Raw genomic sequence first — 56,709 nt, forward strand, 5'->3', positions numbered from 1 at the left:
GCCGCCGGGCGAGGGACGCGTCCCGAACAACACCGGTTCTCGGCCGTAGCGCGACGGTTCATGCGCTGGCAGCGCCGCCCAGTGGCTGCCCAGCGAAGGATCCGCCAAAACAGCGAAGATTCAGCCCGAGGAGCGAGGTCACCAATGCTCGCTCCCCACCACGAACCCTCGCCCCTCCCTGCCGGGACCTCCAGGATCCGAGGTGGTGGCCGCAAAGCGCGGAAAGCATGCCGGGCAGCACCGTACGGCGCCCCGAGATCGCGGCACCTACGATCGCTCCATGAGTACGCCGCCACCGGACACCCGAGCCACCAGTTTCGGCCGCGCGGGCCGCAGCTACGACCGGGCGCGGCCGGAGTACCCCGCCGACGCGGCCGCCTGGCTGCTGGCCGGGACCACCGAGGTGGCCGACGTCGGCGCCGGGACCGGCAAACTGACCCGGCTGATCGCCGACACCGGTCGCACGGTGACCGCGGTCGACCCCGACCCGGAGATGCTGCGGGTCCTCGCCGAGCGCTCCCCCGCGATCCCGACCCGCACCGGAACCGGTGAGGCGCTGCCGCTCCCGGACGCAAGCGTCGACGCTGTGACCTTCGGGCAGGCCTGGCACTGGGTGGATCCGGTCGCGGCGTCGGCCGAGGCGGCCCGGGTGCTGCGGCCGGGCGGGATACTGGGGCTGATCTGGAACATCCGGGACGAGTCGGTGCCCTGGATCGCGGCGCTGACCGAGATCATCACGCCGAGTGCCGCCGAACTGCTCATCGCCGAGCACGGCGTACGGGTGGCGGCGCCGCTGGGTCCGCTGGTCGAGCAGAGCTGGACCTGGATCCGTACGCTCACCCCCGACACCCTGCTCGAACTGGTCCGCTCACGCAGCGCCTATCTGGTCGCCGACCCGACCGCCCAGCAGCAAATGGTCCGGGGCGTCCGGGACCTGCTCGCCGGCCACCCCGACCTGACCGGGCGGGACACCTTCGCCATGCCGTACCGGACCGTGGCCTATCGCAGCACGCGCCCCTGAACCACCGGCCTCACCCGGCCCGCAGGTTCTCCAACACCTCGTCCAGGTCGTCGGGGACGACCAGAACCTCACGCGACTTCGATCCCTCCGAGGGCCCGACCACGCCCCGGGTCTCCAGGATGTCCATCAGCCGCCCGGCCTTGGCGAAGCCGACGCGCAGCTTGCGCTGCAACATCGAGGTGGAGCCGAGCTGGTTGTTGATCACCAGTTCCGCGGCCTCCAGCACCAATTCCAGGTCGTCGCCGATGTCCTCAGCAACCTTCTTGGCCGACTCCGCCGGGGCCGCCACATCCTCGCGGTAGTTGGGCTTGAGCTGTTCGGAGACGTGCTCGACGACCGCCCGGATCTCCTTCTCGGTGACCCACGAGCCCTGGACCCGGATCGGCTTGGACGAGCCCATCGGCAGGAACAACCCATCACCCTGACCGACCAGCTTCTCCGCACCCGGCTGATCCAGGATGACCCGGGAGTCGGTCATCGAGGAGGTGGCGAACGCCAGCCGGCTGGGCACGTTGGCCTTGATCAGACCGGTGACCACATCGGTGGAGGGACGCTGCGTCGCCAGCACCAGGTGGATCCCGGCGGCGCGGGCCAGCTGGGTGATCCGGACGATCGAATCCTCGACGTCCTTGGGCGCCACCATCATCAGGTCGGCGAGCTCGTCGACGACCACCAGCAGATAGGGATACGGCTCCAGCACCCGCTCCGATCCGGCCGGCGGCTGCACCTGCCCGTCCCGGACGGCCTGATTGAAGTCCTTGACGTGCTTGAAGCCGAAGTTGGCGAGGTCGTCGTAGCGCATGTCCATCTCGCGGACGACCCACTGCAACGCCTCGGCGGCCTTCTTCGGGTTGGTGATGATCGGCGTGATCAGGTGCGGAATGCCCTCGTAGGCGGTCAGCTCCACCCGCTTCGGGTCCACCAGGATCATCCGGACCTCATCCGGAGTGGCCCGCATCATGATCGAGGTGATCAGCGAGTTGATGAACGACGACTTACCCGAACCGGTGGCACCGGCGACCAGCATGTGCGGCATCTTGGCCATGTTGGCCAGCACATAGCCGCCCTCCACGTCCTTGCCCAGCCCGACGGTCATCGGGCTGTGGTCGGCCCGGGCCTTCGCCGAGCGCAACACGTCACCCAGCGACACGATCTCCTTGTCGATGTTGGGGATCTCGATCCCGATCGCGGACTTCCCGGGGATCGGGGACAGGATCCGGACATCGGCGGAGGCCACGGCGTACGCGATGTTCTTGCTCAGGGCGGTGACCCGCTCCACCTTGACCGCCGGCCCCAGCTCCACCTCGTAGCGGGTGACGGTCGGGCCTCGGGTGTAGCCGCTGACCCGGGCGTCGATGTTGAACTCGTCGAACACGTTCGCCAGGGCCTCGACGATCTTGTCCGAGGCCTGACTGCGCGCCTTGGGGGCATCGCCGGGCTTCAGCAGATCCGCCTCGGGCAGGGTGTAGGAGACATCGCCGGACAACTGCGCCACGCGCTGCGGCATCGGCTCGGTGCTCGGCCGCTCCGGTTCCGGCGGCTCGGCCACTCCCGGCGGAAGGCCGGCGGTCACCTTGGCCGGCGGCTGCGCCTTCGGCTGCAGGTCCGCGGTGGCCCCCATCGCTTCCCGGGCCGAGCGCAGATCCACCGGTTCGGAGAGCGCATTCACGTCGAAGACGCGGTCCATCAGCTCCGAGGCCAACCCGTCGACCTCGGGCCGCGGGGTCCGGTCCAGATGGACGTAGTCCTCCGCGGCAGCCGGCTCGACCGGCTCCGGTGCCGGCCGGGGCTGCTTCTTGCGTGCCCGCGGCTTGGGCGTCGGGCGTGGAGCCGGCTCCTCCTCGAATTCCGGCTCCGGCTCGTCGTGGATCAGCGGGCTGTCGTAGGCCCGTTCGTCCAACCCGTACGCCAGTTCGGCCTTGCGCTGATTCCGCTCATCGGCGAAGGTCCGGACCCGGTTGGACAGCTCGTACAGCGGGATCCCGACGACCACCAACACCCCGAACAGGGTCAGCAGGATCAACAGCGGGATCGCCACGTACACCGTCAGCAGGTCGGCGATCATGCTCGAGGAGACATAGCCGAGCATGCCCCCGGAGGCCCGAATGGCATCCATCTGATCCGGCCGCGGAATGCCGTCGGACAGGCTGACCAGGCCGAGCCCGCCGAAGGTCAGGGCGGCCCAGCCGAGCCCCTGGCGCCCGCCGGAACCGTTCGCGGCCGGGTTGCGGAGCGTACGCCAGGCAATCCAGGCGACCAGGATCGGCGCGGCGAAACTGACCCGGCCGATCACCGTGGACACCCCGAAGCGGATCGCGTCACCCACCGGCCCGGGCAGCCCGAACCAGAATCCGGCGGCCACCACGATCGCCACGGCCAGCAGGAAGAAACCGATCCCGTCCCGCCGCAGCTCCGGCTCCACCTCGCGGCTGCCGCCGACCGAGCGGGCCACCGTCCCCGTGCCCAGCGCCAGGCCGCCGTAGATCGCGGCCAATCCGCGCCCCAGCATCCCGAGCAGGGAGGGCCGCTCGGGCTGGGTGGTCTTGCGGGTGCCGGTCCGCGCCGGCGGTTTGCGCGCGCTCGGCTTGCCCGTCGAACCCTTTGCCGGTGTCTTACGGGTGGGATTGGGTCCCTGGGTCCGCGAACCGGTCGCAGCCTTTTTGGGCGCGCTACCGGTTCGCGCGGGGGAAGTCGCGCGGGTGGCCATGGTGCTGACCCTAGGCGAGGGCACCGACAAAACCTGTGAGTCCACGCCGGGTGCCCTCGATCCGGGGGTCAGGCGTAATGGTCCCAGCCCTGGCTGCCCTCCCACGCGGCCCCGTCCACGGTCACCGCGACCGTGCCCGACTCGGCCGGTAGCACTACGCCGATCTCCACCCAGTCGGCCGGGACCGCGCCGGGCGGGAAGGTCGCGGCCAGCGCGTGGTCCTCCCCGCCGGTGAGCACGAACGTACGCGGGTCGGCCCCACCCAGGGCCGCGGCGACCGCGAACAGCGGATCCGGGACCTCGATCGTGTCAGCCCGCACGTCGATGCGTACGCCCGAGGCCTCCGCGATGTGTCCGAGGTCGGCCAACAGCCCGTCGGACACGTCGATCATCGCCGTGGCCCCCGCCTCGGCCGCCTGGATCCCCGCACCGTAGGGCGGCTCCGGGGTCTGCTGCGCGGCCACACACGCCCGGGGGGACCGAAAGCCCCGCTGCAGCACCGCCAGCCCCGCCGCCGCCCAGCCGATCCGCCCGCGCAGCGCGACGACGTCCCCGGGCCGCGCGCCCGAGCGCAGCACCGGCGCCCGGTCCCCGGTCTCGCCGAGCGCGGTCACCGTCAGCGTCACATCCCGCGAGCGGGTGATGTCGCCCCCGACCAGGGCCACCCCGGCCCGGGCCGCCTCCTCGCGCATCCCCGCATGACAGTCCCGGGCCCACTGCGCCGGCAGGTCCGCCGGGGCGCAGAACGCGACGACCACCGCGACCGGGCGGGCGCCCATCGCCTCGATATCGGCCACATTGACCGCGACCGCCTTGCGCCCGATCTGCTCGGCGGAGGACCAATTGCGCCGGAAATGGACCCCCTCGACCAGGGCATCGGTGCTGACCACCAGATCGCCGCGCAGCCGCACCACCGCACCGTCGTCCCCGGGCCCGAGCCGGACCCGGTCATCGGCGGCCAGCCCCGCGGTCAGTTGCGCGATCAGCGCGAATTCTCCGGTCTCGCCGAGGGTCATACGGAATCCTTTCACTGCAGTCAGCCGACACGGTAGCGTGAGCCCGATGCCCCGGACGGGGGCGACCGTGCCGCTTCACCACTGCTGGAGCGAGAGCCGAGAGGTGTGAACGATGAGTGTTGAGGCGTACATCCTGGTCCAGACCCAGGTGGGTCGCGCGGCCGAAGTGGCCGGCGAGATCCGCAAGATCGAGGGTGTGGTGCTGGCCGAGGATGTCACCGGCCCCTATGACGTCATCGTGCGGGCCGAGTCCGACACCGTCGACGCGCTGGGCCAACTGGTGGTGGCCCGGGTGCAGTCCGTGCAGGGAATCACCCGGACGGTGACCTGCCCGATCGTCCGGATTTGAGCCCGGTGCCACCGCTGACCCGGCGGGCGGTCCCCGGGGCGCTGGCCGCGCTGGTCCTGCTGTCGGCGTGTACGCCGGCCGCGGTCGACGTCACCGCCCCGAGTCCGGACTCGGCGACCGCGGCCATCTGCGGCCCGCTGCTCGCCGAGGTCCCCCGCACCGTCACCGATCTGCCGCAGCGCACGACCACCAGCGAATGGACCCGGGCCTGGGGAGATCCGCCGGTCGCGCTGGCCTGCGGAGTCGCCAAACCGGCCGCGATGCAGCAGGATTCCCAGTGCTTCGAGGTGAACGGCGTCGGCTGGTTCGCGGAGCCGGCCACCGGTGGGTATGTGTTCACCACCCTGGGGCGAGCGGCGTACGTGCAGGTGAACGTACCGGCCCAGTACTCCCCCGAGGCGAACGTGCTGACCGAGTTCAGTGCCGCGATCAACGCGCACGACCCGGTGCAGCAGCCCTGCGTCTGAGCTGGCACTCCCCCGCTTCACCGCGGGCGCAGCGGCCGCCCGAGCAGCCGGGTCAGCGCAGCCCGAGCGGCCGGGTCAGGGCCAGCGTGATCAGGTGATCGATCAGATCCGGATAGGCCACCCCGGCATGGGCCCACACCCGCGGGAACATGGAGAACTCGGTGAACCCGGGCATCGTGTTGATCTCGTTCACCACGACCACGCCGTCGGCGGTGAGGAAGCAGTCGACCCGGGCCAGCCCCTCGCAGGAGACCGCCTCGAAGGTCCGTACGCCGATCTCCTGCACCTGCGCGGCGACCTCGGCGGGCAGGTCGGCGGGAACGTCCAGGGACACCTGCTTCTCCGGCAGGTACTTCGCCTCGAAGTCGTAGAAGGCATCCTCGGTGTGCATCCGGATCTCGGCGACGCTGGAGACCAGCGGCGCTCCCCCGTTGAGGTCCTGCAGGACGCCGCACTCGATCTCGCGGGCGCCGACGAAGCCCTGCTCGACGATCACCCGGGGGTCGTAGGACTGGGCGTGCTCGATCGCGGCGTCCAGCTCGTCGGGGCCGGTGACCCGGCTGATTCCCAGGGAGGATCCGCCCCGGGCCGGCTTCACGTAGACCGGGTAGCCGAGGTCGGCGATCCGGGCCCGGCAGGCGTCCGGCTGCTCGGCCCACTGCCGCGGCAGCACCGCGGTCCACGGGCCGACCGGGAGGCCGGAGTCCTGGATCACCTGCTTCATCACGATCTTGTCCATGCCGACCGCCGACGCGGTGACGCCGGCTCCGACGTAGCGCAGGCCGAGCATCTCGAACATGCCCTGGACGGTCCCGTCCTCCCCGAAGGTGCCGTGCAACAGGGCGAAAACCGCGTCCACGGGGTGCTCATCGATCAGCCGGTCCCCGTCCCGGGTCGCGATCGAGACCCGGCCGGGCCCCTCGCGCAACCAGACCGCCTCGGGCACGTCCTCGGGGACGGCCGGCAGCTCCTGACCGACCGTTCGCAGGCCGCGGACCCGGTCGATCGGAATCTGGGTCCAGCGGCCGGTGCGGGTGACGCCGATCCCGATCACGTCGTAGCGCTCGGAGTCGATGGCGTTGGCCACGCCGGCGGCGGTGAGGCAGGAGACGCCGTGTTCGCTGGAGTCGCCGCCGAAGACCAGCGCCACAACAGGCTTGCGGGTCGGTTCGGTCACAGTCGTCGGTTCAGTCACAAACATGGAATCTTTCACCCGGTGCTCGGCTTTGGCAATTCGTTCGTCCCGGGGCGCGACTCATTCGCCGGGCAGGACCCGTCGCTGCAGCTTGTGGTTCCAGCGTCCGGGCGGCGGTTGTTCCCCGCGGATGTCGGCCACCTGGTCGGTGATCGCGTCCAGGATCCGGTCGGTCGCGGCCTGCAGCGTCTCCCGGGACGGGTCCGGGCCGCGCAGATCGGACAGATCGACCGGTTCCCCGGCCGACACCGTGATCGTCGGTTTGCCCCACTTCGGCAGCGCGAGCTTCTTGCCACCCAGCACGTGCTGGGCCCCCCATTGGCCGACCGGAATCACCGGACACCCCGATTCCAGCGCGATCCGGGCGGCGCCGGTACGCCCGCTCATCGGCCATCCCTCGGGATCGGAGGTGATCGTCCCCTCGGTGTAGACCACCACGCACTTGCCGTCGTTGACCGCCGCCACCGCGTCGCGGACGGAGTTGATCGCGTCGGCGGTCCCCCGATCCACCGGAATCTGGCCGCTCGCGCGGGCCAGCGACCCCAGCAGCGGGGTCCGGAAGATGTCGCGCTTGGCCAGGGCGTACGGCATCCGGCCGGCCCAGCCGATGAAGTGCGCGATCACCACCGGGTCGAAGTTCCCGATGTGATTGGGCGCCACCAGCACACCACCGGTGCGGGGGATCCGGTCCTGGTTGCGCCACTCCAGGTGTGTCCCGCGGGAGACCACCCAGCCGAGAAAGGCGACCGTACGCCGCAGGGCGACCGGTCCGGGTTCGAGATCGACACTGCGCAGGGGCCGGCGGGCCAGCGCGTCAGAAGTGTTGGGCACTGCACCACTGTAGACGGCGATCTGACACGATCGGGCCGTGAATTCCGTGCCCGCTGCCAAGTTTCCGACTCCCGCCTCCCGCACCCGCGGCGAGACCGTGATCGCCGTGGTCCCGGTGAAGGACCTGGCCACGGCCAAGTCGCGGCTGGGCGGAGTGGATGCGCTGCGGCAACGGCTGGCCCTGCTGATGGCCGCGGACACGATCCGGGCGTTGAACGCCGTGGTCGATCGGGTCATCGTGGTCTCCGAGGTGCCCGGGATCGGGTCCTTCCTGCGCCGCTACGGAGCGCACGCCGATGTCCTCGGGGACCCCGGGACCGGTCTGAACGGCGCCTTTGCCGCCGGCGCGGAGCAGGCGCTGGCGCTGGGCGCCGATGTGGTGGTGGCGTGTGTCGCTGATCTGCCGGCCCTCACCCCCGCCACGATTCGCGCGGTCCTGGACCAGCTGCCCCGACCCGGGCGCGGGTTCGTTCCCGACGCCGAGGGCACCGGCACGTGTCTGGTCCTGGCCGCCGGCGTCGAGCTCGCCCCGGCGTACGGCCCGGACTCGGCGCGCCGGCATCGCGACTCCGGGGCGCTCGAGCTGACCGCGGCCGCGGCCGAGCGGCTCGACATCGATGCGACCACCGATCTGGTCAGCGCCGCGCCGGGGGTCGGTCCGGCGACCTCGTCGGTCCTGGTCGATGGGCAACTCGGCGAGCATCTGGTGGCCACCATCGCCGGTCCCGGCGAGCGCGGATGGACCGCCGTCACCGCCGCCGGCGTACGCATCGCGGTGCCGGCCGCCGCTGTCGAGCCGGGGCTCACTCCGCGCCCGGGCCAGCGGGTCCACCTGGTCACCGGATCCGCCGGTCCGATCAGTTGCTGGATCTGACCCCGGACCCCTACTGCGGCCGGTCAGGCCACCTCGGCGCGGGCCCAGGCAATCGCGGCAGCGACGTCGACCCCGTAGGTCGCGCCGGTGTAGGCGGTCAGTTTGCCCGCCCCGCGTTCGACCAGGCGAATCGCCCCGATCCGGTTGCCGCGGGCGGCATGGGTCACCCCGACGCAGAGTTGCGCCAGCCCCTGCCAGAAGTCTCGTTCGTCGGACGGCGCGGCCTTCCAGCGGGCCTCCAGCACCTCATGCGCGGAGAACGCGCGCCCCTGGGCGATCAGCTCTCGCGCGAACGCCAGGGCTTCCTGCGGCGGCAAGGGCTCCTCCGAAACCGGCTCGACGCCCTGCACGCCGTAGGGCAACGGTCGCCCGAGCGCATCCCGGGGACGTGGCTGGCGAGGGCCCAGCGGCTTGCGCACCATCATTCCGCGCCCCTTCCGCGCGCCCGTCCCGGTGCGCCCCAGACTATCCCGCAGCAACGCCCGGGGCCCCGCCCACTGCGGAGCAACCCGACCGACGGAACACAGCCGGGCCGGCAGAACACCCCACTGGAGTGCCCCACCGGCCCGGCCGCTGCAGCAGCACTGCGTCAGTGCGTCAGCTCTTCCCCTCGCCGAAGAAGACCTGGGCCTGGGTCCGGAACCGGGCCACCTGCTCGACCTGAACCCAGTGACCCGCGTTCGGGAACACGTGCAACTGGGCGTTCGGAATCCGGGAGGCGAAATGGGTTCCCGCGGCGAACGGGATCATGTTGTCCTCCCGGCCGTGCACGACCAGCGTTTCGTGCTGGATCGAGGCCAGTTCCTCATCGGAGTAGACCAGCGCCCCGCCGGCGGGGTCGAAGGTCGCCAGGTGAGCTGCCTTGATGTGCTCCCGGGTCGCCTTGGCCACCCGGTCGGTGGCGATCTGCTGGACGGTATCGCCGAACATGTCGACGTTGTACACGAACCGGCCGATCAGGCGCAGCATCGCCGCCTCGGTCGGGTCGTCGTAGAACTGCACCATCGTCACCAGGTCCGGGGTCGGCGGGATCGGGGCCCCGCCCGATCCCATCAGCACCATCCGGTCGAAGCGCTCCGGCGCGGTCAACACCATCCGCAGCGAGTACATCCCGCCCATCGAGTTGCCGACCACGTGGGTCTTCTCGATCCCCATGGTGTCCAGCAGGTGCAGCAATACCTCCGACCGCGCCGCGGCCGATGCCGGAATCCCGCGCGGCATCGGGTCCAGGTGCTCCGATTCACCGAAGCCGGGCACATCCGGCGCGATGTGATGGTAGCCGGGCATCGAGGTGATCAGCGCCTGCCAGTTCGACAGGGAACTGACCCCGGGGCCGGAGCCGTGCAGCCACAGGATCGGCTGGTCGCCGGCATTGCCGGTCTCGTAGACCCGCAACCGCAGCCCATCGACCCGGACGTCGCTTTCCCGCAATTCGAGTTCGGTCACTTGAGGGCCTCCGACACCATCTTCGGCGGCCGGTGACCCCAGCTGCTGAGCCGGTCGTAGGTGGTGACCTCCCACGATTCCTCATCGTCGATGATCAGGCCACCCCAGCCGTACTCGATGGCGAAGCCCGAGGGGGTCTGCACGTAGAAGGAGAACATCTCGTCGTTGGGGTGCATGCCCAGGGTCATCACCAGCGGGATCCGGCGATCCAGAATCCGGTCGTAGGCCAGCCCGACATCGGAGATCGTCTTGACCTCGATCATCAGGTGGTTGGCCTTCTTCGGGATCGGCATCTCGGCGAAGGCCAGCGTGTGGTGGCGGCCGTTGCAGTGGGTGAACGCGGCATCGACCAGCATCCCGGGTGCGATCTCCTGCTGGATGTAGTCGCTGAGGATGAACCCGAGCAGAGCGTAGAAGTCCAGCATCTCCTGGCGCCCGCCCGGGGCACACATCAGGAACAGGTGGCCCAGGCCGCCCGGCGAGGTCATGAAGCCATTGACGCCCAGCGGGGACTCGAACGGCGTTTCGGCCAGCGCCATCCCGGTGACCAGTTCGACCCGGTTGCCGTTCGGGTCGGTGACCACGGCCATCCGCTGCACCTGGCGCAGGGCGAGGTAGTCGGCGGTCCCGTCGGTGACCCCGTGGCCGGCCGACTTCAGATCGGCGACCAGCGCGTCGAAGGTGGCGTCGTCGGCGACCCGGAAGCCGAGCGCGGTCAGGTCGTCCGCGGCGCCCTCCCGGATCTGGATCCGGTGGGCAAACTCATCGATCCGGTACGCCAGGCGTCCGGCGCCGGCCTCGACCGACTGCAGACCGAGCACATCCTCGGCCAGGGTTCGCCAGGCGGCCAGATCGGAGGCTTCGACCTCGATGTAGGCCAGTTCTTCAACTGTTGACATATGTGTTTCTCCTTGGTGTGGGGTGTGCGGGATCAGGCGTTGACCGGTGCCGGATCGTCGGTCGGGGCGGCGGGCACCGGCGAGGCGACCGCGGAGCCCGCGACCGGGACGGCCAGTCCGGAAATGTCACTGGCGGCCACGAACCGGTCCGGACGCACTGCGATCACCCGGGCCCCGAAACCGCGCATCCAGGCCAGCAGTTCGCCGTGCAGGTCGACCAGGTCGTCCTCGCCCACGGTGGCCTGGTCGGCAGCCCGGACCGCGCTGTAGCGGGCGTTCAGCTTGTCCCAGCCGGCCTTCTCCTCGGCCGTGAGGACCTCGGTCGGGTCGACGTTGTCGCCCAGCAGGACGAAGCCGCGGCCGAGCAGGTCATCCAGTGGCGCCAGGACGCCGCGCGTGTTCGCGAGCTTGGGCTGGATGACCATCTTGCCCTCGATGTGGCCCGGGGCCAGGTTGCCCCGGGCCCAGCCGGCGGCGAGCATCGGCGGCCACAGCAGCGGCGGCAGCTGGGGCTCCTCGCCGGGCTTCGGCGCGAGGGCGGCCTGTTCCTCTTCGGTGAGTTCCTGCTTGATGATCTTGCCGAGGTTGATCGCCACGTCGGTGAAGAAGGCGACGTTCGGCCGGCGCTCGGCCTCGTAGGTGTCGAGGACCTCGTCGGGCAGCCGCCCGGCCAGCACCTCGCGCAGCTTCCAGGTGATGTTGAACGCATCGCGGATGCCGGACTGCATCCCTGCCCCGGCCCACGGCGGCATCATGTGTCCGGCGTCGCCGAGCAGGAAGATCCGCCCGTCCCGCCAGCGATCGGCGGCGCGGATGTGGTGCCTGTAGAACGCATGCTGGTGGATCTCGATGTCGTCATGCGAGACGCCGAGTGCCTCCAACAGCGGCCAGACGTCCTCGTTGGTGGCGAAGTCGGATTCCTGCTCGTGGTCGTTGAGCGGGATCTCCCAGCGATGGTTGCCGCGGGCCAGCGCGATGTCGACCACCGGGCGCTGCTTGTCCGACCAGAAAGTGAGGATGTGCCGGTTCGGCCACCACCGGCGCACGAAGGCGTCGATCACGACCCAGCGCACTCCCAGGGTGTCGCCGGTCAGCGGGATCTCCAGCTGGGTCCGGGTGCGGCTCGAACCGCCGTCGCAGGCCAGGGCGTACTTGGCCCGAATCTTGGTGATCTCACCGCCCTCGACCCCCTGTTCGCAGTAGGAGACGGTGACGCCGTCGGCGTCCTGGGTCACGTCGACGACCTCGGCGCCGTACCGGACGTCAACACTCTCGTGCTTCTTGGCGGCCTCGCGCAGGGTCGCTTCCATCAGCGGCTGGTAGATGGCGTACGAGGTCGGGTGTCCGTACCGGCCCGGCGGGAAGGTCAGGCCGAAGATCTCGGTGCCGTCGTAGCGGACCCAGCGCAGTGCCTCGGTCTCGTCCATGTCCTTGATCAGGTCCTCGTCCAGCCCGAGAGACTGGAAGCAGCGCATGGTCCAGTCGTTCACGGTGACGGCGCGGGCGCGCTGGTAGAGATCGCGGTCCTTCTCCAGCGCGATGCACGAGACACCGTCCTCGCCGAGATTGAGGGCCGAAGCGACCCCGGAGGGGCCGTAGCCGATGATCACGACGTCGGTGTCGTAGGTGGTCGCATTACTGCTCATCGTTGAGTCTTCCTGCCGTAAGCGTGGGATGCCCGGGGGCCGACGGGGATTCCGCCGGCCACCGCGGCTGCGGTGGTCAAAAAGAGGCGACTCGGCGCATGGTGGACAGCCCCGCGAAAAAGACCTGTCAGGTACCTCGGAGTGGGGTCGGCGAATCCGTCACGGAATCCACCTGACCCACGATCTCCGGGAGCGCAGCGGGGCGATTGGCCCCACTCTAACGAGGCTCACCGGACACCGTGCGCGGGACCCGTTCCGGTCAGCGGACCGGTCGATCGAACGTTTCGATCTCCAGTACCCCGACGCCCCACGCGGTCCGGGCGCCGACGGAGGTGTAGCGGCCCATCCGGAGCAGCCAGTCCACCAGGGTGCGGGTGAACTCGTCCCCGGTGCAGTGCCAGTCGACGGTGCCCACCGCGATCCGCGGGGCGCGGGCCCGGGACCGGGGGTCGGCGGGCTCGATCCGCTCGGTGGTGAGGGAAACATCGCTGACCACGATCGTGGAGCAAATCTCGTCGTCGATCCGGAACCCGGCGCCGCCCCCCATCCCGACGTACAGCCGCTGCTGAATGCTGTTCAACACCAGCCGGGGCGAGGGCCAGGGCTGCCACATCGAGTTCGCCCGGAAGGTGACGCCGGTGGGAAACTTCAATCGCCACCGGTGCCGCGGGACGCCGACGAAATCGGCCGGCCCGATCAGGTGCTCGACCTCGGTCACGGTGGTCACCGCCCGCCCGAAGGTCACTGTGCGCCCGACCCGGACGCGTTGCCGCAGCAGGTCCGGCAGGTGGGCGTCCACCAGCGCGAGTTCCAACTCCACCACCCGGGGGCCACGCATCCGGGGTTGGACCAGATAGGTCAGGACCGGCGAGGGCCGCCCCGGCATCCGTTCAGCATCGTCGTGGAACCAGTCGGCGACCGCGGCATGGATACCCACCGGCGTCGGCCGCAGCGTGGCCGCGCAGCCGGGAACCAGTTCACAGCGCACCCGCCATCGGCTGACCGCCACCGCACCCCTCCCCGATCGGCCGCCGGGGTTCCCCGGCAGACTGCCCACAGCCTAATGCCGCCGCCCCGACCCCGGGAGAACAATCGGGGCCGACGGGCCATCACAGGGATGGTCCGTCGGCCCCGGAGTGCCGTCGGCGAGCGGTCAGGCGGTGGTGACCGGCTTGAACGACGGCCGGCCGGCCTCGAAAGCGGCGATGTCGGCCTCGTGACGCAGGGTCAGGCCGATGTCGTCGAGCCCCTCCATCAGCCGCCACTGGGTGTAGTCGTCGATCGCGAACTCGGCGCGGAAATCACCGGCGGTGATGGTCTTGGTGCCCAGGTCGACGGTCACCTCGGTGCTCGGGTCGGCCTCGATGGCCTGCCACAGTTGCTCCACCTGCTCCTGGCTGATCACCGCGATCAGCAGGCCGGCCTTGCCGGAGTTGGAGCGGAAGATGTCGCCGAAGCGGGAACCGATGACGACCTTGAACCCGTAGTTCTGCAGCGCCCAGACCGCGTGTTCCCGCGACGAGCCGGTGCCGAAGTCGGGGCCGGGGACGAGGATGGTGCCCTTGGCGTACGCGTCCTGGTTGAGCACGAACTCCGGATCCTGACGCCAGGCGGCGAACAGGCCGTCCTCGAAGCCGGTCTTGGTGACCCGCTTGAGGTAGACCGCCGGGATGATCTGGTCGGTGTCGACGTTGCTGCGGCGCAGCGGCACCGCGGTGCCGGTGTAGGTGGTGAACTTCTCCATGATCAGTGTCTCCTTCGGCTCACAGATCGGCGGGCGAGGACAGGGTGCCGCGCACGGCGGTGGCCGCAGCCACGGCCGGGGAGACCAGGTGGGTGCGGCCCCCCTTGCCCTGCCGACCCTCGAAGTTGCGGTTGGAGGTGGACGCGCTGCGCTCACCGGGCGCCAGTTGGTCGGGGTTCATCCCCAGACACATCGAGCAGCCCGCGAAGCGCCATTCGGCTCCGGCCTCCAGGAAGATCTTGTCCAGGCCCTCGGCCTCGGCGTCCAGCCGGACCTTCGCCGAGCCGGGCACGACCAGCATGCGTACGCCCTCGGCGACGTGATGGCCCTGCAGCACCGACGCCGCCAGGCGCAGGTCCTCCAGGCGGCCGTTGGTGCACGACCCTAGGAAGACGGTGTCGACCTTGATCTCACGCAACGGGGTGCCGGCGGTCAGGCCCATGTACTGCAGCGCATGCTCGGCGGCGCTGCGCTCCACCTCACCGGCGAAGGACGACGGCTCGGGCACGGTGGCCCCCAGCGGCGCACCCTGGCCGGGGTTGGTGCCCCAGGTGACGAACGGGGTCAGTTCGCTGCACTCGATCACGACCTCGGCATCGAAGACGGCATCGTCGTCGGTGCGCAGCGTCTTCCAGTACGCCACCGCGGCGTCCCACTCGGCACCCTTGGGGGCGTGGCGACGGCCCTCCAGGTAGTCGAAGGTGGTCTGGTCCGGGGCGACCAGACCGCCGCGGGCACCCCACTCGATGGACATGTTGCAGATGGTCATCCGGCCTTCCATCGACATGTTCTCGATGGCCTCGCCGCGGTACTCCACCAGGTAGCCCTGGCCGCCGCCGGTGCCGACCTTCGCGATCAGCGCCAGGACCGCGTCCTTGGCGGTGACGCCGGCGGGCAGATCGCCCCGGAAGGTCACCGCCATCGTCTTCGGCTTGGCCTGCGGCAGCGTCTGGGTGGCCAGCACGTGCTCGACCTCGGAGGTGCCGATGCCGAAGGCGATCGACCCGAAGGCGCCGTGGGTGGCGGTGTGCGAGTCGCCGCAGACCACGGTCATGCCCGGCTGGGTCAGGCCCAGCTGCGGGCCGATGATGTGCACCACGCCCTGGTTCGCATTGCCCAGCGAGTAGATCGGGACGCCGAACTCCTCGGCGTTCTTGCGCAGCGTGTCGACCTGGGTCCTGGAGACGGGGTCGGCGATCGGCTTGTCGATGTCGAGGGTCGGGGTGTTGTGATCCTCGGTGGCCAGGGTCAGGTCGGTCCGACGGACCGGACGGCCGGCCTGCCGCAGCCCGTCGAAGGCCTGCGGGCTGGTGACCTCGTGCACCAGGTGCAGGTCGATGTAGAGCAGATCGGGCTCGCCCTCGGCGGAGCGGACGACGTGGTCGTCCCACACCTTCTCGACCAGGGTGCGGCCTCGACTCGAGTTGTCTCCCATGCTGTTGTCCAAACTGCGAGATGCGGATATCATTACTTGGACAGTCTACGGCTCCGGGTGAACTTTCGGCAACCAATCGCGAAAATTCCGGAGCTTCCGCGGCGGGTGGGATTCCCGACGGGATTCATAGTTTCGCAGTTAATCGTTTCAAGGGCAGGTTCATGATGGACAACTCCAGCGGGGTGGGCGTACTCGACAAGGCGGCCCTGGTGCTGAACGCACTCGAGACGGGCCCCACCACGTTGGCCGGCCTGGTCTCGGCGACCGGTCTGGCCCGACCGACCGCGCACCGGCTCGCGGTCGCGCTGGAACACCACCGGTTCGTCGGCCGGGACCTGCAGGGCCGCTTCGTGCTGGGTCCGCGACTGGCCGAACTGGCCGCCGCGGCCGGCGAGGATCGCCTGCTCGCCACCGCCGGCCCGGTCCTGACCCGGCTGCGCGACATCACCGGCGAGTCGGCGCAGCTGTACCGGCGGCAGGGCGATGTCCGGATCTGTGTGGCCGCGGCCGAGCGGATGTCCGGCCTGCGCGACACGGTCCCGGTCGGCAGCCAGCTCACCATGGCCGCCGGATCGGCGGCCCAGGTGCTGCTGGCCTGGGAGGAACCCGAGCGGATGCAGCGGGGACTGAAGTCGTCCCGGTTCTCCGCGGTCGCGCTGGCCGCGGTCCGGCGCCGCGGGTGGGCGCAGAGCGTCAGCGAGCGCGAGCCGGGGGTGGCCTCGGTCTCGGCCCCGGTGCGCTCCCCCTCCGGCAAGGTGATCGCCGCGCTGAGCGTGTCCGGTCCGGCCGAGCGGTTGACCGATCAGCCCGGACGCCTGCACGCCCGCGCGGTGATCGCCGCCGCCGACCGACTCTCGGAGGTGCTGCGGCACAACGGCACCGAGGCCTGAGCCCCCTAGGATTCCGAGCATGCGTTCCAAGACCTGGCTGTCCCCTGCCCTGATCGGGCTGCTCGGCTCGGTCCTGGTGGCGTTCCTGCCGTTCAGCGTCGGCTATCTGCCCGACGACCTGCTCGGCTGGTTCCATCGCCACCTGTGGTGGGTGCGTACCGGCAACGGCCGCTGGATGTTCCGGATCCTGGCCCTGGCCGGCTCGGTGCTGCTGTTCTGGGCCTGGCTGCGGCTGCACCCCCGCCACGGTGCCGCGCCGCGCCGCCGGATCGCCGCCCTGTGGGCGCTGCCGATGCTGCTGATCCCGCCGTTGCAGACCGCCGACCCGTGGGCGTACGCGGCCCAGGGCTGGCTGCTGCTGCAGGGGCAGAACCCGTACGAGGTGGTGATGGGCGTACCCAGTCCGTTCACCGCCGGGATCTACTCGGCGTGGCTGGACACCACCGCGGTCTATCCCCCGCTGGCGCTGTGGGCCCAGGCGGGGCTGGTCGCGCTGAGCGGCTCGCATCCCTGGTGGTCGATGATCGCGATGCGGGTCCTGGCGGTGGCCGGGTTCGCCGGGATGGTCGCGCTGGCGGCCCCACTCGCGCGCCGGTTCGGGATGAACCCGGCGGTCGCGCTGTGGGGCATCGCGCTGAATCCACTGATGCTGACCCAGTTCGTCGGCGGCGCGCACAACGACGCGGCGATGCTGGCGCTGGTCCTGGCCGCGTTCTACGTGGCCCGGCGCTGGCAGGCGCAGTGGGTCGGGATCGTCGGCTCGATGGCCCTGATCGGGCTGGCCGCCGGATTCAAGCAGACCGCGGTGATCGCCGCGGTCGGGGTCGCGCTGGTCACGCTCACCGACCGGCAGCGGCGTACCTGGTCCTGGCCGCGGATCGGCCTGCGGGTGCTGCTCTGCGGCGCGATCGGCGGCGCGGTCTTCCTGGGGACCTCCTTTGCCACCGGGCTCGGGTTGGGCTGGCTGAACCCCACGGCGGGCAACCCGAACGGGGTCATCTCGCATGCGCCGCTCAGTTGGATCCGCCAGTTGCTGGTACGCACCCTGGGGCTGCCGGCCGGCGGTGTCGACCCGGTGATCACGGTGGTCAGTGCGGTGTTGTTCCTGGCCGCGGCGGTGTGGCTGCTGCGCCGGTTCGGCCGATCGCGTCCGGTGCTCGCCACGGCGTGGATCCTGATCGCCTTCGCGCTCACCGGGGCAGCCCTGCAACCGTGGTACGTGCTGTGGGGTGCGGCGCTGCTGCCGCTGTGCCGGATTCCGGCGCGCACCGCCCGGATCTGCGTGGCGATGATCGGCGCACTGCTGCTGTCGTGCGTCCTGCAGGAACAGTGGCCGCCGACGATCACCGCCCCGTTGTCGATGGTGCTGGCTGCGGTCTGGTTCCGGTGGGGGCGGCTGGGTCCCCCGGTGGCCCCGCGTCCGGCTTGAATCACGCCTCGGCCGGGGGCGGCTGCGTGCTAGGTTGACCGCCATGACGCAGCCCGACACACCGTCTCCGAGCGAGGATTTCGTCCGCACCGCCGTCCGTGCCGACAACGCGCAGGACACCTTCGCCGGGCGAGTGCAGACGCGGTTCCCACCCGAGCCCAACGGCTATCTGCACATCGGGCACGCCAAGGCGATCTGCGTCGATTTCGGGATCGCCGCCGACTTCGGCGGCGTCTGCAATCTGCGTCTGGACGACACCAACCCCGACGTCGAGGAGACCGAGTTCGCGCAGTCGATCGTCGACGACGTGACCTGGCTCGGGTTCGCCATCCCCGACCCGGTGCGGCACGCCTCGGACTACTTCGACCAGCTGTACGCCTGGGCGGAGCACCTCATCGGGGCCGGGCTGGCGTACGTCGACGATCAGGACACCGAGGTCATCTCCGAGCAGCGCGGTGGCTTCGGCAAGCCGGGCATCGAGTCGCCGTATCGGACCCGGACGCCGGAGGAGAATCTGGATCTGTTCCGCCGGATGCGGGCCGGGGAGTTCGCCGACGGGTCGCGGGTGCTGCGGGCCAAGATCGACATGCAGCACGAGAACATGCAACTGCGCGACCCGATCATGTACCGGATCCGCCGGGTCACCCATGACCGCACCGGGGACACCTGGTGCATCTACCCCACCTACGACTGGGCGCATGGGCAGTCCGACGCGCTGGAGGGGGTCACGCACTCGCTGTGCACGCTGGAGTTCGAGTCGCACCGGCCGCTGTACGACTGGTACCTGGCCCAGTTGCCGCTGCCCGGCGACACCCCGCGGCAGATCGAGTTCGCCCGGCTGGAACTGACCCACACGGTGACCTCGAAGCGGCGCCTGGCGAAGCTGGTCACCGAGGGCACCGTCGACGGCTGGGACGATCCCCGGCTGCCGACCCTGCGCGGCCTGCGCCGGCGCGGCTACCCGGCCGCCGCGATCGTGGACTTCTGCAACTTCATCGGCATCACCCGGACCAATTCCCGGCACTCGATCGAGATGCTGGAATCCTTCGTCCGCCGGGAACTGAACCGGGTCGCGCTGCGCCGGATGGCCGTGCTGCGCCCGCTGAAGCTGGTGCTGGACAACTGGCCCACCGATGCCGACGGCGCGCCCGTGGTGGAGTGGTTCGAGGTCGCCAACAACCCGGAGAATGAGGCCGACGGCACCCGCCGGGTCCCGTTCACCGGGGAGCTGTGGATCGAGGCCGACGATTTCGCTGAGGTGCCGCCGCCGAAGTTCTTCCGGCTCTCCCCGGGCCGCGAGGTGCGGCTGCGCGGTGCGTTCCTGGTCACTGCGACCGACGTGGTCAAGGACGCCGAGGGCACCGTGGTCGAGGTGCATGCCACCTACGATCCGGAGTCGAAGGGCGGGACCGCGCCGGACGGGCGCAAGGTCAAGTCGACGATGCACTGGGTGTCGGCACCCCATGCGCAGACCGCCACCGTGGCGCTGTATGACCGGTTGTTCACCGCCGAGGCCCCCGGGGAGCGTACCGGGGAGCCGCTGGACGACCTCAACCCGGATTCCCAGGAGATCCTGACCGGGTGCCGGGTCGAACCCGCACTCGGGGAGACCCCGCCGGGCGCGGTGGTGCAGTTCGAGCGCCTCGGCTACTTCGCCCACGACCCGCGCACTCCCCTGCTGTTCCACCGCACCGTGGGGCTGCGCGACGAGTGGGCGGCGATCCAGAAACGCCAGGGCAAGTAGACGCCGGCCACCGGTGACTAAAGTGACTGGTGTGATTGCTGAGAATGCCCGGTCGCTGTATGAGGTCATCAACTCTCGCCGGGACACCCGCCGGGAGTTCACCGGCGAGCCGCTCGCCGAGGACGTACTCCAACGGCTGCTCTCCGCGGCCCATGCGGCCCCCTCGGTCGGGATGTCCCAGCCCTGGGACTTCATCGTGGTACGCGATCCGGGCACGCTGAACGCGTTCGCCGAACACGTCGCCCACGAGCGGGACACCTATGCCGCGACCCTCACCGGGGAGCGTGCCGAGACTTTCGCCCGGATCAAGATCGAGGGCATCCGGGAATCCGGGTTGGGCCTGGTCGTCGGCTACGACCCCACTCGCGGCGGCCCGAACGTGCTCGGCCGGCACGCGATCGCCGATGCCGGGCTGTTCTCGGTGGTGTGCGCCATTCAGAACCTGTGGCTCGCGGCCACCGCGGAAGGCCTCGGGGTCGGCTGGGTGTCGTTCTACCGGGAGCAGACGCTGGCGTCGCTGGTCGGCCTGCCCGCACCGGTCCGTCCGGTGGCCTGGCTCTGCCTGGGCGCCGTATCGACGCTGCCGGACGTCCCCGACCTGGAGCGCTACGGGTGGCGGCACCGCTCACCACTGGCCGGCGTGGTGCATCGGGAACGCTACTCCCCGCGGCCGAACTGAGCCCGGCTCAGCCGAACCGAACCCCGGCGTGCATCTCCCAGACCAGCACCTCGGCCGGTTCGAGAGCGGTGACCCGCTGCCCGCCGGTGGCGGTGAAGCGGACCGCGTCGCCGGTGCCCAGGCGGCCGGCCCCCTCCAGGTCGACGCTGCCCCGCGGGATGAACAGATGCAGGTAGGGCGCCGCGGGCAGTTCGACCGATTCCCCCGGCTGCAGCCGGGCGGCGTGCAGGGCGGCGTACTCGTTCTTGATCCGAATCGCGGCGGCGTCGGCGTACTGGGGCATGCCGGTGGCGATGGTGGCGAACTTGCCGGCCAGGTCCGCGGGAGCGACCTCGACCTGTTCGTAGCCGGGGGTGATCCCGGACTCATCGGGGATCACCCACATCTGAATGAAGTGCACCGGATCCTCGTGCTTGTCCCGGGTCGGGTCGGCGCGCCAGGAGTCGTTCTTCTCCGAGTGCATGATTCCGGTGCCGGCGCTCATCCGCTGGGCCAGGCCGGGATAGATGATTCCGTTGTTGCCCTCGGAATCCTGGTGGACCAGGGAGCCCTGGATCACCCAGGTGACGATCTCCATGTCCCGGTGCGGATGGGTCTCGAAGCCGGTGCCGGGTGCCACGATGTCGTCGTTGTTCACCAGCAGCAGGCCGTGGTGGGTGTTGCGCGGGTCGTGGTGCTGGCCGAAGGAGAAGGAATGGTGGGAGTCCAGCCAGTCGATCTTGGTGGCGAACCGGTCGGCGGCGCGGCGGATGTCGACGCCTGGGGTGATCTCGGTGGTCATGGGAATCCTCTCGCCCGATCTGCAACCAGAATAGTTGAACTCTAAATCATTTACCAGACACTGACCCAGGAACGACGACGGGCCCCGCCCTGCCGGCGCGGGGCGGGACCCGTCGAGCGGGCCGAGCCCGGGCGGGGTTCAGCGTTGGGTGTAGACCCGGCCGGGCACCGGGGAGCCGAGCAGTTCGGAGACGGTGACCAGCGTGTAGCCCTGGCCCTGCAGATCGTCGACGATGCCCGGCACGGCGTCGACGGTGGTCGAGTGGATGTCGTGCATCAGCACGATCGAACCATTGCGGGTGTCCCGGTTCACCACGGCGCGAACGGCAGCGGCATTGCGGGACTGCCAGTCGAGGGTATCCACGCTCCACAGGATCACCGCTTCGCCGGACTCCCCCGCGATCCGGTCGACCGTCGAGTTGCGCGCGCCGTAGGGCGGCCGGAACAGGGTCGATCGGGCCCCGGTGGTGCTCTGGATCAGGTCATGGTTCCCGGCGATCTCCTGGCGGATCTGCGACTCGCTCAGCCCGGGCAGGCTCGGGTGGGTCAGGGTGTGGTTGGCGATCTCCATCCCGGGAGTGTTCACGATCTGCCGAGCCACCCCGGGATAGTTGCGCAGGCCGGCGCCCTGGGTGAAGAAGGTGGCCCGGGCCCCCTTGCTGGTCAGGGTGTTCAGCAGCCGCTGCGTGTAGGGCCCGGGTCCGTCGTCGAAGGTCAGCGCGACGCACTTGTCGACCGAGCAGTCGACCCGGTTCCAGTACCGGACGCGGTAGGAGCCGTTCTCGATCCGGATCTGGCCGTGTTCGAAGTCCTGGGCCCAGCCACCGGAGATGGTGTATTCATCGCTGGTCGGCCCGCCCAGATCGCCCAGCTCCCAGTTGTGGCGGGCGTACTCCATCATGATCCCGCCCCACACCATGTGGGCGCCGAGGTCGCCGCGGTAGTAGATCGAGCCCCCGGCGAAGTTCTGTACGTAGTGGTTCCACTGGGTCTGGAACTCATCGGTGACCGGGGCGCCGAGGCGGCCGCGCTCCCAGCCCAACTGGCCGTACTTGGTGCGGATCGCGCCCCAGACGGTATGGCCGCCGTACCACGGGTGCCAGAAGATGTTGCCTCCGGCGAAGTCCTGTACCCAGGCGCTGTTGCCGCCCTCGAACTCGTCGGTGACCGGGATGCCCAGGCGTCCGTTCTCCCAGCCGGTGGCACCGAACTTGTCCCGGATGCCGCCCCAGACCTGATGCGCGCCGACCGATCGGTTGTAGTAGATCTCGCCGTGCTCGAAGCGCTGCAGCCAGGTGTCGGCGTTCAACTGAACCTCGTCGGCCAGCGGGAGGCCGAGCCGGCCGGATTCGCCCCCGACCGAGCGGTACTTGTCGCCGATCCCTCCGGTCACCGTCACCGCGTACGCCGGGGCGCCGGCCAGTACCAGAGTGAGCGTCACCAGCAGGATGCACAGGGCACGCACTCGGGACCGGGTTCCGCGCTGCACCGATCCCACCTCGGAGTTCGGGGATGTGGACATGGCTGCCTCCGACGAGGTTGTGGGGTCAATTCTCTCACTGACAGTCTGGGGCCGCGATCACCCGGCGGACCTGCGACACGCACGGCCTGCCCGCGACCCCGGAGGTGACAATAGCGAACGGCTCGCTCCGACGAAGGTCGGAGCGAGCCGTTCAGCGCGGAATCAGCAGGCCACTCGATACGCGTCGAGGCTCCAGTGCTTGATCACCGTCGACATGCCGTCCGGGCGGCCGGGGCACACCGAAGCCCGGTCCCCTTCGTACTCGATGTTGAAGACCGCCTTGCCGGAAGCGAGGAAATCGTTGTACGCGTCGCACTCGTTGTACGCGCCGCACTCCTCGTTCACCGCGAAGTCGACAACACTGCCCAGTTGCGGCAGCTGCTCGACATCGTTCTTCAGGCCGATGGCCAGACCGCGGTCGTGGGCGGCCCCTGCCAGCGCGATCTGGTAGTTGATCTGGGCCTGCTTGCTGATCCGGAACCCGGTGTTCTGACTCCACCCGTCGGTGTTGTCGGGATCCACCGCGTCGAACCCCTTCTGGGCGCAGACGTCCATGCGCGCGCTCATGATCGGCAGCAGGACATCGATCCGGTTCACATCGAGCCAGTTCTCGCCGTCCCAGCCGTCCAGCGGCTTGCCGATCACCGAGCGGGGGAACTTGCTCTTGTCCGAGCGCCAGTTCTCATAGGCGCCGGCGTTGATGTAGCACACGGTCCGCACGCCGCGCGCCTTGAGCTGCGCGACCTGGGCGGCTGTGGTGTCCTCCCCGTCGAGCAGGTAGACATCCACCGGCAGGGAGAGGTCGAGCCGCCCGCTGTACTGGATCTGAAAACTGGAGCCTTGTTCGGGCACCCACTTGGGTCCGGCGGCATGGGCTGGGGACACGGCGAGACCTCCGACCAGCGCGAGACCGGCCAACAGGGCCAGGACCACGCGGATCACCCGGGACCCGGCGCTCCGGCGAGCAGCGGGAGACCGGTCGAGTCGCGCCGACGGGAGTGGCCCGTCGGCATTTCTGAGAGTAATGAAGGAATTCTCATAGATTTTCTTCACGGTTGCCATTCAAGCACTGATGCGGCGCCAGCGCACTATCTCCCGCCCATCAATTTGAGGCCATCGGCGTGTTGCCCAAAGATTCTCCTGAGTCGTGTGCTGTCACGCACGTATCAGAAGGCCCACGAGCCTCCGGCGCCGAGCGGAGCGGGATCGGGCTGAGCCGACCCGCGGAGAGCTGAGAGAGGCCGGCGGTTACAGTGCGGTGACTGCCCTGTCGCCCAATCTGCCCGACCCAAAACACCAGGAGCGCCCGTGTCCGATCAGCCCATCGTCCTGGTGACCGGTTCCGGCGGCGTGATCGGCGGCAACGTCATCGAGCACTTCGTCGGCCGGGGCATCACCACCCGCGGCGTCAGCCGGCGCCAACCCGACCGCACCCCGGGTTGGACCCATGTGGCGGCCGACCTGCTCGATCCCGCCGGCACCCGGCAGGCCTTCGGCCAGGTGGCCGACACCACCCGGCTGGTGTTCGGCGCCTATATCGAGAAGAGCGACCCCGGCGAGCAGATCGCGGTCAATGTGGCCCTGCTCGAGAACACCCTCGATGCGCTCCGGGCGGTCGGCGCTCCGCTGCGGCACGTCACGCTGTACCAGGGGATGAAGTTCTACGGCGCCCATCTGGGCGGGTTCAAGACCCCGACCCATGAGAAGGACTCCCGGCTGATCGTGCCGAACTTCTACTACGACCAGGAGGATCTCCTCCGCGCCCGGGCGGCGGCCGACGGGTACGCGTTCACCATCTTCCGACCGGAAGGGGTGATGGGCTACGCCAAGGGCACGCCGATGAACCTGCTGATGGTCCTGGCCGCCTACGTCGCGATCACCCGGAAGCTGGGTATCTCCCTGCGCTACCCGGGGAACCGGCAGGCGTACGACGGGGTGCTCTACCAGATGTCCGACGCGGCCCTGCTGGCCCGGGCCACCGATTGGGCGGCCACCGCGCCGGCCGCCGCCGGGGAGGCGTTCAACCTGACCAACGGCGACGTGATCCGGTGGCGGCACGTCTTCGAGGCCCTGGCCGAGCACTACGGGCTGAAGCTGGAGGAGCCGCAGCCGTTCACCCTGGCCGAGCAGATGCCCCAGTACGCCGGCCTGTGGGACGAGATCGTGGCCGAGCACAACCTCGAGCCGACGCCGTGGGCGACCCTGGTGGACTGGCACTTCGGCGACGCCATTCTCGGCTCCACCTCCGACAACGTCAGTTCCACGATCAAGGTACGCAAGGCCGGATTCCACGACTGCTACGACACCATCGAACGCACCCTGGAACTCCTCGACGAGCTGGCCGAGCGGAAGATCGTCCCCCCGGCGCGCTGACCCGCCACGCGAAGGCGTACTGAGCCATGACCCGCGATCCGATCCAGGAGGCGCACCGGCAGTGGGTGGCCCACGGCTGGACCGACGCCGCCGACGGCATGGCGATGGTGACCTCGGTCGTGCGGGCCCAACAGTTGCTGATGGAGCGCATCGATGCGGTACTGCGTCCGCGCGGGCTCACCTTCGCCCGCTACGAAGTACTCCGCCTGCTCTCCTTCACCCGGGCGGGTGCGCTGCCGATGTCGCGCCTGGGGTCCCTGCTCCAGGTCCACCCGACCAGCGTGACCAGCGCGGTGACCCGACTGGTCACCCAGGGCTATGTCGAGCGGGTCCGCGGCGACGACCGGCGGGTCGTGCTGGCGGTGCTCACCGATCCCGGCCGGCGCGCGGTCGAAGAAGCCACCCGGGCTCTGAATGCCGATGTCTTCGAGTCTCCCGGCCTGCCCGGCCCGGCCGTCCGCGACCTGACCGAACGCCTCACCGACCTGCGCACCGGCCTCGGAGACCCACGCTGAGGACGCCACCTTTCGCCGAGGATCGGCCCTGGTGGGATTTACTAGGATGTCCTAGTATTTTCTTGTGGCCGATCTGTACACCCCGACGCACCCCATCCGCCTGGTGACCGCATCCAGCCTGTTCGACGGGCACGACGCCTCGATCAACATCATGCGGCGGATCTTCATGAGCCAGGGCGCGGAGGTGATTCACCTGGGCCACAACCGCTCGGTCCAGGAGGTCGTGGATGCCGCGATCGAGGAGGACGTGCAGGGGGTGGCGGTGTCCTCCTACCAGGGCGGCCATGTGGAGTACTTCGAGTACCTGGTGCAGCGGTTGCGCGCGGCCGGGGCCGGGCACGTCCGGGTGGTCGGCGGGGGCGGCGGAGTGATCGTGCCCGCGGAGATCGCCCGGCTGGCCCGCAGCGGGGTGCGGATCTTCTCCCCCGAGGACGGCCAGCGGATGGGGCTGGCCGCGATGGTGAACTCCGTGGTCGCCGACTGCGACTTCGACCCGTGGGCGGCCGGGCCGGTCACCGCCGCGCAGGTGCTGTCCGGACAGCGGTACGCCGTCGCCCGGGCGATCACCGGGGCCGAGGCAGGCGTCCTCACCGACAGCATGCTGGCCGAGCTGCGGGCCGCGGCCGCGTCCCCCGGCGGCACTCCCGGGCGGGTTCCGGTGCTCGGGATCACCGGCACCGGCGGGTCGGGCAAGTCGTCGCTGACCGATGAGCTGATCCGCCGGTTCCGGGTCGACCAGCGCGACCGATTGCGGATCGGCGTCCTCGCGATCGACCCGACCCGGCGCAAGGGCGGCGGGGCCCTGCTCGGCGACCGGATCCGGGCCAACGCGCTCGACGGCGACCGGGTCTTCTTCCGCAGCCTGGCCACCCGGGGCGCCCATGAGGTCCCCGACCGGTTGGCCGACGTGGTGACGGTGCTGCAGGCGGCCGGCTACGACCTGGTGATCATCGAGACCCCCGGGATCGGCCAGGGCGACGCCGGGATCGTGCCCCTGGTCGACCACTCGCTGTACGTGATGACCCCGGAGTTCGGCGCCGCTTCGCAACTGGAGAAGATCGACATGCTCGACTTCGCCGACACCGTGGCGATCAACAAGTTCGAGCGCCGCGGGGCCCGGGACGCGCTGCGGGACGTGGGCCGCCAGTTGGTCCGCAATCGGGAGGCCTTCGGGCAGGGACCCGAGGAGATGCCGGTCTTCGGGACCAGTGCCGCGACGTTCAACGACGACGGGGTCACCGCGCTCTACCAGCACCTGCGCGACGAACTCGCCGCGGCGGGGTTGCCGGTCGAGCCGGGGGCGCTGGCACCGGTCACCGTCCGCCACTCCTCCGGGCTCCGGCCGGTGCTGCCCGCCGAGCGGGTGCGCTACCTCGCCGAGATCGCCGAAACGGTGCGGGGTTACCACGCCGACACCGAGCGCCTGGCCGAGGCCGCCCGACGGGTGCAGCGACTGTGCAGCGTCCACGACGAGCTCAGTGCCGCCGGCACCGACGCGGCCGCCGTGGCGCACCTGCTCGCCGCCGCCCGGGCCGATCTGCCCGCGGAGGTGGCCGACCAACTGGCGGCCTGGCCGGAGGTGGTGGCGGCGTACTCCGGCGACGAGCAGGTGGTGCACGTGCGCGATCGGGCGATCCGGACGACGCTGACCCGGGAGTCGCTCAGCGGCACGAAGATCCCCCGCGTCGCACTCCCCCGGTTCACCGATCACGGCGACCTGGTCTCGTTCTGGCGCCGGGAGAATCTTCCGGGCCGGTTTCCGTTCACCGCCGGGGTGTTCGCGTTCAAGCGCGACAACGAGGATCCGGCCCGGATGTTCGCCGGCGAGGGCGACCCGGCGCGCACCAACCGCCGGTTCCGGGTGCTGTCGGAGGGCAGCGCCGCCACCCGGCTCTCCACGGCCTTCGACTCGGTCACCCTCTACGGGCGCGACCCCGATGAGCGCCCCGACATCTACGGCAAGGTCGGCACCTCGGGAGTCTCGGTCGCCACGCTGGCCGACATGAAGGTCCTGTACGCCGGGTTCGATCTGGTCGCACCGACCACCAGCGTGTCGATGACGATCAACGGTCCCGCGCCCACGGTGCTGGCCTTCTTCCTCAATACCGCGATCGACCAGCAGGTGGACGCCTTCACCGAGCGGGAGGGTCGCGCCCCCGACGCCGCGGAGCGGGCCCGGCTCACGGCGTACGCCCTGCAGCACGTGCGCGGCACCGTCCAGGCCGACATCCTCAAGGAGGACCAGGGCCAGAACACCTGCCTGTTCTCCACCGAGTTCAGTCTGCGGATGATGGCCGACATCCAGGAGTGGTTCATCGAGCACGGGGTGCGCAACTTCTACTCGGTGTCGATCTCGGGCTACCACATCGCCGAGGCCGGGGCGAACCCGATCAGTCAGCTCGCCTTCACCCTGGCCAACGGCTTCACCTATGTGGAGGCCTATCTCGCGCGCGGGATGGCGATCGACGACTTCGCGCCCAATCTGTCGTTCTTCTTCTCCAACGGGATGGATCCGGAGTACTCGGTGATCGGTCGGGTGGCCCGCCGGATCTGGGCGGTGACGATGAAGGAGAAGTACGGGGCCGCCGAGCGCAGTCAGAAGCTGAAATACCACGTGCAGACCAGCGGCCGGTCGCTGCACGCGCAGGAGATGACCTTCAACGACATCCGGACCACCCTGCAGGCGCTGATCGCGATCTACGACAACGCCAACAGCCTGCACACCAACGCCTACGACGAGGCCGTGACCACTCCGACCGAGGAGTCCGTCCGCCGGGCCCTGGCGATCCAGCTGATCATCAATCGTGAGTGGGGTCTGGCGATGAACGAGAACCCGCTGCAGGGCTCGTTCATCATCGACGAACTCACCGACCTGGTCGAAGCGGCCGTGCTGGCGGAGTTCGACCGGATCAACGAGCGCGGCGGGGTGCTGGGCGCGATGGAGACCGGCTACCAGCGCGGCCGGATCCAGGACGAATCGATGAGGTACGAGCACCGCAAGCACGACGGCTCGCTACCGATCATCGGGGTGAACACCTTCCTCGCCCCGCATCCGGAGGAAGCGGAGGCGAAACCGGTCCCGTTGGCCCGGGCCACCGAGGCGGAGAAGGCGTCCCAGTTGCAGCGGGTCCGGGCCTTCCGGGCCGCCCATGCCGACGCGGCGCCGGCCGCGCTGGCCCGGCTGAAGGAGGCAGCCGTGGGTGGGGAGAATGTCTTCGCCGTGCTGATGGACGCCGCCCGGGTGTGTTCGCTGCAGCAGATCACCGAGGCGTTCTTCGAGGTGGGTGGTCAGTACCGGCGCAACGTCTGAGCCCGGAGACCGGCTGAGCCGGGATCAGGTTCCGCGCAGACTCTCCGCGAGCCGGGCCGCCAGGTCGCCGCCCCCGACCACCTGCACCCGGTCCAGCCCCAGAAAGCCGGCCAACCGAACCAGTTCACCGGCCAGTTCCTCCGCGGTCTCGGCCGGGGCGCACGGTTCGGCATGGGCGGAGCGGACCAGCAGCAGTCCCGCGGCCCGGTCGGCCTTCAGATCGACCCGGGCAACCAGCCGGTCCCCCAGCAGGAACGGCAACACGTAGTACCCGTGGATGCGCTTGTGGGCCGGGACATAGATCTCGATCCGATAGCGGAAGTCGAACAACTGCTCGGTCCGGGTCCGCTCGAAGACCAGCGAGTCGAACGGACTGATCAGGGCCCGGTCCGGCACCCGCCGCGGCAGGCGGGCGTCGCGATGCAGGTACGCCGGGCGCTGCCACCCCTCGACGCGCACCGGCAGCAGTTCCCCGTCCTCGACCAATTCCTCGATCGCCTGGGTGGTCGGCGCGGGCGCGGTCCGGAAGTAGTCCCGCAGAGATTGAGCGGTGGCCACTCCGTGTGCCTGCGCCGCAATCGACACCAGCCCGCGATGGGCGTCGGCCGGGGTCGGCGTCGGCAGCGCCAGCACCTCGCCGGGCAGGACGCGCTCGGGCAGGTCGTACAGCCGCTCGAACTGTGGCGTACGCCCGGCCACGGTGATCTCGCCGGCATAGAAGAGAAACTCCAGGGCCTGCTTCACCGCCGACCAGTTCCAGCCCCAGTGCGCGGTCGAGCGTTCGACGTCGGCGTCGATCCCGCGGGCGGTCAGCGGGCCGTGCGCGCGGACCTCGGCGAGCACCTGGCGCAGCAGGTCCGGCCGCTCCCGGGCCAGCGTGCGGGGCCCCTGCCAGGCATCGAGGTGCGCCCGGGCCATCCGCCAGCGCAACAGCGGGTGCGTCCGGACCGGGATCAGGGACGCCTCGTGGGCCCAGTACTCAATCAGCCGGCGCGGGGCTCGCCCGGCCGCGCGGTCCAGCAGATCGCGCGGGTACGGCCCGAGGCGGGAGTACAGCGGAAGGTAGTGCGCCCGGGTCAGCACGTTGACCGAGTCGATCTGGAGCAGCCCGATCCGGCGCAGGACCCGGGACAAGGCTCGGACGTCGGGCACCCCCGTGGGGCGCGGGTCGAGGAAGCCCTGCGCATCGAGCGCCACCCGTCGGGCCTGGGCCTTCGACAGCAGCTGGGTGTTCACCGGACCGATTGTGCCCCTGCCGCCGCGGCGGGCACGACACGTCCGGCGCTACGGGATCACCCCGTCCAGGAACTGCAGGACCCGGTCGGCGATCCAGGCCCGGTGCTCGCCGGCCACCCGGACCCGGGCCGGGACGCCCAGGGGATGCCCGGCTCCGGTCACCTCGACCACCGTGATCCTCTCACCCGCGTCGGCCGACGCCACGGCAGCGCGGATCTCGCCGGCCGAGCCGAACGAGTCGCGGTCACCCTGCAACACCAACGTCGGCACCGTCGGGGCGAGCAGTTCGCTCAGCCGGGAGGACTCCGGTTTGCCCGGCGGGTGCAGCGGGAAGGACAGCGCCAGCACCGCGGCGGCCCCGAGTTCCTGCGCGCAGCGGCAGGCCACCCGGGCACCGGCCGAGTGCCCACCGACCACCAGCGGCACTCCCCCGAGCCCCGGTTCCGCGGTCAACGCGGGAACCGCCGCCAGCCAGGCAGCGTCCAGGGTCGGCGGTCGGGTCGCCACCTTCTTGCCGGCCACCTTCCAGGGTTGCTCGAAGCGGGCGACGGTGATTCCCCGGGCGGGCAGCAGCGCCGCCAGCGCCACCAGGTCGACCCCGTCGAGCCCGCCCCCGGCCCCGTGACCCAGCACCAGCAGTGCCCGTACGCCGCCGTCGGCCGTGGCGGGCGACACGTGCCACCGCCCCGGCCCCTGCGGGGTGTCGACCTCGCGCACGACCACCTCACCGAGCAGCGTCACGATGCCGCCACCGGGCCGGGCCGGCGTACCGGGCTGCTGATCGCGTGTTCCATGGGACCCATCGTGGCACGGGCCGGACCGGTTCCGGCCGCGGTCATACCCGGTCGAGGATCTCGGCGATCAGGGCCCGGGCGGCCGGTGAGGTCGGTGCGGGGCGCCGGTGCACCAGCGCGACCGGGTGCCGCGCGGCCAGGCCGGTGACCGGCAGCACCGCGACCTGTTGGCGCAACTGGCCGGGCTCGGTGGCCGAGGTGGGGACCAGCGCGAACCCCATGCCGAGCGCGGCGTACCGGATCTGTTCGTCGGTCGTGGCGACATCGAAGGCCACCTGTCGGCGTACCCCGAGCCGGTCGAAGGCGGCATCGACATAGTGCCGCAGGCCACTGGCCGCGCGCAGTTCCACCGCGGGCCCGGCCGCGGCGAGTTCGGCCGGAGTCACCGAGGCCCGATCGGCCAGCGGGTGCCCGCGGTGCACCACCGCCACGAAATCGTGCTCGCTGATCAGGTGGTGGGCGAACTCGCCGGGCACCTCGGCGGCGTACAGACCGACGATCCCCACATCGAGTTCCCCGGCCCGCAGCCCGGCGATGATCCCGAAGGAGCCGGGATCATGGATCCGGATCTCCACCGCGGGATGGCGTTCATGGAACGCTGCGAGTGCCTCGTCCACCCGGGGCGCGGACTGACCGACCACGTTGATCACCCCGACCCGCAGCACCCCGGTCAGCGAACCGCGCAGCGCCACCATTTCGGCGACGGCCTCATCGACCTCGGCCAGGATCCGCCGAGCCCGCGCCAACAACTGCTCCCCGGCCGGCGTCATCGCGACTCCCCGATTGGACCGCTCCAGCAGCTGGGTCCGGTGCTCCCGTTCCAACTTGGCCACCTGCGTACTCAGCGCGGACTGGACCACCTGGCACCGCTGCGCGGCCCGCGTAAAACTGCGCTCCTCGCACACCGCGACGAAGTACCGGAGCTGGGCAATGTCCACAATCCCTATTTATCACGAAACCAGATAGCCAGCATCAAAATCGTCTGATGGATAGATAGCTCATCCTTGCGCATGCTTGATGCATCGCCTCACCGCCGAGGCCCACCGCGAATCGGGAGGAATGCAATGACGCAGATGACCACGCGAGCAGCCGACCGGGAAGTCAGCTTCCCGCAGGCCGACGGATCCCGGGTGCCCTACCGGGTGTTCAGCTCCCAGGAGGTCTACGACCGGGAACAGGAACGGATCTACCGGGGCCCGCACTGGTCCTTCGTCGCCCTGGCCGCCGAGATTCCCAACCTGCACGACTTCAAGTCGACCTTCATCGGGGACACCCCGGTCGTGGTGACCCGCACCGAGGACGGCTTCTCCTGCTGGGTGAACCGGTGTGCCCACCGCGGCGCGATTGTGTGCCGGGAGAAGTTCGGCAACCGGGCCGACCACACCTGCGTGTACCACCAGTGGAACTACAACGCCAACGGCGCCCTCCAGGGCGTGCCGTTCCGGCGCGGCATCAAGGCCGACGGCAAACGCCTGACCGGCATGGCCAAGGACTTCCAGCAGGAGAACTTCGGCCTGCGGACGCTGCGGGTGGCCGACTTCCACGGCCTGCTGTTCGCCACGTTTTCCGAGGAGACCCCCGACATCGAGGACTACCTCGGCCCCGAGATGCAGCCCTGGGTCGAACGGATCGTCAAGGGCCGCGACCTGGAATACCTCGGCTGCACCCGGCAGTACGCCCACTCCAACTGGAAGCTCTACTACGAGAACGTCAAGGACCCCTACCACGCCTCCCTGCTGCACCTGTTCCACACCACGTTCAACATCTTCCGGGTCGGCATGAAGGCCCGTTCGATCCCCGATTCCCGGCACGGCCTGCATTCGATCATCACCGTCACCAAACCCGAGCAGGACGCCGACACCGCCGCGGCGTACCAGAAGCAGTCGATCCGCTCGATGGACAGCGGCTTCACCCTCGAGGACCCCTATCTGCTGGGCCAGATCTCCGAATTCGACGAGGACACCACCAACCACATCCAGACGATCTTTCCGCAGTTGGTGATCCAGCAGATCCACAACACCTTGGTCGCCCGGCAGGTCCTGCCCAAGGGCCCCGGCGAGTTCGAGCTCGTCTTCCACTTCTTCGGGTACGCCGACGACACCCCCGAACTGCGCGAGCTGCGGCTGCTGCAGGCCAACCTGGTGGGCCCGGCCGGCTACATCTCGATGGAGGACACCGAGGTGACCGAACTGGTCCAGGACGCCACCGTTCGCGACGGGGACGCCACCTCCTTCCTCGGTATGGCACTGGATGCCCCCGACGAGCAGGACACCAACATCACCGAGAGCCTGATCCGCAACTTCTGGGCGGGCTACCAGAAAGTCATGGGGTACTGAGATGACCAACACGATGGGAACCACCACCGACGCCCGGCCGACGCCGGACCTGATGCTCTGGCTGGAGATCTTCGAGACCCAGTCCCGCTACGCCCATGCCATCGACTCCGACGACCTCGAGACCTGGCCGGCCTTCTTCACCGAGGACGCGACGTACACGATCGTCTCGCGGGAGAACCACGACCGCGGCCTCCCGGCCCCGATTCTGCACTGCCGCAACCGGGCCATGATGCGGGACCGCGTCGTGGCGCTGCGCAACGCGAACATCTACGAGGAGCACCGCTACCGCCACAGCACCTCCGGCCCGGTCATTCTCGAGGCCGACGGCGATAGCGTCCGCACCGAAACCAGCTACATCGTGGTGCGGACCGGCCAGGCCGGGGACGCCGAGGTCTACTCCGCCGGCAGCTACCACGACACGCTGGTCCGGACCGATGCCGGCTGGCGCTACCGGGAACGGAAGGTCATCTACGACACCTCCCGGGTCCTCACGCTGCTCGCCACCCCGATCTGAGCGATGCCATGGCGACCTGGTTCGGCGTGATCCGGCTCGAAGCGCTGATCGCCGAGGAACCCATCCCGGTGGAGGCCGGGGACATTCCGATCGTGCTCGTCCGCGTGAACGACACCGTCCATGCGCTCCACGATCGCTGCCCCCACGACGGGGTCCCCCTGTCCGAGGGCTTCTTCGAGGGCGGTGGCCTGCTCGAGTGTGTGCTGCACCAGTGCCGGTACGCCCTGGCCACCGGCGGCGCGATCCGACCGTCGGGGGTCGGCGTCCGGGCGTACCCGACCCGCATCGTCGGGGGCATGGTGCAGGTCGGGATCACCGGGGGCAATCCGTCCGACACCTGAGGGACCTACAGTCGAGGTCACCCCCGTGTTGCAACTGATAACCATTCTCAATAGGGTGGGGGTCCTGGTTGATCTGAAAGGCCTCCCATGACTGCGACCATCGCCCCGGACACGCGTGTCCCCGTTACTGTTCTGACCGGTTTCCTCGGATCGGGCAAGACGACGCTGCTCAACCGCATCCTCACCGAGGAGCACGGTCAGCGGATCGCCGTGATCGAGAACGAGTACGGCGAGGTGGGGATCGACGATGCCCTCGTGTATGACTCCGATGAGGAGATCTTCGAGATGAACAACGGCTGCATCTGCTGCACCGTGCGCGGAGACCTCATCCGGATCCTCGGCACCCTGATGAAGCGGCCGGACCCGTTCGACCGCATCCTGATCGAGACGACCGGCCTGGCCGACCCGGCCCCGGTCGCCCAGACGTTCTTCGTCGACGACGAACTGCGCGAGAAGCTCCGCCTGGACGCGATCATCACCATGGTCGACGCTGCGCACGTCCTGGATCACCTCACTGAGGTCAAGCCCGACGGGGTCGAGAACGAGGCGGTCGAGCAGGTGGCGTTCGCTGACCGGCTCGTGCTCAACAAGACCGACCTCGTGGACGAGACCGCGCTCGCCGACGTGGTCGCCGGCCTTCGGAGCATCAACGCGATGGCCGATATCCTTCCCACCCGGTACGCCGAACTCGAGTTGGGGAGCATCCTGGATGTCGGCGCGTTCGCGCTCGATCGGGTTCTCCAGACCGATCCCACCTTCCTCACCGAGACCGACCACCAGCACGACCTGACCGTCGGCTCGGTCGGGATCGAGACCGAGGGCAGTATCGATGTCGGCAAGCTCAACGCATGGCTCGGCAAGCTGCTGCGCGAACGCGGCCAGGACATCTTCCGCTCCAAAGGCATCCTCAACATCGACGGCCTCGCCAACCAGTACGTCTTCCAGGCCGTCCACATGCTCTTCGACGGCGCCGAGGGACGCCCCTGGGCCGAGGGTGAACCTCGCCTCAACCGCCTGGTGTTCATCGGGCGCAACCTCGACCGCGACGAACTGATCGCCGAGTTCAACGCCTGCCTGACCGGCGTACGATGACCGCGCGCGTCTCGACCGTCGACGACGTCACTCATCGCGTCGAGGGAGACGTCGCCACCCTCGCCGTACGCGCCGGCGGCTCACCCGCGGTAGCGGTCGGTACCTCCGATGGCACCTGCTGGTGGGTGGGGCCGGCGAATCCGGCCGTACGCCGGGCCGCCACGGAGGTGGACGTTCCCACCGGTATCGCCGTCCACCCGCGCCGCGACGAAGTCACACTCACCGGACCCCGCGGCTACGCGATCTGGAGACCCGGCAGTGACCCGCACCCGTACCCGGACCAGGGTTGGAGCAGCGCCGCCGCCTACGCCCCGAGCGGCGCCCTCGCGGTCGCGGCAGGCCGGACCGTGGCCATCCACCCGGACGCCAGCACGGCCGCGCCGTACGTGTCGGCTCCCGCGCCCAGCACGATCACCGACGTCGCCTGGACACCGCAGGGCAACCGGGTCGCAGCGAGCGCCTACGGGGGTGTCTACATGTACGACGGCAGGGCACCCGAGCCCGTCCGAACCTACCCGTACCTGGGCTCACACCTCGCGGTGGCGGTCAATCCCAACCGGCGCTGGATCTGCAGCGGCAACCAGGACGCCAGCGTCCACATCTGGCGCGCCTCCAATGGTGCGGAACTCCAGATGTCCGGCTTCCCGCTGAAGGTGACGCGGCTCGCGTTCGATGACACCGGGCGCTGGATGGCCAACAACGGCGCCCCCGATGTCGCCGTCTGGGACTTCAGCGGTCAGGGCCCCGGCGGCCGCGGGGCCGAACTGCTTGCCGGACACGACCGCGTGATCGACTTCGACTGGCGCCCCGGACCCGGAGCAGTGCTCGCCACCGTCGGCTCCGAAGGCAACGTGCAGATATGGACCATGACGAGCACGGTGATCGGTAAGCGGCGCCTACCCGTACGTACCCGTGAGTTCGCTGATGCGCTCAGCGTCCGCTGGCTCGGCACAGACCGCCTGGTCGTCGCGCGCGCCGGCGGAGTCGTCACCATCATCGACGGGACCTGCTGATGGTGCCCGGCCCGCCGACCGGCATCCAGTTGCCCGGTCCGGGCGGTATCGGGCCGGGCCGCGGCTCAGGGGTCAGCCAGACCAGCCGCGTCCGCGCGCTGGTCGCCGAGCACGTACCCGACGACCTGGTCGTCCTGGTCACCGAACTCGCCTGCTCCGAGCCCGGCTGCCCGCCCGTGGAGACCGTGATCGCCCTCATGTACCCCGGCAACCCGCACCAGTTCAAGCTCCCCAAGGCAGTCCGTGAGGTGACCGCCGACGACGTCCGACAGGTACTCACAACGCAGGAAGGACACGAGCACTGACCCCGGCGACTCGGTGGCTCGGGCATCGCTCCGGGACGCGCAGCTCGGGCGACCCGGTAACCATCGACCGGCTCGCGACCGCCACTGCGCTCACCGCCGACGAAGGGGCGGGCGCGGCTGGCCGCCGGGCAGGACCAAAGCTCTTTCTGATGTGTACCGGATGCGTATCGAGGATCCGGGAAGCAGAAATCCCCTGTCAGAACCATGTTCTGACAGGGGATTCGACTTGTAGCCCCGACGGGATTCGAACCCGCGCTACCGTGAGCGGCGAATCCGGACAGCAACCGCCGCCGGATCCACGCCGCAGGAGTCAGGGGCGACGCGCTCCACCCGGTTTGCGGGAGACAACCGCGGAGGAAGCGGCCGGGGTTGGGTCGCCGGCCGCTCCATCGTTCGGACCGACCTGCTAGAAGATCAGATTCTCGTTGACCGGAATCGAGTTCTCTTCACAGTAGTCGAGATACATGTTCAGGAATGAGAAGACGTCCATCGTCTTCAGGTGACGATCCTGCTCGTCGTAGAGGTCCAACGCGCCCTGCACGAAGAAGAGCGTCTTCATGCCGGTGTCGCTGGTGAGCGTGTGGATCACGCCCGGGTTCTCCTGGACGAAGTCCCCCTCCTGCGCGAGCCAGTCGTACTCCTCGTAGCGCCAGCTTCCCTCCAGGGTGTACGCCGAGACCGGGCCGCGATGGCGGTGACGTCCGATCCCGCCCGGCCCCTTGGACCACAGGATGTTCACATACAGCGAGTTCCGCACGTCGAAGCGGAGCGGCTTGAGGAACACGTCGCCGGACGCCCCGACCCAGGGGTGGAAGAGAGACTCGTCGGTGCCCATGTAGATGTCCTGCACACCATGTTCCAGGTGCCTCTTCAGGACACGCTTCTCCACATCATCCAGGATGCTGTCCGGGTTGTCGTACGGGTTCTTGATCATTGAAACCTCCGAGGTTCATTGTTTGCCGACGTTGGCAATGCGGGTCCACTGGGCCGCGGCGACTGGGCGTTCTGCCCGACGCCGTGGCGTGGTTATCCTCGCCGCAGGCAGACCCGATTCCGGGGGCTCAGGAGCTTCTTGTTCACAAGTTGAACATCTTCGGTCTCCCCTCTGGTCTGTGGTCCTGCCGCGCGAATAAAATCCTTGGGTTCCGGAATTTTTGACCGAGTGATCACACCGAGGGGGTTCCGTGCCATCCATTGACCGCGCCGGCCTCGCCCGGCCAGCCAGGCCCGACATCATCAGGTCCTGGGGTCGATCCCGATTGAATGGGGTGGACTCGACCCGCCTCGAGATCGACCGGACCGAAGCCGATGTGGACTCCAGTTTCGTCACGGCAGCAGCTCCGGTCCTTCTGTCGGTAACGGATATGCTGGCGGGCACCTCGACGTCACTCGCCCTCGCCGACCCCTCCGGGGTGGTGAGCTGGCGGTGGCAATCGGATTCGTCGATCACCGCGTTGCTCGATCGTTCGGAGTTCGAACTCGGATCACACTTCGCGGAACCCTGTGCGGGCACGAACGGCATCGGACTGGCAATCGCAAGCCGACGCCCCGTGCGGGTCATCGGGGCCGAGCACTACAAGCAGATGTGGGACGTCTGGGCCTGCTTCGCGGCGCCGGTGGCGGACCCGATCACCGGCCAGATGGCCGGCCTGGTGAACATCACCTGCCGGGCCGAGTCTGCCAACCACTTCCTTGCGGTCGCGCTGCGATCCCTCACCGATCGCATCGGCGTTGCCCTGCGCGATGCCGCAGCCCCGCGACAGCACCGGCTGTTGGAAGCTTGTCTCCGGTTCCGCGCATCCACCAGGCGGGCGGTGGTCGCCCTGGACCGGACGTTGCTGCTGGCCGACGACAGAGCAGCGTCCTTTCACCTTGATCGGGCCCAGGTGTGGTCGGCGATCGTCGAAGCCGGCCCGTACGCCCGCATGGTCACCCTCCCCGGAGGACTCACCGCCGAGCTCTATCCGGTGGCGCCTCGATCCCTCTCCCACGGGGTAGTACTGGTGCTGGGACCGAACACTGGTTCCCGAACCCTGCCGGACTCGGGCGGGGCGGGCTCAGGCGGGGCGCGCTCGAGCGGGGCGGGCTCGCCCCAGAGCGTCCCGACGCGAATGCCGAGCACGCCGTTGCAGCAGGCCGAGGCGGACATCATCCGGCAGGTGCTCGTTGAATGCGGCGGGAACAAGTCCGAGGCCGCGGAGCGACTCGGTATCTCGCGGGGAACGCTGTACCAGCGGCTGCGGCGCTATGGCATCGCCGGATGATCGGTGTTCAAGTCCTGCACAATCGGCTCCCGGGGCGACAATCCGGTGACGTTTCGAACTAGGTTCGCGGATACCAACGCAGGTCAGTGAGATCGAGGAGGATCTTCGTGTCGACTTTTTCCCAAGAACTTTTTGCTGGCAAGACCGCGATCGTCACCGGTGGTACGTCCGGGCTCGGAGCTGGATCGGCCCAGTACCTCGCCGAGCTCGGGGCCACCGTCTACGCCGTCGGCCTCGGTTCGGACAAGGTGACCTTTCCCGAGCATCTGGACATCCGCGTGCGCGAGGTCGACGTGACCAACGATGAGCACCTGATGTCGTTGTACTCGGAGCTGGACTCCCTGGACATCCTCATGCCTGCCGCTGGCATCAGCATGGGGGATCGCGAGCTGGAGTGGGAACCCTTCAACAAGGTGTTGGCCATTCAGCTCAACGGTGTCTATCGCACGATCCAGTTGGCGCATCCCCTTCTCGCCGCGCACGGCGGGTCCATCGTGATGGTTGCCTCGATGTACTCGTTCTTCGGAGGCGGCAAGCGCGCCGCGTATTCAGCAGCCAAGGGCGGGATCACGCAGTTGACCAAGTCTCTGGCCGAGGCGTACGCCCCCGACCACATCCGCGTCAACGCCATCGCGCCCGGATGGATCGACACCCCGTTGCTGGCGCCGCTCAAGGCTGATCAGGCGCTCAGTGACCGGATCCTCTCGCGCACCCCGTTGGGACGCTACGGCACCCCGGAGGAAATCGGTAAGGTCACCGCATTCCTCGCCTCCGACGCTGCATCCTTCATCACCGGAGTCGTCCTCCCCGTCGACGGTGGCTATCTCGTCACAGGAATCTGAGCCTGCAGCCACCTGCACCTCGGGCCGTCTGGCCAGGACAGAGCCCTGCTGATGGGTACCAGATGCGTACCGAGGATCCGGGAAGCAGAAATCCCCTGTCAGAACCATGTTCTGACAGGGGAATCGACTTGTAGCCCCGACGGGATTCGAACCCGCGCTACCGCCGTGAGAGGGCGGCGTGCTAGGCCGCTACACAACGGGGCCCTAGCCCGAAGAACATATCAGCACAGTCAGCTGACTGCAAATCCTGCGCTGATGCTCTTCCGCGCAGGGGTACCAGGACTCGAACCTAGACTAACTGAACCAGAATCAGTCGGGCTGCCAATTACCCCATACCCCTCTGCGCCACCGGTTCTTAACGCCCCGGCAACGAGGAATAACATTAGTGGATGATGCCGCCGCTCGCAAATCGGCGCGTCGCCTGATCCACGGTGCCCGCGTGGGGTGCTTCGCTCCTCAGCTCAATGTACCCACCCGGAGCTGTTCGGGAGGACCGAGCTTCGGTTCGGTCAGGCAGCGTCACCGTTGGGTAGGCAGCTTCGGTGCGCCGTGACGCTGGGTTTCCGATGCCGACGTTGGGTGGGTGTGGTGAAGCTCGATCCGGGAGGCCGGGGCAGGCGTACGAGCGGCGACCCGGGCGGCATCGTGGAATGAGGCACCAGAATCGGCAGTCCGTCCCGATTTCGTCCACACTGGTCGGGTGAGCTTGCCGGGAGGAGACCTGATCGTACGCCCCGGCCCGGGCGTACCCAGGGGTCTCACCATCCCGGCAGCGGAGTTGGACGAGCGATTCTCCCGCTCGGGCGGACCGGGTGGACAAGGGGTGAACACCACCGACAGCCGGGTGGAGTTGCTGTTCGAGCCGGCCGCCTCGAGCGCTTTCACCCAGGCCCAGCGGGACCGCATCCTCACCGCCCTGGCCGACCGACTCGTGCACGATCGGATCTCGATCGTCGCCTCCGAGTACCGCAGCCAGTTCCGGAACCGGGCAGCGGCGCGCGAGCGGCTGGCCGACCTGCTGCGCCGAGCCCTGGCCCCGCCCCCGCCGACGCGCCGAGCCACCAAGCGCACCCGCGGGTCGCAGGTGCGGCGACTGGAGACCAAGCGTCGCCGCGGGGAGATCAAGGCCGGCCGCAGAATGCCCAGGGACACCGGCTAGCTCGACTGACCGGAGCCCGCTGCGGGCCGGGTGGCGCCGGCGCATGACCCAGCCACTCCACCCGTCACGATGACAGTGCATCACTGCTGGCTGTCGCCCCCGGCGGAGGACAGATCGATTGCGCGGGCAACGGTGGTGAGGTCTGGGCCGGATGCCTCTGGGCCCAGCAGATCACGGGTCACCGCCACCCTGATCTCCCGCGCCAGAGAGGTCGGCCCCTCGACCACCAGCTCCCGACCTTGGGTCAGGAGCACCGCGTCGTCGGGGCGGACCTGCGTCAGATCGAATGCCTTCCGGCGAGGCCACCACTCCGGAAAGTGCTTTTCCGGTCCGGCGCCCTTGATCCGGGTCAGGCTGATCGTCGCCGTGCGGGCGTCGGCATCGATACTCCCGACTTGGATACGGGTCAGACCCAATCCCAGAGAGGCGGGCGGCTCCGGAAAACCATCGATCCCGCTCTTGCTCCCGGCACGCCACGTGAAGTTCCCCGCACTATCGGCGACCAGGTAGGAGCGGCCTCCCTCGAACACGTGAACCAGGACAACCGGGTCTTCGCCGATACCGACGTCCCATCGCTCAGGGACCCGAAGCTCGATGAAATACTCACCGAATCGCGCTGCCAGATAGCCCTCTCGTTCACGCTGGTGGAGCGGTCGCAGGGAGATGGTGACGTCGACATCACCGGCCTCGTTCCACACGCGCGACTCATCGAGCCACCCCAAACTCCACATATTGGCCGCGTTCATCCCTGGCCCCACGCCATAGACGGGGCGACCGTTCGGGGCAATCTGGTTCATCTGAGAATCCGGATTGATCCCGATGGTGGTGGTATCCGGCCCCGTGCTCATAATGTCCCAGGGGTCCTGATATTCGGCCTCCGATCCCAGCATGCGCGAGTGATTGAGCCCGTAGACGTGCCCCATCTCCTGACCGATGAGGGAGGGGGCAAGACCGGCCATGGCGAGATTCTTTCCGTCATCACCCCCGACAGCGCCACCGGGGCCCCCGAACAGGTCCAGGGCCCGATTCAGGACAACAAGGGTGTTGAAGTTGTCCATGTCGACGCCGGCCTGACGCGCGGCTGCCTTGGCGTCAGCGAGCAGCTTGTCGCGACCTGCCGGGTTCGCCCCCGAGCCGGTGTAGTCATCGGTAAGTTCGAACCAGCCGTACACCGCCGAGTCGGCCAACACGGCCTTCCCGTAGGACATGTCGGTCCAGAAATCGAACATTCCACCGGTACCGGCTCCGGCCTTTGTGAAAAACCGTTCGTACCATTCTTTGGTGTGTGGCTGAGATCGGTCTGCGGGAAAATTGACCAAAAGAATTGCCCATGGCTTGGCAGTCACGGCACACCTCTGTCCGCTCGAAGATAACCACAGGCTATTCCCGCGGAATGCGACCAGACCAGAGCTACGGATGCCAGATATTCAGCGGACAAAATTCTGTGGCCAGGGTCGCTTCGTGGCCAATGACCAGCTCGCAGGATCAGCCGCAGGCAAAACGTCCGCCACCGGTCCCGCGACAGCAGTGACCACCCCGCAGGCCGAAGCGCTTCCCGTGCCGGGCCTCGGTGACGCGCCGCCGGTTGGGCCGGATACCGTCGTTCTCGGTGCAGCAGAACTCACCGAGGACCACCAAAGTGCCGCTGACTGGACGCGATCACATTCTGGTGCACCAAAAACGACGCTCGCCGGAGTAGGTCACCGCCTGGCGATCGGCTACGGCGACTCGACCACCGCCGCCGACAGATCCATCTGTCGGGCCAGATAGCGGCCGGTGAGCGAGGCCGGGTCAGCGGCCACCTGCGCGGGCGTTCCGGTGGCCACGATCCGGCCGCCGTCCTCCCCGCCGCCGGGGCCCAGGTCGATCACCAGGTCCGCGTTCGCGATCAGGTCCAGGTCGTGCTCGATCACGATGACGGTGGCGCCGCGGCCGGTGAGTCGGCGCAGGACCGCCAGCAGGGTGCGTACATCCAGCGGATGCAGCCCCACGCTCGGTTCGTCGAGCACGAACAGGGCATCGCGCTGGTCCTTGTGCAACTGGTTCACCAGCTTCAGCCGCTGGGCCTCCCCGCCCGACAGCGCCGGGGTCGCCTCGCCAAGGGTGAGGTAGCCGAGCCCGAGCTCAGCCAGGCCGGCCAGCCGCTTGTGCACCCGGGACAGATCCTCGGTGTGGGCCAGCGCCTCGCGTACGGTGCACCCCAGCAGCGCGGGCAACGAGATCCCGTCGCGCAGGTACCGGTCGGCGGCCGGCGCGAATCGGCTGCCGCCGCACTCGGGGCACACGATGTCGACATCGGGCAGGAACTGGACGTCGAGAGAGACCTCGCCGGTCCCCTCACAGCGTGGACAGGACAGCGAGCCGGTGTTGTAGGAGAAATCGGAGGCGGTGAGCCCGTCGGCCCGGGCGGCGTCGGTGCTCGCGTACGCCTTGCGCAGCTCATCCATCACCCCGGAGTAGGTGGCGACGGTCGAGCGCACGTTGAGCCCGATCGGGGTGGCGTCGACCACCTGGGCCCTGAGCCCCGCCGGCGTGTCCAGCGTACGCACGTGGTCCGGCAGCGCGGTGCCGTTCGCCCGGGCCTGCAGGGCGGGGACCAGCGAGTCCAGGATCAGGGTGGTCTTGCCCGACCCGGACATCCCGGTCACCGCGGTCAGCCGGCCCAGCGGCACCGCGATGTCGAGGCTGTGGACGGTATGGATCGGCGCGGTCGCCAGCCGGATCGCGCCGTGCTCGAAGACCGTGTCCGGCGCAACGACCGGCCCCACGACGACCGGTTCGGTACCGGCCAGAAACCCACCGAGCAACGATTCGGGCGCCGCGGCCACGGTATCCGGGTCGCCCGCGGCGATCACCGTGCCGCCCTCGGTGCCCGAGCCGGGCCCGATCTCGATCAGCCAGTCCGCCTCGCGCAAGATCTGCACATCGTGATCGACGAAGACCACCGAGTTCCCGTCGGCGAGCAGGTCCCGCATCACCCCGAGCAGGCCGTCGACGTTGGCCGGATGCAACCCGATCGAGGGTTCGTCGAGCACGTAGAGGACCCCAGTCGTGCGATTGCGGACCGCCCGAGCCAACTGGGCCCGCTGCCGCTCCCCGGTCGACAGGGACGCCCCGGCCCGGTCCAGCGCCAGGTAGCCCAGGCCCAGATCGACCAACCGCCGGGCCATCCCGACCAGGGTCTCGATCAGTGCGGCGGCCATCTCCTGCATGTCGGCGGGCAGTGTGTCGGGGATGCTCGGTACCCAGGCGAGCAGGTGATCCAGGGTCAGCGCGGTGGCCTCGGCCAGGTTCCGCTCCCCGATCCGGGGAGCCCGGGCCGCCGGGCTGAGTCGCGTACCGGCGCAGTCGGGGCAGGTGCCCTCGCGCAGGAACCGGCTGACCTTGGCCAGGCGCTTCTCGGTGTCGGCACGCTGCAGTTCCTTGGTCACCGTCAGCCGGGCATTGCGGAAGGTGAAATCGAGTTCGTGCAGCCCCTTCTTGCTGGTGACCGTGATGTGCTTCTTCTCCTCCGGCCCGGCCAGGACGATCTCGCGCTCCGCGTCGGTCAGGTCACGCCACGGCACGTCGGTGCGCACGCCGAACTCCCGGACGATGTCGGGCTGCACGTTGAACCCGAACATCTGCCACGGCGCCACCGCTCCCTGGTCGATGGTCTTGGTCGGATCGGGCACCAGGGCGGCATCGTCGACGGTACGCACCACCCCGAGCCCCTGACACCGCGGACAGGCCCCGGTGGAGTTGAACGACAGCGCCTCCGCACCGGGTGCCTGCACCGTCGCGCCGCATTCGGGACAGGTGAAGGGCACCTCGGCGGCCACGTCGATGGTCGGCGGGACCCGATGCCCGTTGGGGCACAGGTGCGCGGCGAGCCGGGAGAACATCAGCCGCAGCACGTTGAGCAGTTCGGTGGTGGTCCCGAAGGTGGAGCGCACCCCCGGTACGCCGGGCCGCTGCCGCAGCGCCAGGGCCGCGGGGACATGTTCGATCGAGTCGACCGCGGCCCGCGGGGCATGCGACATCCGGCGCCGGGTGTAGGTCGACAACGCCTCGATGTAGCGCCGCGAGCCCTCGGCGTACAGCACTCCGAGCGCCAGCGACGACTTGCCCGAACCCGACACTCCCCCGATCCCCACCAGGACATGCAGCGGAATGTCGACGTCGACCGCGCGCAGGTTGTGCACCCGCGCGCCGCGGACCTCGATGCGGTCGGGCTGGGACCGGGTCATCGTCGACCCGCTCGACGCCGGCCCGCCCGCGGGATCCCGGTCACCTGCGCCATCGACTCCTCCTGCCGTTGCCCTGCCCGGCCACTGTAGACCGGTGCCGGCGCGAGGCCGGCGCGGTGCCGGCCGCATGGTGGGCCGATCCTGCCGCCAGACGACCCGAACGGCCCGAAAACCCAGGAATCCTGCCTTCTGGTGGCAGGATCGGCCCACGCAGGTCACCCCATACCCAGGAGCCACGCACAGGGAGCAGGACCGACGTGGCGCCGATTCGAACTCGAGCCGCTCGGGGCCCAGGTGAATCCGTCGTCTGTGAGAATCAGCGGCGGCATCGCAACGCCGGGGACGACAGGGAGAAATGATGAAGGATTTCGACGATTTCGTGGTCAAGCTGATGGTGATCGAGCAGCTTCTGGACGAGGAGGGCGGCATCGAGGCGCCCCACTCCAACGCCTGGGACTGGCTGGAGGAGGCGCGGGGCATCGATCACGACGGGGCTGAGGACCTGATCTACGGCGAGTACTTCGCCAAGCGCATCCCCGAGATCGAGACGTGGGCCCGGGACCTGGAGATCAGTGCCGAGCAGATGGCCGGCATCACCGAGCTCGACTGGGACGGCGGCCTGGACATCTTCATGCTGATGGCACCGTCGTGGGACGGTGAGGACGACCTGTTCGATGTCGCCACCTGGACCGACGTCACCCCCGAGCGTTTCCCCGCGCTGACCAGCCTGACCTACGTCGGAGAGCTGGAGGATTCGGTCCGCGAGGCTCTCGAGGCCGCTGACGTGGAGCTCGAGCAGTTCTGAGCCGCCCGCGGGGTCAGCCCCGACCGGCGTACGGCATGCCGGTGGCGTGGACGGTCAGCCACGGCACACTCACCTCCGGCGGAAGCGCGACGACCGGTCGGAGCACCTCCGCGAGGTGATCCGGATCGAAGGTGGGCTCCGGGCGCCGCGAACCGTCCGGCTGCTCGGCGCCGTGCGCCATCCCCTGGGTCATCGCGGTGGCCGCGTTGCCCACATCGACCTGGGTGGCGGAGATGCCCAGTGCGCGTCCGTCCAGGTTGATCGAGCGGGTCAACCCGGTCAGCGCATGCTTGGTGACGGTGTACGCGACCGACCGGGGCCGCGGCACCTGGGCGGAGATCGACCCGATCATGATGATCCGTCCCCCGCCCGGGTGCTGGCTGTGCATCTGCCGAAAGGCCGCGCCGGAGCACAGCACCGTACCGACGACGTTGGTCTGCCAGGTCTGCTGGAACTCCTCGGCGCTGACCTCCGCCACACTCGCGACCGGTCCGAACATGCCGGCATTGTTGACCAGCACATCGAGGCGGCCGTACTCGGTGGCAATGGTGTCGAACAGCCGCTCGACCTGGTCCTCCGCGGTGATGTCGGTGGGCACCACCCGAGCACCCCCGGAGCAGAGCTCGGCGGTCTGCTCCAGTTCGGGGACCCGACGACCGGCCAGAACGAGCCGCGCCGCGGGGGCCAGCCCGACGGCCAGGGCACGCCCGATGCCGGATCCGGCTCCGGTGATCACGACGATGGGCAGTTCGCTCGACTCTGACATGTCCGGCTCCACTCTCTCCAGGGCGTTCGCGGGCCCAGCACCCCACCTCGGAGCATAGGTCGACGTCTGCGACCCCGGGCGGCGTACGAAGAGATTTCCGTGCCGCGACGGTAAAATATTCCGATATGGGCATATGATGGTCGCATGGCACGGGCAGCGACGACATCGGACGTCTTCAACGCGATCGCCGAGCCCCGGCGCCGGGAGATCCTCGGTCTCCTGCGCGCCGGTGAACGCTCGGTGAGCGAGGTGTCCCAGGTGCTGGGGCTGCCCCAGCCGGGGACCTCGAAACACCTGCGCGTGCTCCGTGAGGTCGGCCTGGTGCGGGATCGCCAGGCGGGAAAACAGCGTCTCTACCAGCTCGACGCCCGCGGACTGCGCGCCATCCATGAGTGGACCGGCGGGTTCGAGCGGTTCTGGACCGAGAGCTTCGACCGCTTGGCGGAGTACGTGCAGGACCTCAAGCAAACCCGCGATCAGGAGGAATGATGAGAGAAACCGAACCGGACACGACGGCGCGCTCGGCCACCGCGGACCGCGAGATCGTGATCTCGCGAACCATCGACGCACCGCGGGAACTGGTGTTCGAAGCGTTCACCGAGGTACGCCACCTGTCCCGCTGGTGGGGACCGGACGGGTTCACCACCACGACCCGGGCCTTCGAGTTCCGCGTCGGCGGCGAGTGGGACTTCGTGATGCACGGACCCGACGGCACCGCGTACGCCGAGTGGATCACCTGGACAGCGATCTCGCCGTCGGAGCGGATCGAGTTCTTGCACGGTGAGCGCCGCGATGACCCGAATGCGTTCGAGTCGATCCTGACCTTCGAGCCCGACGGGCAGACGACCCGGATTCAGCTGCGGACGGTGTTCCCCACCACCCAACTGCGCGACGAGGCGGTCGAGAAGTACGGCGCGATCGAGGGGGGCCGGCAGACCTTGGGCAACCTGGCCGCCTACGTCGCCCAGCGCACGCCGGGGGGTGAGTTCTGATGTCCCCGAAAGTGTTCTTCAGTGTGTCGATGTCGCTGGACGGGTTCATCGCCCCGGCGTCCACCGACGAACTCATGGGACAGCGTTGGATGGAACTGCAGGGGTGGGCCTTCCGGCAGCGCTTCTTCCGGGAGAACCTCAAGCTCGGGACCGGCGGTGAGGAGGGCCCCGACAACGCCATCATGGCCGAGACGTTCCGGCGTACCGGCGCCAGCGTGATGGGCAAGCGGATGTTCGACGCCGGGGAACGGATGTGGCCGGAGGATCCGCCCTTCCACACCCCGGTGTTCGTGGTGACCCATCAGGAGCGCGAGCCGTGGGTGCGGCCGGGCGGGACCACCTTCCACTTCGTCAACGACGGCATCGAGTCGGCCCTGGCCCGAGCCCGCGACGCGGCCGGCGACCGAGACGTCCGGATCGCCGGCGGGGGCGCGACCATCGTGGAGTATCTCAACGCCGGGCTGGTCGAGGAGTTCACCATCGCTCTCGCCCCGGTGCTGTTCGGCTCCGGGATCCGGCTGTTCGAGAGTGTGGACGCGGGCCGGCTGGCCGTTGCCCCGGTCCGCGCCGAACCGACCGGAGAGGTGACGCATCTGACCTTCGCGGTCGCCGACCGGTAGGTCCCCGACCGCCGATCACTGCGGGCACCGGCGGATGCGACAGGCCGGGGAGCCCGTGGTGGTGCCGGACGGCACTGTGCCAGACTGCCGCGATGGACCTTCGGCATGCCGCACACCTGTTCGGTAAACACCCGAGCAAGCTGCTGCACCGCCTGAACGCCCGGCACCCGTGGAGCCACAATGACGCGTTCCACCCCTGGATCATGACCCACCTGCCCACCCGACGGCGTCGGGCCCTCGACGTCGGCTGCGGACGCGGCGAGTTGGTGGCCCGGCTGGCCGAGCAGTTCGAGCAGGTCCACGGGATCGACACCGACGCCGGCATGCGGAACGCCAGTCGGCAGCGGTGCGCCGGCCTCGACAACGTCACCGTGTCCGCGACCGGGCTGGACGCCGTCTCCGGGGGCGCCGACCTGATCACCATGGTCGCCGTCCTGCACCACCTCGACCTGGCCGCTGCGTTGACCCAGGTACGCCGGATCCTCTCCCCCGGCGGCCGATTCCTGTGCGTCGGTCTGGCCCGCCCGGACTCGTTCACCGACCACGCCTGGGAGGCGGCCTCGATTCTCACCAACCCCCTGATCGGCGTCGTCCGGCACCCCTGGGTAGCGCACCCAGCCCCCGGTCCGGCGCCGTTCCCGGTGCGGGATCCGCAGCTGACCTTCGCCGAGATCCGCGCCCGGGCGTCGGACATCCTGCCGGGCGTCCGGATGCGCCACCAACTGGCCTTCCGATTCACCCTCACCTGGACCAAGCCGGACGACGCCTGACCTGCCGGCAACCGGGCCGGTTGCGGATCGGTCCCTTGCGGCGGATCCTGAAGACATGAGCGAGCGCGATGACTTCCTGGACTGGTTCCGTGGTCCGTTCCTGGCTGCCGAGCTCGCCCTGCACAACGGTGATTCCGCGCCGCGGCGGGCCCTGTGGTCCCGCAACGAACCAGTGAGTGTGCTCGGTGCCTGGCGCAATGCGATCGGGCAGCGTGAACTGGACGAGCTGTTCACCTACATCGCACGGAGCTTTTCCGACTGCACCGCGGCGTCGGTCGAGTTGCTCGCCTGCGACGTCGTCGGCGACCTGGCGTACACCGCGGCGCTCGAGCACACGTCGGTGTCGGTCGACGGGCAGCCGCGCACGTACACACTGCGCGCGACGCAGGTGTACCGGCGCGAGAACGGCGAGTGGAAGGTGGCACATCGCCACGGCGACACCGTGACCGCATGACACACCCACGTCAATCCCAACCCGAAGGAGATCGAACCGCATGGGAACCATCGCAGTCCACGAGTTCGTCAGCCTGGACGGAGTTTTCGAGAATCCGGCCTGGACCGCTCCCTACGGCTTCACCGAAGGCATGGCCCGCGCCGTCGGAGCACTCACCGCAGCAAGTTCGGCAATCCTGTTGGGTCGCACGACCTACGAGATGTTCGCACCGGCCTGGTCCGGACGCACCGTCGACGACGACCCGGGGGCTCCCTTCTTCAACGACACTCCCAAGCACGTGGTCTCCTCGACCATGAGCACAGCAACCGAATGGAGCAACTCGACGGTCCTGGGGCCCTACCGCGCCACCGCGATCCAACGCCTCAAGGACGCCACCGACGGCGGCATCTACGTCAGCGGCAGCGGCACCCTGGTCCGGGCCCTGCTCGCCGATGGTCTGGTCGATCAGTTGCACCTGCTGGTCTATCCCATCGTGCTCGGCACCGGCCGCCGCCTCCTCTCCGACGGCATGGGACAGGTACCGCTCACCCTCGCCGGCCACGAGGCGTACGAGAACGGCGTGCTGCACCTGACCTACACCCCGGCGCCGCGGTGACATACTCGAACGATGAAGTACGCGTTGCTGATCTGTGACGACGAGACGATCTCCCCGAGCCAGGCGGAACTGGCCGCCGATCCGGTACACCGGGCCTGGGATGCCGACCTGGCCCGCCGGGGCGCCGAAGTCTTCGGGGCGCGCTTGCGGCCGGTTGCCGATGCCACCACGATTCGGGTGCGGGGCGGGGAGACGCTGGTCTCCGACGGCCCGTTCGCCGAGACCAAGGATCTGGTCGGCGGGATCGTGATCCTGGAGTGCGCCGACGTGGATGAGGCGATCGAGATCGCCGCCGGACATCCCTGGGCACAGCGCGGCTGTGTCGAAATCCGACCCATCTGGGAATGACTCCCTCCTGGGACGAGGTTCGCGCCGCGGTCGAGGCGGCGTACCGCGAGGAGCGCGGTCAGGTGGTGGCGACCCTGATCGGGCTGTTCGGCGACTGGGACCTGGCCGAGGACTGCGCCCAGGAGGCGTACGCCGGCGCGCTGGCCACTTGGCCCCGAGACGGCATTCCGGCTCGTCCGGGCGCCTGGCTGACCACCACCGCGCGCAATCGGGCCACCGACCGGCTGCGCCGCGACAGGGTCGGCCGGACCAAGTTGCGCCAACTCGCCGGGCCGGCCCCGAGCTCGGAGCGGACCGAGCCCGATGAGATTCCCGATGATCGGCTCCGGCTGATCTTCACCTGTTGCCATCCGGCGCTGCCGTTCGAGGCCCGGGTCGCCCTCACCCTGCGGACCCTGGGCGGTTTGAGTACCGCGCAGATCGCGGCTGCCTTCCTGACCAGCGAACCCACCATGGCCAAGCGCCTGGTTCGGGCCAAACGCAAGATCGCTGAGGCGGGCATCCCCTACCGGGTGCCGCCGGCCGAACTGCTCCCGGCCCGGCTGGCCGGGGTGCTGGCGGTGCTGTATCTGATCTTCAACGAGGGCTTCAACGAGGCCTTCGGCGAGGGCTTCAACGAGGCCTTCGGCGAGGGCTTCAACGAGGCCTTCGGCGAGGGCTTCGGCGAGCCGGCCGACCGGCAGGCCCTCACCGCCGAGGCGATCCATCTGGCCCGGGTGCTGGTCCGCCTGATGCCCGGCGAAGCCGAACCCCGGGGCCTGCTGGCGCTGATGCTGTTGCACGAGGCCCGCCGCGACTCGCGTACGGTCGCCGGGGTGTTGGTCAGTCTGGCGGACCAGGACCGCGCGCGCTGGGATCGGCGGCTGATCGCCGAAGGGGTCGCCATCCTCGACGAAGCAGTCGCGCTGCGTCGCACCGGGCCGTACCAGATGCAGGCGGCCATCGCCGCCTGTCATGCCACCGCGCCCGACACCGCGGGCACCGACTGGCGCCAGATCGCCGCCCTGTACGCCGCGCTCGCCCGGGTGGCGCCCTCGCCGGTGGTCGAACTCAACCACGCCGTGGCGGTGGCAATGGCCGACGGGATCCCGGTCGGGCTGGCCCGGGTGGAGGAACTCGCCGCGTCCGGCCGGCTCGACGGGTACTACCTGCTCCCCGCGACCCGGGCCGACCTGTTGCGGCGGGTCGGGCGTACGACCGAGGCCGCCGCGGCCTACCGGGAGGCGCTGCGGCTGGCCCCCACCGAGGCCGAGCGCCGCTACCTCGCCGCACGGCTGCGCGAACTCTGATGCGGGAGGAACATTTTCCGCGAATGTGTCCAGCTGCGTCGGCGTCCTTCGTCGGTGGGGTGAGCCGCCCGGTCGGGCAGCCCACCACACACCGGATCAGGAGCACGATCATGTCGACCATCCAGCCCGACGCCCAGCAGTCCCGCACCGGGAACCTGACCGCCACGGTCACGGTCCCCCAGCCGCCCGAGCAGGTCTTCGGCGCCATCACCGACGTGCGCGGTTGGTGGAGCGAGAACCTCATCGGCAACAGTGCGGCCCTGCACGATGAGTTCGTCTTCACCGACGACAGCGAGTACGCCGGTCAGACGGCCCGGTCCAGCAATGGCATCCGGTACGCCCGGTTCCGACTCACCGAGGTCGTGCCGGGCCGCCGGATGGTCTGGCACGTCGTGGATTGCCACCTCAACTTCGTCGCCGACCACCGCGAATGGGCCGACACCCACGTTGTCTTCGACCTGGCACCGACGCCGGAGGGCACCACCGTCCACTTCACCCACGAGGGGTTGACCGCGGCGGAGTCCGAGTGCTTCGACGCCTGCTCCCGCGGCTGGACGTTCTACATCACCCGGAGCCTGCCGGACCTGATCGCCACCGGTACCGGTCGACCGATCACGAGGTACCACTCGTGATGCCCGACTGAACGGCACTCACTTCGGGTCGGGGGGCCGGTGCGTACGCACCCACGCCAGCGCGTCGGCTGACGGCACATCGCCGCGCCCGGCCCCGCCGGCCTCGGAGCAGAAGCCCGTGTCGGGGTGCCAGTACACGAAGCCGTGCTCGAAGTAGGTGACCAGGGCACCGTCGGGTCCGGGGGTGGTCGTCTCGATCGGCCGCCCCAGCGGTCCCTCGGCCCCGGCCTGCTCCTGCCAGTAGCGGCCCGTCTCCGGGGTCAGCAGAAAGTTTCCGTACGCCCAGCTGTACAGCAGCCCGGCCGGACCCAGGTCGGTGATCAACGCCCCGCCGATGAGCCCGACCGAGACAACAGACTCCGCGCCGGCCGGAGTGACTGCTGCCGTCCGGGGGCTGCGCGGGCCACTGGGCGGGATTCGGTCCAGGATCGCCGCGGCCAGTTCCACTTCGCGCGGATCCGGCCGTCGCTCCGCGTAGATGTCGTTCCTGGGGAAATGCTCGGGGTGTTCTCGACGGAGGCGGTCCGCGTACAGGGCGTCGAACTCGCTGATCAACATGTAGAACTCCCCCAGATAGTCGGGCGTCCAGGGGTTCCACCAGTTTCCGTCAGCAGTCATCTCGGTGATCATCCCGAGCCAGCGCGGCCCGCTGGGGGTTCCCCACACATCCGGCGAGTCAGGTTCCATCTGTTCCCACCCGTCGAAGACCACCACCAGGGCGATCACGTCGGGGGCCGCCAGCCAGGCCGCGTGCACGCGGTTCCTGATGCCCAGCAGGGCGTGCGGCAGGAAGGTCTCGGCCCAGGTCGCCGCCCGGTACCCCGCCAGATTCCGACGGGCCACATCCGGCGACGGCGGGCTCGGTCTGATCGGATAGGTCAGCGCGACCGGGTCGAAGCCGTGAACCATCGGCACCGCCATCGGCGGCTCCGGCCATGGGCGAATGTCCGGGAGATCGGAGACAATCCGTTCATCCCAGTCCCGCACCAGCCTCCGGGCCGCCTCGTCGACTTCGCCGGTCGTTGGCACCTCAATCGACAACGCCTCGGTCGCCGGCGAACCCTGATCCGGTCGGACCACGAGCCAGAGGCGGTCATCCTCAGGCCACACCGCAACCAGGGACGCCTTCGCGAAGAACCCCTCCCGCGCCAATGCCCCGATGAACGTCCGCAGCACGTCGGTCTCCTGTCCTCGCCGGCGAGCTCGTGGGTTCGCTCGCTGCTCCCCCCAGCGCTCACCCTAACCGGAACCGGCTGGTGCCGGAGGCACGAGGCTCAGCACACGGCCACCGAAACGACAGCGCCCCGGCCGCGGTGCCGGGGAGGCACCGCCGCCGGGGCGATCGTCGAAGCCGGGCCAGGACGGCCCGCCGTGGTAGGGAATCAGGCAGCCAGCTCGTCGCCCAGCGCGGCGTCCAACTGCAGGGACAGGGCGCGCAGTTCCTCGGTCTTGCCGGGGGTCACGGTGAGCTCGCCGGTCGGGCTGAGGTCGGTGTTGAAGAACAGGCCCAGCGAGCCGACCACGTTGGCCTTGACGTTCTGCAGCAGCTCGGTGAGGGCCGCGGCGGAGCGGGCGCCGCCACCGAAGCCGTACCCGACCACGGCCATCGGCTTGTTCTCCCACTCGGCCAGCAGGTAGTCGATCGCGTTCTTCAGCGGCGCCGGGAAGAAACCGTTGTACTCCGGGTTGACCACGACGATCGCATCGGCGGCGTCGATCTTCTCCTTCCAGGCCAGGGTGTGCGGCTGGGTGTAGATGCCGGATCCGGCGGGCATGTCCTCATCGATGAAGGGGAGGTTGATCTCGGCGAGGTCGAGGACGGTGATGTCCCAGTCGGCGCCCAGGGTCTCGCGGACCCAGGCGGTGACGTGACCGCCGACGCGCTGCGGACGGGTGGAGGAAACGATGATGCTCAAGTTGTTCACGTTTCAAGTAAAGCACATCTAGTTGAAAAATCAACTTCTGGCGTCAGCCCTACTCCCCCACGCGGGTCTGCAGGTGCATCTTCCGGGCAACCAGGTAGCACAGCGCGGCCATCACCGCGAACAGCACGACCGACCCGACCGAGGTGTACCAGGGCACCTGACTGACGGTGAACACCGCCGAGATGGTCCCGGTCAGTCCGGCCTGACCGAAGGTGAACACGTTGTTCATCACGTGGATCGCCGCGGCCGCCTCCAGCCCGCCGGTGCGGACCACCAGCAGCGCCGCCAGTACGCCGAAGGCGTACCGGGTCCCGAACAGCCACGGATCCTGGACGCCGTGCGCCAGGGCGAACAGCAGGGCTGAGGTGAGGATCCCGAACCAGGGCGTCTTCATCGCCGCCCCCAGCGACTGCAGCAGATAGCCGCGGAAGAACACCTCCTCCGCGATCGACTGGAACGGCGTGGTCAGCACGATCACCACCGCGAACCAGACGAACTCGGGCTGTGGATGGATTGTTACGGGTGTCCCGGTCACCAGCGGCACCAGCCCCAGGTACGCCGCAATCACCACCGCGGAGATCAACAGGCAGGCCAGCAGATAGCGCCACCGCACCCGCCCGGTCACCGAGGCCAGGTAGCCCGGATTGATCCGGTGCAGGCCCCAGACCAGCAGGACACTCAGTCCGATCAGCGAAATGATCCCGAGATGATGCGCCAGCATCCCCTCGGGAAACATCATCTGGCTCGCCTGCCGGTTGTACTCCTCGGCCGACAGGCCGCGGTCGTTGATCGCCCGGGTGATGCTGCGGACCAAGCTGCTGACCGCGACCACGATCACCGCGTACAGCGAGAAGGCCAGCAGCCCGAACATCGGCCCGCGCAGCCGGGCCATGTCGTCGGTCCGCAGAATCTGGGTGTAGTCGGCCCCCTCCGCCGGCTTGATCCCCGACGGCGGGATGAACCCGTAGCTGACCGCCACGCTCAGCCGACCGAGGCCAGGGCCCGGTCGATCCGGCGCAGGGACGACTCCCGGCCCAGGATCTCCATCGACTCGAACAACGGCGGCGACACCTTCGACCCGGTGATCGCGGTCCGTACCGGACCGAACGCATGCTTCGGCTTCAGCCCGAGACCGTCGATCAGGGTGGTCCGCAGCGCCTGCTCGATCTCGGCATGATCCCAGTCGGCCACGTCGGCCAACGCGGTCCGCGCCGCCGCCAGCAGCGGCACCTCCTCGGGCTTCAGCCGGGCCTTCTCCTCGATCTCGATCGCGTCGTCGGCCACGAACAGGAAGCGCAGCTTGTCCGGGGCCTCGCTGAGCACATTGAGTCGCTCCTGGATCAGCGGGGTGGCCGCCAGCAGCCGCGCCCGCTCCTGCGCATCGGGCGGATCCTGGACCAGGCCGGCGGCGACCATGTAGGGCACCAGTTGTTCGGCCAGGTCCGCCACCGGCAACGCCCGGATGTGTGCGGCGTTGATGGCCAGACACTTCTTCGGGTCGAATTTGGCCGGATTGGCCGCGACCCGGCGTACATCGAAGGCCTCGACCATCTCGCTCAGGCTGAACACGTCCCGGTCGTCGGCGATCGACCAGCCGAGCAGGGCCAGGTAGTTGAGCAGGCCCTCGGGCAGATAGCCCAGCTCGCGATACTCGGCCAACCCGGCGCCCTTGTCCCGCTTGGACAGGCGGCGGTTGCCCTCCCCCATCACGATCGGCAGGTGGCCGAAGCGCGGCGTCCGCCCCGACCCGGCCCCCAGCGCGGCCAGCGCCCGGTACATCACGATCTGGCGCGGGGTGGAACTGAGCAGGTCCTCCCCGCGCAGCACGTGGGTGATCCCCATCAGCGCATCGTCCAGCGGATTCACCAGGGTGTACAAGGGGTCCCCGTTGCCGCGCACGATCACGTAGTCCGGCACGTTGTCGGGGGTGAAGGTGACCTTTCCGCGAACCAGGTCCTCGAAGGTGATCGGCTCGTCGGGCATCCGCATCCGCAGCACCGGGGTACGCCCCTGGGCACGAAACTCGGCGATCTGCTCGGCGGTCAGGTCGCGGCAGAACCCGTCGTAACCGACCTCTCCCTTGCCCCGGGCCTCGGCGCGGGCGTCCTGTTCCTCGCGGGTGCAGAAGCACTCGTAGGCGTGCCCGCCGGCCAGTAGTTTCCCGGCAACCTCACGGTAGATCTCGGTGCGTTGGGACTGCAGGTACGGCGCATAGGGCCCACCGACCTCGGGCCCCTCGTCCCAGGTCAGGCCGAGCCAGCGCAGCGCGTCCAGCACGCCCCGATAGGACTCCTCGGTGGAGCGAGCCGCGTCGGTGTCCTCGATCCGGAGCACGAAGGTGCCGCCGTAATGCCGGGCGAAGGCCCAGTTGAACAGGGCGCTGCGGACGTTGCCCACATGCAGGTTGCCGGTGGGCGAGGGTGGGAACCGGACCCGGACCTGCTCCGGGGCAACGTCACCCAATACCTCCCCGTGATCGTCGGTTTCGGTGCTGTCGTCGCGCACGACCTCGCTCA

56 protein-coding genes and 2 tRNA genes (2 of these 58 cut by a window edge) are annotated in these 56,709 nt (G+C 69.2%); 30 read left to right on the plus strand and 28 right to left on the minus strand.

The features are described 5' to 3' along the window. Positions 1-280 precede the first annotated feature (280 nt). Positions 281-1,021, plus strand: a complete 741-nt coding sequence (locus G531_RS0108750) for a class I SAM-dependent methyltransferase (RefSeq protein WP_026926958.1) — start codon at positions 281-283, stop codon at positions 1,019-1,021. 10 nt (positions 1,022-1,031) lie between these two features. On the opposite strand, the gene G531_RS0108755 is transcribed toward G531_RS0108750, so the two are convergent. Together G531_RS0108755 and G531_RS0108760 are read right to left on the minus strand one after the other, a co-directional pair. After that, complete coding sequence (locus tag G531_RS0108755) at positions 1,032-3,473, minus strand: FtsK/SpoIIIE family DNA translocase (protein ID WP_026926959.1); 2,442 nt, start codon at positions 3,471-3,473, stop codon at positions 1,032-1,034. A 323-nt stretch (positions 3,474-3,796) separates the two neighbouring features. Continuing rightward, positions 3,797-4,744 carry a thiamine-phosphate kinase gene (locus tag G531_RS0108760; protein WP_035758412.1) on the minus strand — a complete coding sequence of 316 codons (948 nt, stop codon included), beginning with the start codon at positions 4,742-4,744 and terminating at the stop codon, positions 3,797-3,799. Positions 4,745-4,856: 112 nt separating this feature from the next. Between G531_RS0108760 and G531_RS0108765 the strand changes: the two genes are divergently transcribed. Both G531_RS0108765 and G531_RS0108770 read left to right on the plus strand, forming a co-directional pair. Next, positions 4,857-5,093, plus strand: coding sequence for an Lrp/AsnC ligand binding domain-containing protein (locus G531_RS0108765; protein WP_026926961.1), 237 nt, complete (start codon positions 4,857-4,859; stop codon positions 5,091-5,093). Between the two features lie 5 nt (positions 5,094-5,098). Next, entirely contained in the window at positions 5,099-5,560 is a 462-nt protein-coding gene (locus G531_RS0108770; protein WP_026926962.1) for a DUF3515 family protein, read from the plus strand. Positions 5,561-5,612: 52 nt separating this feature from the next. Here G531_RS0108770 and G531_RS0108775 read toward each other — a convergent pair whose 3' ends face one another. Continuing rightward, complete coding sequence (locus G531_RS0108775; RefSeq protein ID WP_245630464.1) at positions 5,613-6,755, minus strand: D-alanine--D-alanine ligase family protein; 1,143 nt, start codon at positions 6,753-6,755, stop codon at positions 5,613-5,615. Positions 6,756-6,815: 60 nt separating this feature from the next. Further along, positions 6,816-7,586 carry a lysophospholipid acyltransferase family protein gene (locus G531_RS21500; RefSeq protein WP_051215274.1) on the minus strand — a complete coding sequence of 257 codons (771 nt, stop codon included), beginning with the start codon at positions 7,584-7,586 and terminating at the stop codon, positions 6,816-6,818. A gap of 37 nt (positions 7,587-7,623) precedes the next feature. On the opposite strand from G531_RS21500, the gene cofC reads away from it, so the two are divergent. Continuing rightward, positions 7,624-8,460 (plus strand): 2-phospho-L-lactate guanylyltransferase, encoded by an 837-nt coding sequence (gene cofC, locus G531_RS21505; protein WP_051215275.1) that lies wholly within the window; start codon positions 7,624-7,626, stop codon positions 8,458-8,460. Positions 8,461-8,483: 23 nt separating this feature from the next. Here the strand turns inward: cofC and G531_RS0108790 are convergent, their stop codons facing one another. From G531_RS0108790 to leuC, 7 genes are all read right to left on the minus strand, one after another. Then, positions 8,484-8,885, minus strand: a complete 402-nt coding sequence (locus G531_RS0108790) for a DUF309 domain-containing protein (RefSeq protein WP_145978654.1) — start codon at positions 8,883-8,885, stop codon at positions 8,484-8,486. Between the two features lie 172 nt (positions 8,886-9,057). Then, on the minus strand, positions 9,058-9,906 hold the full coding sequence (locus G531_RS0108795; protein WP_026926965.1) for an alpha/beta fold hydrolase: 849 nt from the start codon (positions 9,904-9,906) through the stop codon (positions 9,058-9,060). Then, positions 9,903-10,805, minus strand: a complete 903-nt coding sequence (locus tag G531_RS0108800; protein WP_026926966.1) for a VOC family protein — start codon at positions 10,803-10,805, stop codon at positions 9,903-9,905. Before G531_RS0108800 ends, G531_RS0108795 begins: the two co-directional genes overlap by 4 nt. A gap of 32 nt (positions 10,806-10,837) precedes the next feature. Beyond that, a complete protein-coding gene (locus tag G531_RS21510; protein WP_081683975.1) occupies positions 10,838-12,451 on the minus strand; it encodes an FAD-dependent monooxygenase in 1,614 nt (537 codons plus the stop codon). A 259-nt stretch (positions 12,452-12,710) separates the two neighbouring features. Then, complete coding sequence (gene cas6, locus G531_RS0108810) at positions 12,711-13,460, minus strand: CRISPR system precrRNA processing endoribonuclease RAMP protein Cas6 (protein ID WP_026926967.1); 750 nt, start codon at positions 13,458-13,460, stop codon at positions 12,711-12,713. A 144-nt stretch (positions 13,461-13,604) separates the two neighbouring features. Beyond that, positions 13,605-14,195: a 3-isopropylmalate dehydratase small subunit gene (leuD, locus tag G531_RS0108815; protein ID WP_026926968.1), complete on the minus strand. Its 591-nt coding sequence runs from the start codon at positions 14,193-14,195 to the stop codon at positions 13,605-13,607. A 19-nt stretch (positions 14,196-14,214) separates the two neighbouring features. Further along, positions 14,215-15,630, minus strand: coding sequence for a 3-isopropylmalate dehydratase large subunit (gene leuC / locus G531_RS0108820; RefSeq protein ID WP_026926969.1), 1,416 nt, complete (start codon positions 15,628-15,630; stop codon positions 14,215-14,217). 164 nt (positions 15,631-15,794) lie between these two features. Between leuC and G531_RS0108825 the strand changes: the two genes are divergently transcribed. Genes G531_RS0108825 through bluB form a run of 4 tightly spaced genes read left to right on the plus strand, consistent with a single transcriptional unit; the run spans position 15,795 to position 20,372 of the window. After that, the gene (locus G531_RS0108825) at positions 15,795-16,520 is read left to right on the plus strand and encodes an IclR family transcriptional regulator (protein WP_026926970.1); all 726 of its coding nucleotides are present in this window, start codon (positions 15,795-15,797) and stop codon (positions 16,518-16,520) included. A gap of 19 nt (positions 16,521-16,539) precedes the next feature. After that, complete coding sequence (gene mptB, locus G531_RS0108830) at positions 16,540-17,949, plus strand: polyprenol phosphomannose-dependent alpha 1,6 mannosyltransferase MptB (protein ID WP_026926971.1); 1,410 nt, start codon at positions 16,540-16,542, stop codon at positions 17,947-17,949. 43 nt (positions 17,950-17,992) lie between these two features. Beyond that, positions 17,993-19,693 (plus strand): glutamine--tRNA ligase/YqeY domain fusion protein, encoded by a 1,701-nt coding sequence (locus G531_RS0108835; protein ID WP_026926972.1) that lies wholly within the window; start codon positions 17,993-17,995, stop codon positions 19,691-19,693. Between the two features lie 31 nt (positions 19,694-19,724). Next, the gene (bluB, locus tag G531_RS0108840) at positions 19,725-20,372 is read left to right on the plus strand and encodes a 5,6-dimethylbenzimidazole synthase (protein ID WP_026926973.1); all 648 of its coding nucleotides are present in this window, start codon (positions 19,725-19,727) and stop codon (positions 20,370-20,372) included. Positions 20,373-20,379: 7 nt separating this feature from the next. Here bluB and G531_RS0108845 read toward each other — a convergent pair whose 3' ends face one another. The 3 genes from G531_RS0108845 to G531_RS21520 all read right to left on the minus strand — a co-directional run bounded on the left by G531_RS0108845 (position 20,380) and on the right by G531_RS21520 (position 23,616). Continuing rightward, positions 20,380-21,153, minus strand: a complete 774-nt coding sequence (locus tag G531_RS0108845) for a pirin family protein (RefSeq protein WP_026926974.1) — start codon at positions 21,151-21,153, stop codon at positions 20,380-20,382. Between the two features lie 138 nt (positions 21,154-21,291). Then, complete coding sequence (locus tag G531_RS24500; RefSeq protein ID WP_051215276.1) at positions 21,292-22,674, minus strand: polysaccharide deacetylase family protein; 1,383 nt, start codon at positions 22,672-22,674, stop codon at positions 21,292-21,294. 162 nt (positions 22,675-22,836) lie between these two features. Further along, positions 22,837-23,616, minus strand: coding sequence for an endo alpha-1,4 polygalactosaminidase (locus G531_RS21520; protein ID WP_035758414.1), 780 nt, complete (start codon positions 23,614-23,616; stop codon positions 22,837-22,839). 366 nt (positions 23,617-23,982) lie between these two features. Here G531_RS21520 and G531_RS0108860 point away from each other — a divergent pair, with 366 nt between their 5' ends. From G531_RS0108860 to icmF, 3 genes are all read left to right on the plus strand, one after another. Continuing rightward, positions 23,983-25,047, plus strand: a complete 1,065-nt coding sequence (locus tag G531_RS0108860) for an SDR family oxidoreductase (protein ID WP_026926975.1) — start codon at positions 23,983-23,985, stop codon at positions 25,045-25,047. Positions 25,048-25,073: 26 nt separating this feature from the next. Further along, complete coding sequence (locus tag G531_RS0108865) at positions 25,074-25,562, plus strand: MarR family winged helix-turn-helix transcriptional regulator (protein WP_026926976.1); 489 nt, start codon at positions 25,074-25,076, stop codon at positions 25,560-25,562. Between the two features lie 64 nt (positions 25,563-25,626). After that, positions 25,627-28,872, plus strand: a complete 3,246-nt coding sequence (gene icmF / locus G531_RS0108870) for a fused isobutyryl-CoA mutase/GTPase IcmF (RefSeq protein ID WP_026926977.1) — start codon at positions 25,627-25,629, stop codon at positions 28,870-28,872. A 24-nt stretch (positions 28,873-28,896) separates the two neighbouring features. On the opposite strand, the gene G531_RS0108875 is transcribed toward icmF, so the two are convergent. The 3 genes from G531_RS0108875 to G531_RS0108885 form a co-directional block, all read right to left on the minus strand. Continuing rightward, on the minus strand, positions 28,897-30,108 hold the full coding sequence (locus G531_RS0108875; protein ID WP_174522477.1) for a winged helix-turn-helix domain-containing protein: 1,212 nt from the start codon (positions 30,106-30,108) through the stop codon (positions 28,897-28,899). A gap of 48 nt (positions 30,109-30,156) precedes the next feature. Continuing rightward, a complete protein-coding gene (locus G531_RS26460; protein ID WP_026926979.1) occupies positions 30,157-30,849 on the minus strand; it encodes an alpha/beta hydrolase family protein in 693 nt (230 codons plus the stop codon). A 94-nt stretch (positions 30,850-30,943) separates the two neighbouring features. Continuing rightward, positions 30,944-31,840, minus strand: coding sequence for a LysR family transcriptional regulator (locus G531_RS0108885; protein WP_026926980.1), 897 nt, complete (start codon positions 31,838-31,840; stop codon positions 30,944-30,946). Positions 31,841-31,975: 135 nt separating this feature from the next. On the opposite strand from G531_RS0108885, the gene G531_RS0108890 reads away from it, so the two are divergent. The 6 genes from G531_RS0108890 (at position 31,976) to G531_RS21530 (ending at position 36,503) form a co-directional block, all read left to right on the plus strand. Next, positions 31,976-33,238 carry an aromatic ring-hydroxylating dioxygenase subunit alpha gene (locus G531_RS0108890; RefSeq protein ID WP_211221805.1) on the plus strand — a complete coding sequence of 421 codons (1,263 nt, stop codon included), beginning with the start codon at positions 31,976-31,978 and terminating at the stop codon, positions 33,236-33,238. Between the two features lies 1 nt (position 33,239). After that, a complete protein-coding gene (andAd, locus tag G531_RS0108895; RefSeq protein WP_211221806.1) occupies positions 33,240-33,752 on the plus strand; it encodes an anthranilate 1,2-dioxygenase small subunit AndAd in 513 nt (170 codons plus the stop codon). Positions 33,753-33,760: 8 nt separating this feature from the next. Next, a complete protein-coding gene (locus G531_RS0108900; protein WP_035758417.1) occupies positions 33,761-34,093 on the plus strand; it encodes a Rieske (2Fe-2S) protein in 333 nt (110 codons plus the stop codon). An 87-nt stretch (positions 34,094-34,180) separates the two neighbouring features. Further along, entirely contained in the window at positions 34,181-35,185 is a 1,005-nt protein-coding gene (locus G531_RS0108905; RefSeq protein ID WP_026926984.1) for a CobW family GTP-binding protein, read from the plus strand. Then, complete coding sequence (locus G531_RS21525; RefSeq protein WP_051215277.1) at positions 35,182-36,198, plus strand: WD40 repeat domain-containing protein; 1,017 nt, start codon at positions 35,182-35,184, stop codon at positions 36,196-36,198. Before G531_RS0108905 ends, G531_RS21525 begins: the two co-directional genes overlap by 4 nt. Beyond that, positions 36,198-36,503, plus strand: coding sequence for a hypothetical protein (locus G531_RS21530; RefSeq protein ID WP_051215278.1), 306 nt, complete (start codon positions 36,198-36,200; stop codon positions 36,501-36,503). The genes G531_RS21525 and G531_RS21530 overlap by 1 nt, the downstream gene beginning before the upstream one ends. A 406-nt stretch (positions 36,504-36,909) precedes the next feature. Here the strand turns inward: G531_RS21530 and G531_RS0108925 are convergent, their stop codons facing one another. Continuing rightward, complete coding sequence (locus G531_RS0108925) at positions 36,910-37,437, minus strand: 2,4'-dihydroxyacetophenone dioxygenase family protein (RefSeq protein ID WP_026926985.1); 528 nt, start codon at positions 37,435-37,437, stop codon at positions 36,910-36,912. A 250-nt stretch (positions 37,438-37,687) separates the two neighbouring features. Between G531_RS0108925 and G531_RS0108930 the strand changes: the two genes are divergently transcribed. Further along, positions 37,688-38,767: a helix-turn-helix domain-containing protein gene (locus G531_RS0108930; protein ID WP_162143164.1), complete on the plus strand. Its 1,080-nt coding sequence runs from the start codon at positions 37,688-37,690 to the stop codon at positions 38,765-38,767. Positions 38,768-38,874: 107 nt separating this feature from the next. Beyond that, a complete protein-coding gene (locus G531_RS0108935) occupies positions 38,875-39,609 on the plus strand; it encodes an SDR family NAD(P)-dependent oxidoreductase (RefSeq protein ID WP_026926987.1) in 735 nt (244 codons plus the stop codon). Positions 39,610-39,740: 131 nt separating this feature from the next. Here the strand turns inward: G531_RS0108935 and G531_RS0108940 are convergent. Both G531_RS0108940 and G531_RS0108945 read right to left on the minus strand, forming a co-directional pair. After that, positions 39,741-39,813, minus strand: a tRNA-Glu gene (locus G531_RS0108940). 64 nt (positions 39,814-39,877) lie between these two features. Further along, positions 39,878-39,949, minus strand: a tRNA-Gln gene (locus tag G531_RS0108945). 360 nt (positions 39,950-40,309) lie between these two features. Here G531_RS0108945 and arfB point away from each other — a divergent pair. Next, the gene (gene arfB / locus G531_RS0108950) at positions 40,310-40,768 is read left to right on the plus strand and encodes an alternative ribosome rescue aminoacyl-tRNA hydrolase ArfB (protein ID WP_081683977.1); all 459 of its coding nucleotides are present in this window, start codon (positions 40,310-40,312) and stop codon (positions 40,766-40,768) included. A gap of 80 nt (positions 40,769-40,848) precedes the next feature. Here the strand turns inward: arfB and G531_RS0108955 are convergent, their stop codons facing one another. Both G531_RS0108955 and G531_RS0108960 read right to left on the minus strand, forming a co-directional pair. Further along, the gene (locus tag G531_RS0108955) at positions 40,849-42,114 is read right to left on the minus strand and encodes a hypothetical protein (RefSeq protein ID WP_145978655.1); all 1,266 of its coding nucleotides are present in this window, start codon (positions 42,112-42,114) and stop codon (positions 40,849-40,851) included. Between the two features lie 372 nt (positions 42,115-42,486). Continuing rightward, positions 42,487-44,997 carry an excinuclease ABC subunit UvrA gene (locus G531_RS0108960; RefSeq protein ID WP_026926990.1) on the minus strand — a complete coding sequence of 837 codons (2,511 nt, stop codon included), beginning with the start codon at positions 44,995-44,997 and terminating at the stop codon, positions 42,487-42,489. Positions 44,998-45,355: 358 nt separating this feature from the next. On the opposite strand from G531_RS0108960, the gene G531_RS0108965 reads away from it, so the two are divergent. Then, the gene (locus G531_RS0108965; RefSeq protein ID WP_145978656.1) at positions 45,356-45,802 is read left to right on the plus strand and encodes a DUF6892 domain-containing protein; all 447 of its coding nucleotides are present in this window, start codon (positions 45,356-45,358) and stop codon (positions 45,800-45,802) included. Positions 45,803-45,815: 13 nt separating this feature from the next. On the opposite strand, the gene G531_RS0108970 is transcribed toward G531_RS0108965, so the two are convergent. Then, positions 45,816-46,568: an SDR family oxidoreductase gene (locus G531_RS0108970; RefSeq protein WP_026926992.1), complete on the minus strand. Its 753-nt coding sequence runs from the start codon at positions 46,566-46,568 to the stop codon at positions 45,816-45,818. Between the two features lie 144 nt (positions 46,569-46,712). Here G531_RS0108970 and G531_RS0108975 point away from each other — a divergent pair, with 144 nt between their 5' ends. The 9 genes from G531_RS0108975 to G531_RS0109015 all read left to right on the plus strand — a co-directional run bounded on the left by G531_RS0108975 (position 46,713) and on the right by G531_RS0109015 (position 52,268). Continuing rightward, positions 46,713-47,057, plus strand: a complete 345-nt coding sequence (locus G531_RS0108975; RefSeq protein ID WP_026926993.1) for an ArsR/SmtB family transcription factor — start codon at positions 46,713-46,715, stop codon at positions 47,055-47,057. Next, entirely contained in the window at positions 47,057-47,560 is a 504-nt protein-coding gene (locus tag G531_RS0108980; protein WP_026926994.1) for an SRPBCC family protein, read from the plus strand. The genes G531_RS0108975 and G531_RS0108980 overlap by 1 nt, the downstream gene beginning before the upstream one ends. After that, complete coding sequence (locus G531_RS0108985; RefSeq protein WP_026926995.1) at positions 47,560-48,180, plus strand: dihydrofolate reductase family protein; 621 nt, start codon at positions 47,560-47,562, stop codon at positions 48,178-48,180. Before G531_RS0108980 ends, G531_RS0108985 begins: the two co-directional genes overlap by 1 nt. Positions 48,181-48,272: 92 nt before the next feature. After that, entirely contained in the window at positions 48,273-48,950 is a 678-nt protein-coding gene (locus G531_RS0108990) for a class I SAM-dependent methyltransferase (RefSeq protein ID WP_026926996.1), read from the plus strand. Positions 48,951-49,005: 55 nt separating this feature from the next. Next, entirely contained in the window at positions 49,006-49,404 is a 399-nt protein-coding gene (locus tag G531_RS0108995) for a nuclear transport factor 2 family protein (RefSeq protein ID WP_026926997.1), read from the plus strand. Positions 49,405-49,444: 40 nt separating this feature from the next. After that, entirely contained in the window at positions 49,445-49,999 is a 555-nt protein-coding gene (locus G531_RS0109000; RefSeq protein ID WP_026926998.1) for a dihydrofolate reductase family protein, read from the plus strand. Positions 50,000-50,011: 12 nt separating this feature from the next. Then, positions 50,012-50,347: a YciI family protein gene (locus G531_RS0109005; RefSeq protein ID WP_026926999.1), complete on the plus strand. Its 336-nt coding sequence runs from the start codon at positions 50,012-50,014 to the stop codon at positions 50,345-50,347. After that, positions 50,344-51,636 carry an RNA polymerase sigma factor gene (locus G531_RS0109010; RefSeq protein WP_026927000.1) on the plus strand — a complete coding sequence of 431 codons (1,293 nt, stop codon included), beginning with the start codon at positions 50,344-50,346 and terminating at the stop codon, positions 51,634-51,636. Before G531_RS0109005 ends, G531_RS0109010 begins: the two co-directional genes overlap by 4 nt. A 110-nt stretch (positions 51,637-51,746) precedes the next feature. Then, positions 51,747-52,268, plus strand: a complete 522-nt coding sequence (locus G531_RS0109015) for an SRPBCC family protein (protein WP_051215279.1) — start codon at positions 51,747-51,749, stop codon at positions 52,266-52,268. An 18-nt stretch (positions 52,269-52,286) separates the two neighbouring features. Here the strand turns inward: G531_RS0109015 and G531_RS0109020 are convergent, their stop codons facing one another. Continuing rightward, positions 52,287-53,189 (minus strand): hypothetical protein, encoded by a 903-nt coding sequence (locus G531_RS0109020; protein WP_145978657.1) that lies wholly within the window; start codon positions 53,187-53,189, stop codon positions 52,287-52,289. Between the two features lie 461 nt (positions 53,190-53,650). Further along, entirely contained in the window at positions 53,651-54,193 is a 543-nt protein-coding gene (locus G531_RS0109025) for an NADPH-dependent FMN reductase (protein ID WP_051215280.1), read from the minus strand. 49 nt (positions 54,194-54,242) lie between these two features. Continuing rightward, the gene (locus G531_RS24505) at positions 54,243-55,172 is read right to left on the minus strand and encodes a CPBP family intramembrane glutamic endopeptidase (protein ID WP_051215281.1); all 930 of its coding nucleotides are present in this window, start codon (positions 55,170-55,172) and stop codon (positions 54,243-54,245) included. A gap of 2 nt (positions 55,173-55,174) precedes the next feature. Next, on the minus strand, positions 55,175-56,709 hold the 3' portion of the coding sequence (gltX, locus tag G531_RS0109035; RefSeq protein ID WP_428829750.1) for a glutamate--tRNA ligase. It continues 1 nt past the right edge of the window; only the last 1,535 of its 1,536 coding nucleotides appear in the window; only part of the start codon is in view: it crosses the right edge, with 2 bases visible at positions 56,708-56,709; its stop codon occupies positions 55,175-55,177. Next, positions 56,707-56,709, minus strand: partial view of a fumarylacetoacetate hydrolase family protein gene (locus G531_RS0109040; RefSeq protein WP_026927005.1) — the 3' portion only. It continues 816 nt past the right edge of the window; 3 of the gene's 819 nt are visible here — the last part of the coding sequence; its start codon lies beyond the right edge, outside the window — the gene reads right to left on this strand; the stop codon is at positions 56,707-56,709. Before G531_RS0109040 ends, gltX begins: the two co-directional genes overlap by 4 nt.

The organism is Granulicoccus phenolivorans DSM 17626 = NBRC 107789 = JCM 15570 (assembly GCF_000423085.1).
Taxonomy (GTDB): domain Bacteria; phylum Actinomycetota; class Actinomycetes; order Propionibacteriales; family Propionibacteriaceae; genus Granulicoccus; species Granulicoccus phenolivorans.

What these genes read in the sequence shown, in the direction of transcription:
- G531_RS0108750 (WP_026926958.1), top strand. Translation starts at nt 281, where the DNA reads ATGAGTACGCCGCCACCGGACACCCGAGCCACCAGTTTCGGCCGCGCG.
- G531_RS0108760 (WP_035758412.1), bottom strand. Translation starts at nt 4,744, where the DNA reads ATGACCCTCGGCGAGACCGGAGAATTCGCGCTGATCGCGCAACTGACC.
- G531_RS0108765 (WP_026926961.1), top strand. Translation starts at nt 4,857, where the DNA reads ATGAGTGTTGAGGCGTACATCCTGGTCCAGACCCAGGTGGGTCGCGCG.
- G531_RS0108790 (WP_145978654.1), bottom strand. Translation starts at nt 8,885, where the DNA reads ATGATGGTGCGCAAGCCGCTGGGCCCTCGCCAGCCACGTCCCCGGGAT.
- G531_RS0108800 (WP_026926966.1), bottom strand. Translation starts at nt 10,805, where the DNA reads ATGTCAACAGTTGAAGAACTGGCCTACATCGAGGTCGAAGCCTCCGAT.
- G531_RS21510 (WP_081683975.1), bottom strand. Translation starts at nt 12,451, where the DNA reads ATGAGCAGTAATGCGACCACCTACGACACCGACGTCGTGATCATCGGC.
- leuD (WP_026926968.1), bottom strand. Translation starts at nt 14,195, where the DNA reads ATGGAGAAGTTCACCACCTACACCGGCACCGCGGTGCCGCTGCGCCGC.
- leuC (WP_026926969.1), bottom strand. Translation starts at nt 15,630, where the DNA reads ATGGGAGACAACTCGAGTCGAGGCCGCACCCTGGTCGAGAAGGTGTGG.
- G531_RS0108825 (WP_026926970.1), top strand. Translation starts at nt 15,795, where the DNA reads ATGGACAACTCCAGCGGGGTGGGCGTACTCGACAAGGCGGCCCTGGTG.
- mptB (WP_026926971.1), top strand. Translation starts at nt 16,540, where the DNA reads ATGCGTTCCAAGACCTGGCTGTCCCCTGCCCTGATCGGGCTGCTCGGC.
- G531_RS0108835 (WP_026926972.1), top strand. Translation starts at nt 17,993, where the DNA reads ATGACGCAGCCCGACACACCGTCTCCGAGCGAGGATTTCGTCCGCACC.
- G531_RS0108845 (WP_026926974.1), bottom strand. Translation starts at nt 21,153, where the DNA reads ATGACCACCGAGATCACCCCAGGCGTCGACATCCGCCGCGCCGCCGAC.
- G531_RS24500 (WP_051215276.1), bottom strand. Translation starts at nt 22,674, where the DNA reads ATGTCCACATCCCCGAACTCCGAGGTGGGATCGGTGCAGCGCGGAACC.
- G531_RS0108865 (WP_026926976.1), top strand. Translation starts at nt 25,074, where the DNA reads ATGACCCGCGATCCGATCCAGGAGGCGCACCGGCAGTGGGTGGCCCAC.
- G531_RS0108890 (WP_211221805.1), top strand. Translation starts at nt 31,976, where the DNA reads ATGACCACGCGAGCAGCCGACCGGGAAGTCAGCTTCCCGCAGGCCGAC.
- andAd (WP_211221806.1), top strand. Translation starts at nt 33,240, where the DNA reads ATGACCAACACGATGGGAACCACCACCGACGCCCGGCCGACGCCGGAC.
- G531_RS0108900 (WP_035758417.1), top strand. Translation starts at nt 33,761, where the DNA reads ATGGCGACCTGGTTCGGCGTGATCCGGCTCGAAGCGCTGATCGCCGAG.
- G531_RS0108905 (WP_026926984.1), top strand. Translation starts at nt 34,181, where the DNA reads ATGACTGCGACCATCGCCCCGGACACGCGTGTCCCCGTTACTGTTCTG.
- G531_RS21525 (WP_051215277.1), top strand. Translation starts at nt 35,182, where the DNA reads ATGACCGCGCGCGTCTCGACCGTCGACGACGTCACTCATCGCGTCGAG.
- G531_RS21530 (WP_051215278.1), top strand. Translation starts at nt 36,198, where the DNA reads ATGGTGCCCGGCCCGCCGACCGGCATCCAGTTGCCCGGTCCGGGCGGT.
- G531_RS0108925 (WP_026926985.1), bottom strand. Translation starts at nt 37,437, where the DNA reads ATGATCAAGAACCCGTACGACAACCCGGACAGCATCCTGGATGATGTG.
- G531_RS0108960 (WP_026926990.1), bottom strand. Translation starts at nt 44,997, where the DNA reads ATGACCCGGTCCCAGCCCGACCGCATCGAGGTCCGCGGCGCGCGGGTG.
- G531_RS0108965 (WP_145978656.1), top strand. Translation starts at nt 45,356, where the DNA reads ATGAAGGATTTCGACGATTTCGTGGTCAAGCTGATGGTGATCGAGCAG.
- G531_RS0108970 (WP_026926992.1), bottom strand. Translation starts at nt 46,568, where the DNA reads ATGTCAGAGTCGAGCGAACTGCCCATCGTCGTGATCACCGGAGCCGGA.
- G531_RS0108975 (WP_026926993.1), top strand. Translation starts at nt 46,713, where the DNA reads ATGGCACGGGCAGCGACGACATCGGACGTCTTCAACGCGATCGCCGAG.
- G531_RS0108980 (WP_026926994.1), top strand. Translation starts at nt 47,057, where the DNA reads ATGAGAGAAACCGAACCGGACACGACGGCGCGCTCGGCCACCGCGGAC.
- G531_RS0108985 (WP_026926995.1), top strand. Translation starts at nt 47,560, where the DNA reads ATGTCCCCGAAAGTGTTCTTCAGTGTGTCGATGTCGCTGGACGGGTTC.
- G531_RS0108990 (WP_026926996.1), top strand. Translation starts at nt 48,273, where the DNA reads ATGGACCTTCGGCATGCCGCACACCTGTTCGGTAAACACCCGAGCAAG.
- G531_RS0108995 (WP_026926997.1), top strand. Translation starts at nt 49,006, where the DNA reads ATGAGCGAGCGCGATGACTTCCTGGACTGGTTCCGTGGTCCGTTCCTG.
- G531_RS0109000 (WP_026926998.1), top strand. Translation starts at nt 49,445, where the DNA reads ATGGGAACCATCGCAGTCCACGAGTTCGTCAGCCTGGACGGAGTTTTC.
- G531_RS0109005 (WP_026926999.1), top strand. Translation starts at nt 50,012, where the DNA reads ATGAAGTACGCGTTGCTGATCTGTGACGACGAGACGATCTCCCCGAGC.
- G531_RS0109010 (WP_026927000.1), top strand. Translation starts at nt 50,344, where the DNA reads ATGACTCCCTCCTGGGACGAGGTTCGCGCCGCGGTCGAGGCGGCGTAC.
- G531_RS0109015 (WP_051215279.1), top strand. Translation starts at nt 51,747, where the DNA reads ATGTCGACCATCCAGCCCGACGCCCAGCAGTCCCGCACCGGGAACCTG.
- G531_RS0109020 (WP_145978657.1), bottom strand. Translation starts at nt 53,189, where the DNA reads ATGGCGGTGCCGATGGTTCACGGCTTCGACCCGGTCGCGCTGACCTAT.